This window comes from Photorhabdus hainanensis, assembly GCF_018448965.1.
Taxonomy (GTDB): Bacteria; Pseudomonadota; Gammaproteobacteria; order Enterobacterales; family Enterobacteriaceae; genus Photorhabdus; species Photorhabdus akhurstii.
In genome coordinates, this window is the sequence record NZ_RCWD01000002.1 from 1 (window position 1) to 57,671 (window position 57,671).

The 57,671-nt window shown below is 43.4% G+C and carries 56 protein-coding genes and 2 tRNA genes; 22 read left to right on the forward strand and 36 right to left on the reverse strand.

The window, feature by feature from the left end:
• Positions 1 to 240: transposase (locus EAE92_RS01565; protein WP_214066812.1), on the forward strand; the 240-nt coding region annotated here is incomplete at its 5' end.
• Here EAE92_RS01565 and EAE92_RS01570 read toward each other — a convergent pair.
• Positions 241 to 594 carry a DUF819 family protein gene (locus EAE92_RS01570; protein ID WP_214066813.1) on the reverse strand — a complete coding sequence of 118 codons (354 nt, stop codon included), beginning with the start codon at positions 592 to 594 and terminating at the stop codon, positions 241 to 243.
• A gap of 957 nt (positions 595 to 1,551) precedes the next feature.
• Between EAE92_RS01570 and pyrI the strand changes: the two genes are divergently transcribed.
• From pyrI to nrdG, 4 genes are all read left to right on the forward strand, one after another.
• Positions 1,552 to 2,016: an aspartate carbamoyltransferase regulatory subunit gene (pyrI, locus tag EAE92_RS01575; protein WP_036810179.1), complete on the forward strand. Its 465-nt coding sequence runs from the start codon at positions 1,552 to 1,554 to the stop codon at positions 2,014 to 2,016.
• 92 nt (positions 2,017 to 2,108) lie between these two features.
• Positions 2,109 to 2,495, forward strand: coding sequence for a 2-iminobutanoate/2-iminopropanoate deaminase (gene ridA, locus EAE92_RS01580; RefSeq protein WP_214066814.1), 387 nt, complete (start codon positions 2,109 to 2,111; stop codon positions 2,493 to 2,495).
• A gap of 248 nt (positions 2,496 to 2,743) precedes the next feature.
• On the forward strand, positions 2,744 to 4,882 hold the full coding sequence (gene nrdD, locus EAE92_RS01585; protein WP_214066815.1) for an anaerobic ribonucleoside-triphosphate reductase: 2,139 nt from the start codon (positions 2,744 to 2,746) through the stop codon (positions 4,880 to 4,882).
• Between the two features lie 18 nt (positions 4,883 to 4,900).
• Positions 4,901 to 5,365, forward strand: coding sequence for an anaerobic ribonucleoside-triphosphate reductase-activating protein (nrdG, locus tag EAE92_RS01590; RefSeq protein ID WP_214066816.1), 465 nt, complete (start codon positions 4,901 to 4,903; stop codon positions 5,363 to 5,365).
• A gap of 2 nt (positions 5,366 to 5,367) precedes the next feature.
• Here nrdG and EAE92_RS01595 read toward each other — a convergent pair whose 3' ends face one another.
• Together EAE92_RS01595 and bhsA are read right to left on the reverse strand one after the other, a co-directional pair.
• On the reverse strand, positions 5,368 to 5,799 hold the full coding sequence (locus EAE92_RS01595) for a YhbP family protein (protein ID WP_214066817.1): 432 nt from the start codon (positions 5,797 to 5,799) through the stop codon (positions 5,368 to 5,370).
• A gap of 123 nt (positions 5,800 to 5,922) precedes the next feature.
• The gene (bhsA, locus tag EAE92_RS01600; RefSeq protein ID WP_036776459.1) at positions 5,923 to 6,174 is read right to left on the reverse strand and encodes a multiple stress resistance protein BhsA; all 252 of its coding nucleotides are present in this window, start codon (positions 6,172 to 6,174) and stop codon (positions 5,923 to 5,925) included.
• Positions 6,175 to 6,448: 274 nt separating this feature from the next.
• On the opposite strand from bhsA, the gene EAE92_RS01605 reads away from it, so the two are divergent.
• Positions 6,449 to 6,763, forward strand: coding sequence for a GIY-YIG nuclease family protein (locus EAE92_RS01605; RefSeq protein ID WP_036776461.1), 315 nt, complete (start codon positions 6,449 to 6,451; stop codon positions 6,761 to 6,763).
• Here EAE92_RS01605 and EAE92_RS01610 read toward each other — a convergent pair.
• Together EAE92_RS01610 and EAE92_RS01615 are read right to left on the reverse strand one after the other, a co-directional pair.
• Entirely contained in the window at positions 6,732 to 7,235 is a 504-nt protein-coding gene (locus EAE92_RS01610) for a GNAT family N-acetyltransferase (protein WP_214066818.1), read from the reverse strand. The genes EAE92_RS01605 and EAE92_RS01610 overlap by 32 nt on opposite strands.
• The gene (locus EAE92_RS01615) at positions 7,229 to 7,525 is read right to left on the reverse strand and encodes a hypothetical protein (protein WP_214066819.1); all 297 of its coding nucleotides are present in this window, start codon (positions 7,523 to 7,525) and stop codon (positions 7,229 to 7,231) included. The genes EAE92_RS01610 and EAE92_RS01615 overlap by 7 nt, the downstream gene beginning before the upstream one ends.
• Positions 7,526 to 8,143: 618 nt before the next feature.
• On the opposite strand from EAE92_RS01615, the gene EAE92_RS01620 reads away from it, so the two are divergent.
• The 7 genes from EAE92_RS01620 to EAE92_RS01650 all read left to right on the forward strand — a co-directional run bounded on the left by EAE92_RS01620 (position 8,144) and on the right by EAE92_RS01650 (position 18,339).
• Positions 8,144 to 9,088 carry a prenyltransferase gene (locus tag EAE92_RS01620; protein WP_214066820.1) on the forward strand — a complete coding sequence of 315 codons (945 nt, stop codon included), beginning with the start codon at positions 8,144 to 8,146 and terminating at the stop codon, positions 9,086 to 9,088.
• A 20-nt stretch (positions 9,089 to 9,108) separates the two neighbouring features.
• Entirely contained in the window at positions 9,109 to 11,634 is a 2,526-nt protein-coding gene (locus EAE92_RS01625) for a phosphotransferase (RefSeq protein WP_214066821.1), read from the forward strand.
• A 167-nt stretch (positions 11,635 to 11,801) separates the two neighbouring features.
• Positions 11,802 to 14,546: a phosphoenolpyruvate synthase gene (locus EAE92_RS01630; protein WP_246544960.1), complete on the forward strand. Its 2,745-nt coding sequence runs from the start codon at positions 11,802 to 11,804 to the stop codon at positions 14,544 to 14,546.
• Positions 14,539 to 15,594, forward strand: coding sequence for a hypothetical protein (locus EAE92_RS01635; protein WP_214066822.1), 1,056 nt, complete (start codon positions 14,539 to 14,541; stop codon positions 15,592 to 15,594). The genes EAE92_RS01630 and EAE92_RS01635 overlap by 8 nt, the downstream gene beginning before the upstream one ends.
• The gene (locus EAE92_RS01640) at positions 15,591 to 17,174 is read left to right on the forward strand and encodes a fatty acid CoA ligase family protein (RefSeq protein WP_214066823.1); all 1,584 of its coding nucleotides are present in this window, start codon (positions 15,591 to 15,593) and stop codon (positions 17,172 to 17,174) included. Before EAE92_RS01635 ends, EAE92_RS01640 begins: the two co-directional genes overlap by 4 nt.
• Positions 17,175 to 17,183: 9 nt before the next feature.
• The gene (locus EAE92_RS01645; RefSeq protein ID WP_036776478.1) at positions 17,184 to 17,807 is read left to right on the forward strand and encodes a CDP-alcohol phosphatidyltransferase family protein; all 624 of its coding nucleotides are present in this window, start codon (positions 17,184 to 17,186) and stop codon (positions 17,805 to 17,807) included.
• On the forward strand, positions 17,797 to 18,339 hold the full coding sequence (locus tag EAE92_RS01650; RefSeq protein WP_214066824.1) for a CDP-archaeol synthase: 543 nt from the start codon (positions 17,797 to 17,799) through the stop codon (positions 18,337 to 18,339). Before EAE92_RS01645 ends, EAE92_RS01650 begins: the two co-directional genes overlap by 11 nt.
• A gap of 110 nt (positions 18,340 to 18,449) precedes the next feature.
• Here the strand turns inward: EAE92_RS01650 and EAE92_RS01655 are convergent, their stop codons facing one another.
• From EAE92_RS01655 to EAE92_RS01670, 4 genes are all read right to left on the reverse strand, one after another.
• The gene (locus EAE92_RS01655; RefSeq protein ID WP_011148593.1) at positions 18,450 to 18,737 is read right to left on the reverse strand and encodes a helix-turn-helix domain-containing protein; all 288 of its coding nucleotides are present in this window, start codon (positions 18,735 to 18,737) and stop codon (positions 18,450 to 18,452) included.
• A gap of 291 nt (positions 18,738 to 19,028) precedes the next feature.
• Positions 19,029 to 20,174, reverse strand: coding sequence for an ABC transporter permease (locus EAE92_RS01660; protein WP_214066825.1), 1,146 nt, complete (start codon positions 20,172 to 20,174; stop codon positions 19,029 to 19,031).
• Positions 20,174 to 21,319 carry an ABC transporter permease gene (locus EAE92_RS01665; RefSeq protein WP_214066826.1) on the reverse strand — a complete coding sequence of 382 codons (1,146 nt, stop codon included), beginning with the start codon at positions 21,317 to 21,319 and terminating at the stop codon, positions 20,174 to 20,176. Before EAE92_RS01665 ends, EAE92_RS01660 begins: the two co-directional genes overlap by 1 nt.
• 7 nt (positions 21,320 to 21,326) lie before the next feature.
• Positions 21,327 to 22,298 carry an HlyD family secretion protein gene (locus tag EAE92_RS01670; protein ID WP_214066827.1) on the reverse strand — a complete coding sequence of 324 codons (972 nt, stop codon included), beginning with the start codon at positions 22,296 to 22,298 and terminating at the stop codon, positions 21,327 to 21,329.
• A gap of 237 nt (positions 22,299 to 22,535) precedes the next feature.
• On the opposite strand from EAE92_RS01670, the gene EAE92_RS01675 reads away from it, so the two are divergent.
• The 3 genes from EAE92_RS01675 (at position 22,536) to EAE92_RS01685 (ending at position 26,924) form a co-directional block, all read left to right on the forward strand.
• Positions 22,536 to 24,233, forward strand: a complete 1,698-nt coding sequence (locus EAE92_RS01675) for a sensor histidine kinase (protein WP_214066828.1) — start codon at positions 22,536 to 22,538, stop codon at positions 24,231 to 24,233.
• Positions 24,234 to 24,235: 2 nt separating this feature from the next.
• A complete protein-coding gene (gene btsR / locus EAE92_RS01680; RefSeq protein WP_214066829.1) occupies positions 24,236 to 24,952 on the forward strand; it encodes a two-component system response regulator BtsR in 717 nt (238 codons plus the stop codon).
• A 169-nt stretch (positions 24,953 to 25,121) separates the two neighbouring features.
• A complete protein-coding gene (locus tag EAE92_RS01685; RefSeq protein WP_214066830.1) occupies positions 25,122 to 26,924 on the forward strand; it encodes a carbon starvation CstA family protein in 1,803 nt (600 codons plus the stop codon).
• Positions 26,925 to 27,064: 140 nt separating this feature from the next.
• Here the strand turns inward: EAE92_RS01685 and EAE92_RS01690 are convergent, their stop codons facing one another.
• From EAE92_RS01690 to rlmE, 17 genes are all read right to left on the reverse strand, one after another.
• Positions 27,065 to 28,966 carry a DEAD/DEAH family ATP-dependent RNA helicase gene (locus tag EAE92_RS01690; RefSeq protein ID WP_214066831.1) on the reverse strand — a complete coding sequence of 634 codons (1,902 nt, stop codon included), beginning with the start codon at positions 28,964 to 28,966 and terminating at the stop codon, positions 27,065 to 27,067.
• Positions 28,956 to 29,036 carry a protein YrbN gene (gene yrbN, locus EAE92_RS25350; RefSeq protein ID WP_105394837.1) on the reverse strand — a complete coding sequence of 27 codons (81 nt, stop codon included), beginning with the start codon at positions 29,034 to 29,036 and terminating at the stop codon, positions 28,956 to 28,958. Before yrbN ends, EAE92_RS01690 begins: the two co-directional genes overlap by 11 nt.
• 101 nt (positions 29,037 to 29,137) lie before the next feature.
• Entirely contained in the window at positions 29,138 to 30,022 is an 885-nt protein-coding gene (gene nlpI, locus EAE92_RS01700) for a lipoprotein NlpI (protein ID WP_036776503.1), read from the reverse strand.
• Between the two features lie 125 nt (positions 30,023 to 30,147).
• On the reverse strand, positions 30,148 to 32,277 hold the full coding sequence (gene pnp / locus EAE92_RS01705; protein WP_214066832.1) for a polyribonucleotide nucleotidyltransferase: 2,130 nt from the start codon (positions 32,275 to 32,277) through the stop codon (positions 30,148 to 30,150).
• A 247-nt stretch (positions 32,278 to 32,524) separates the two neighbouring features.
• Complete coding sequence (gene rpsO, locus EAE92_RS01710) at positions 32,525 to 32,794, reverse strand: 30S ribosomal protein S15 (protein ID WP_015836102.1); 270 nt, start codon at positions 32,792 to 32,794, stop codon at positions 32,525 to 32,527.
• Between the two features lie 122 nt (positions 32,795 to 32,916).
• Positions 32,917 to 33,864 (reverse strand): tRNA pseudouridine(55) synthase TruB, encoded by a 948-nt coding sequence (gene truB, locus EAE92_RS01715; protein ID WP_214066833.1) that lies wholly within the window; start codon positions 33,862 to 33,864, stop codon positions 32,917 to 32,919.
• Complete coding sequence (rbfA, locus tag EAE92_RS01720) at positions 33,864 to 34,274, reverse strand: 30S ribosome-binding factor RbfA (protein ID WP_036776512.1); 411 nt, start codon at positions 34,272 to 34,274, stop codon at positions 33,864 to 33,866. Before rbfA ends, truB begins: the two co-directional genes overlap by 1 nt.
• Positions 34,275 to 34,339: 65 nt before the next feature.
• Positions 34,340 to 37,054: a translation initiation factor IF-2 gene (gene infB, locus EAE92_RS01725; RefSeq protein ID WP_214066834.1), complete on the reverse strand. Its 2,715-nt coding sequence runs from the start codon at positions 37,052 to 37,054 to the stop codon at positions 34,340 to 34,342.
• Positions 37,055 to 37,078: 24 nt separating this feature from the next.
• The gene (gene nusA / locus EAE92_RS01730; RefSeq protein ID WP_011148606.1) at positions 37,079 to 38,587 is read right to left on the reverse strand and encodes a transcription termination factor NusA; all 1,509 of its coding nucleotides are present in this window, start codon (positions 38,585 to 38,587) and stop codon (positions 37,079 to 37,081) included.
• Between the two features lie 21 nt (positions 38,588 to 38,608).
• Positions 38,609 to 39,061 carry a ribosome maturation factor RimP gene (gene rimP, locus EAE92_RS01735; RefSeq protein ID WP_214066835.1) on the reverse strand — a complete coding sequence of 151 codons (453 nt, stop codon included), beginning with the start codon at positions 39,059 to 39,061 and terminating at the stop codon, positions 38,609 to 38,611.
• Between the two features lie 211 nt (positions 39,062 to 39,272).
• Positions 39,273 to 39,349, reverse strand: a tRNA-Met gene (locus EAE92_RS01740).
• Positions 39,350 to 39,407: 58 nt separating this feature from the next.
• Positions 39,408 to 39,496 (reverse strand) — tRNA-Leu (locus tag EAE92_RS01745).
• 56 nt (positions 39,497 to 39,552) lie between these two features.
• Entirely contained in the window at positions 39,553 to 39,891 is a 339-nt protein-coding gene (secG, locus tag EAE92_RS01750; RefSeq protein ID WP_036776521.1) for a preprotein translocase subunit SecG, read from the reverse strand.
• Positions 39,892 to 40,067: 176 nt separating this feature from the next.
• Positions 40,068 to 41,405, reverse strand: coding sequence for a phosphoglucosamine mutase (glmM, locus tag EAE92_RS01755; RefSeq protein ID WP_214066836.1), 1,338 nt, complete (start codon positions 41,403 to 41,405; stop codon positions 40,068 to 40,070).
• Complete coding sequence (gene folP, locus EAE92_RS01760) at positions 41,402 to 42,247, reverse strand: dihydropteroate synthase (RefSeq protein WP_214066837.1); 846 nt, start codon at positions 42,245 to 42,247, stop codon at positions 41,402 to 41,404. The genes glmM and folP overlap by 4 nt, the downstream gene beginning before the upstream one ends.
• 85 nt (positions 42,248 to 42,332) lie before the next feature.
• Positions 42,333 to 44,294 (reverse strand): ATP-dependent zinc metalloprotease FtsH, encoded by a 1,962-nt coding sequence (ftsH, locus tag EAE92_RS01765; RefSeq protein WP_036810131.1) that lies wholly within the window; start codon positions 44,292 to 44,294, stop codon positions 42,333 to 42,335.
• 48 nt (positions 44,295 to 44,342) lie between these two features.
• A complete protein-coding gene (gene rlmE / locus EAE92_RS01770; RefSeq protein WP_046395596.1) occupies positions 44,343 to 44,972 on the reverse strand; it encodes a 23S rRNA (uridine(2552)-2'-O)-methyltransferase RlmE in 630 nt (209 codons plus the stop codon).
• Positions 44,973 to 45,112: 140 nt separating this feature from the next.
• Here rlmE and yhbY point away from each other — a divergent pair, with 140 nt between their 5' ends.
• Positions 45,113 to 45,406: a ribosome assembly RNA-binding protein YhbY gene (yhbY, locus tag EAE92_RS01775; RefSeq protein ID WP_214066838.1), complete on the forward strand. Its 294-nt coding sequence runs from the start codon at positions 45,113 to 45,115 to the stop codon at positions 45,404 to 45,406.
• Between the two features lie 133 nt (positions 45,407 to 45,539).
• On the opposite strand, the gene greA is transcribed toward yhbY, so the two are convergent.
• Positions 45,540 to 46,016, reverse strand: coding sequence for a transcription elongation factor GreA (gene greA / locus EAE92_RS01780; RefSeq protein ID WP_214066839.1), 477 nt, complete (start codon positions 46,014 to 46,016; stop codon positions 45,540 to 45,542).
• Between the two features lie 260 nt (positions 46,017 to 46,276).
• Between greA and dacB the strand changes: the two genes are divergently transcribed.
• Positions 46,277 to 47,725, forward strand: a complete 1,449-nt coding sequence (gene dacB / locus EAE92_RS01785) for a serine-type D-Ala-D-Ala carboxypeptidase (RefSeq protein ID WP_214066840.1) — start codon at positions 46,277 to 46,279, stop codon at positions 47,723 to 47,725.
• 69 nt (positions 47,726 to 47,794) lie between these two features.
• Here the strand turns inward: dacB and cgtA are convergent, their stop codons facing one another.
• The 3 genes from cgtA to rplU all read right to left on the reverse strand — a co-directional run bounded on the left by cgtA (position 47,795) and on the right by rplU (position 49,683).
• Positions 47,795 to 48,970 (reverse strand): Obg family GTPase CgtA, encoded by a 1,176-nt coding sequence (cgtA, locus tag EAE92_RS01790; protein WP_214066841.1) that lies wholly within the window; start codon positions 48,968 to 48,970, stop codon positions 47,795 to 47,797.
• A 127-nt stretch (positions 48,971 to 49,097) separates the two neighbouring features.
• Positions 49,098 to 49,355 carry a 50S ribosomal protein L27 gene (rpmA, locus tag EAE92_RS01795; RefSeq protein ID WP_015836118.1) on the reverse strand — a complete coding sequence of 86 codons (258 nt, stop codon included), beginning with the start codon at positions 49,353 to 49,355 and terminating at the stop codon, positions 49,098 to 49,100.
• A gap of 19 nt (positions 49,356 to 49,374) precedes the next feature.
• Positions 49,375 to 49,683 (reverse strand): 50S ribosomal protein L21, encoded by a 309-nt coding sequence (gene rplU, locus EAE92_RS01800; RefSeq protein WP_036776539.1) that lies wholly within the window; start codon positions 49,681 to 49,683, stop codon positions 49,375 to 49,377.
• A 251-nt stretch (positions 49,684 to 49,934) separates the two neighbouring features.
• Between rplU and ispB the strand changes: the two genes are divergently transcribed.
• Positions 49,935 to 50,906: an octaprenyl diphosphate synthase gene (gene ispB / locus EAE92_RS01805; protein ID WP_214066842.1), complete on the forward strand. Its 972-nt coding sequence runs from the start codon at positions 49,935 to 49,937 to the stop codon at positions 50,904 to 50,906.
• Positions 50,907 to 50,944: 38 nt separating this feature from the next.
• On the opposite strand, the gene EAE92_RS01810 is transcribed toward ispB, so the two are convergent.
• Together EAE92_RS01810 and EAE92_RS01815 are read right to left on the reverse strand one after the other, a co-directional pair.
• Complete coding sequence (locus EAE92_RS01810; protein WP_036776545.1) at positions 50,945 to 51,325, reverse strand: DNA-binding protein; 381 nt, start codon at positions 51,323 to 51,325, stop codon at positions 50,945 to 50,947.
• Positions 51,326 to 51,401: 76 nt separating this feature from the next.
• Positions 51,402 to 51,749 (reverse strand): DNA-binding protein, encoded by a 348-nt coding sequence (locus EAE92_RS01815; RefSeq protein ID WP_088374110.1) that lies wholly within the window; start codon positions 51,747 to 51,749, stop codon positions 51,402 to 51,404.
• Positions 51,750 to 51,932: 183 nt separating this feature from the next.
• On the opposite strand from EAE92_RS01815, the gene EAE92_RS01820 reads away from it, so the two are divergent.
• Positions 51,933 to 52,199, forward strand: coding sequence for a helix-turn-helix domain-containing protein (locus EAE92_RS01820; protein ID WP_011148622.1), 267 nt, complete (start codon positions 51,933 to 51,935; stop codon positions 52,197 to 52,199).
• 101 nt (positions 52,200 to 52,300) lie between these two features.
• Here EAE92_RS01820 and mdh read toward each other — a convergent pair whose 3' ends face one another.
• Positions 52,301 to 53,239 carry a malate dehydrogenase gene (gene mdh, locus EAE92_RS01825; RefSeq protein ID WP_214066843.1) on the reverse strand — a complete coding sequence of 313 codons (939 nt, stop codon included), beginning with the start codon at positions 53,237 to 53,239 and terminating at the stop codon, positions 52,301 to 52,303.
• 457 nt (positions 53,240 to 53,696) lie between these two features.
• Here mdh and argR point away from each other — a divergent pair, with 457 nt between their 5' ends.
• A complete protein-coding gene (argR, locus tag EAE92_RS01830; RefSeq protein WP_036776550.1) occupies positions 53,697 to 54,167 on the forward strand; it encodes a transcriptional regulator ArgR in 471 nt (156 codons plus the stop codon).
• Positions 54,168 to 54,213: 46 nt separating this feature from the next.
• Here argR and mpl read toward each other — a convergent pair whose 3' ends face one another.
• A complete protein-coding gene (gene mpl / locus EAE92_RS01835) occupies positions 54,214 to 55,584 on the reverse strand; it encodes a UDP-N-acetylmuramate:L-alanyl-gamma-D-glutamyl-meso-diaminopimelate ligase (RefSeq protein ID WP_214066844.1) in 1,371 nt (456 codons plus the stop codon).
• Between the two features lie 165 nt (positions 55,585 to 55,749).
• Here mpl and fbp point away from each other — a divergent pair, with 165 nt between their 5' ends.
• Positions 55,750 to 56,754: a class 1 fructose-bisphosphatase gene (gene fbp / locus EAE92_RS01840; protein WP_214066845.1), complete on the forward strand. Its 1,005-nt coding sequence runs from the start codon at positions 55,750 to 55,752 to the stop codon at positions 56,752 to 56,754.
• 161 nt (positions 56,755 to 56,915) lie between these two features.
• On the opposite strand, the gene EAE92_RS01845 is transcribed toward fbp, so the two are convergent.
• Positions 56,916 to 57,215: a helix-turn-helix domain-containing protein gene (locus tag EAE92_RS01845; RefSeq protein ID WP_036810116.1), complete on the reverse strand. Its 300-nt coding sequence runs from the start codon at positions 57,213 to 57,215 to the stop codon at positions 56,916 to 56,918.
• On the reverse strand, positions 57,202 to 57,582 hold the full coding sequence (locus EAE92_RS01850; protein ID WP_246544961.1) for a type II toxin-antitoxin system RelE/ParE family toxin: 381 nt from the start codon (positions 57,580 to 57,582) through the stop codon (positions 57,202 to 57,204). The genes EAE92_RS01845 and EAE92_RS01850 overlap by 14 nt, the downstream gene beginning before the upstream one ends.
• Positions 57,583 to 57,671 lie beyond the last annotated feature (89 nt).

The window sequence follows — 57,671 nt, forward strand, 5'->3', positions numbered from 1 at the left end:
AGTGTTAAGCTTCCTTATTTTCAGTGGGTTAACACAATGATAAGTAATGTAAAAAATTCGATACGCGGAACATATCATTCGATTAGCAAAAAGTATTTACCTCGTTATCTTGCCGAATTCTGTTTCAGGTTCAATTGGCGCTTTAACCTTAAAAAAACATTCGAACAGCTTATTTATTCATGTATCCGGGCAGCACCTATACCTGAGTATTTACTCAAGCTAGCTGAGATTCGATGGTAATCAGGAAATTTTAAAAGCCAAGACTGCACCCACCATCGTCGCTATAGAAGAGAATAAGAACAGTATAAGTAGTCTCCAACTTTCTTTAATAATGCTATGTAAATTAATTTTAAATAATAATAAAGGTATCGCCAACGGAACAATATATTGCCAAACTGCATCGTATACTACTGATTGAGTAGGAATTATTTTTAAATTGGATGCTAAGAGGGCAATAATTAATGCTATCACCGCACCAGGTACTTTCGATGCCCACCTATATTTTTGTTCCATTATAATCGCTAGTGTAGCTGCAATCATTACAAAAGCCCAAAGAGCTAAGGTATTATCAGGGGTAATTAATGTATTATTCATTATTTCTTCCTAACATGTGCCAAGTTAATATTATAGAATTCACATTCTCTATTTAAAATAACCTCACCATAGATTGATTTATTATAACTATTATAAAACAACAGAGCCAGATTACCATAACCATAATACCACCATTTAGTCGAAAAATGAGTAAAACCAGCTAGATCGGTTCATTATATAATAAAGCAATCAACGCTATAAGGTAGTCGACATATCTTTACCAGATTTACGTATTAAAGTAACTGTATAAAATAAGCCACTCATTTTATTAAATCCTCATAAACAACCTTTTATCTGATGTAACAATTCATTTTTCAACAATAATTTTCTCATCACATGTAATTTAATAAACCTGTTTACTCTAAGATTAAAAATTTGATTATTTTTTCAATCTATACATTATTAAAACAATGTCTAAAAGTTCATGAAAACAGTAAGGAATGTATTTGCCATTTTATTATTTAAATAAACATTTAAAAATTTCATTCTTCATTTTATTTGATTAAATAAATAATATTGTTAATAATTATTTATTACAATAAACATATTAATTTAAACCTAAATGTCTGACACAAATAATCTATTAACCCTTATATTCCCAACAAACATTAATTAAATCAATTTTTGAATCAATCTATTTTAACCATTTGTTTTAAGATATTAAAATACCTTTTAATTTAAAAACAATAGCTTTCAATAAGATAAACAATTCAAACAAAATGGCCAAAATAAATAAATAAATAAATAAATAAATAAATTCAACATAGTGCCCTTATAACAATGACGGCTAAAGCTAAGTATATGGAATAACAACAGTAAGATAATATTGATTTGTCTACGTCTTATCTGGATAAACAGGGTGACACCGCCTAAAATGGAAGTCATGTCGATTCTTAACAATATCTCTGGAGGATGAATACAGAAAGTTGTCACTAAAATGTATTCATACAAAACACTATGACCCAAGATCATAAACTACAAGTCGAAGCTATTAGATGCGGTACGGTGATTGACCATATCCCGGCTCAGGTCGGCTTCAAACTACTCTCCCTGTTTAAACTAACTGAAACCGATCAACGCATTACCATCGGCCTGAACTTGCCTTCCAATCGACTAGGTAAAAAAGATATCATTAAAATCGAAAATACATTCCTGACAGAACAACAAGCTAACCAACTTGCTATGTATGCGCCGAACGCAACGGTGAACTGTATTGAAGACTACGAAGTTGTGAAGAAACTTCCCATTAACTTGCCTGAGCGTATCGATAGCGTATTAGTCTGCCCTAACAGCAACTGCATCAGCCACAATGAACCCGTAGAAAGCAGTTTTCGAGTCAAAGTGACAGCGGAAGATGTGGTGCTGACCTGCAAATACTGCGAGAAAGAGTTCGACCGCGATGTGGTAATACGCAACGATTGAACGATCTATGTCAGTTGCTGAGGTAGAAGCGGACACTATAATAGTACCTTCAATGAAATATTCACTTAGTTATCACATTAACAGGAGAACCTATGTCATACGAGATTAATACTAATAAAGCCCCTGCTGCAATTGGTCCCTATGTTCAGGGTGTTGATCTTGGCAATATGGTCATCACTTCCGGCCAGATCCCAGTCAATCCAGAAACAGGTGATGTCGCAGAAGATATCGCCGCTCAAGCTCGTCAATCACTGGAAAATGTTAAAGCTATCGTTGAGAAAGCAGGTCTCACTGTCGGTGACATTGTTAAAACAACTGTCTTCGTTAAAGACCTGAATGACTTCGGTACCGTTAACGCAACTTATGAAGCATTCTTCAGAGAACACAATGCGTCTTTCCCGGCCCGTTCTTGTGTTGAAGTAGCCCGCCTGCCAAAAGACGTTAAAATCGAAATCGAAGCTATCGCGATTCGTAAATAATCCCTGCCCTGTTTTCTACAACCCCTTGGTTAGTTACTGACCAAGGGGTATCCTTCTCACTGAGCCTTAAATATAAGTCTTCATTCTTTGTTTCAGATCAAATTAGATCGTGATTACCTCACTTCAAGTTACTATATATTGTGCTTAAATATGCAAATAAAACTATATATAGCGACATCTATCTTTAAGCTGAATATCAAAACGAGAATCGTTTGCACTTTTAAGCAACATTCTCAAGGAGTCATATTGTGAAAACTGTTGTGATAAAACGGGATGGTCGCCAGGTGCCATTTGATGAAACACGCATCAGAGATGCCGTAAAACGGGCCGCTTCCGCCGTTGGCGTGACAGATGATGAGTATTGTATCCAAGTTGCATCCACAGTAACGCAATTAATCGCTGACTACAGGCAAGTTAATGCACAAGATATTCAGAATGCAGTAGAAAATCAGTTGATGGCAGGCAGCTATAAGCACCTTGCCCGTCTTTATATCGAATATCGTCACAATAGGGATATTACCCGAGAGTTACATAGCCGACTTAATCAAGAAATCCGTGGTTTAATTGAACAGAGTAACGTTTCCCTGCTCAATGAGAACGCCAATAAAGACAGCAAAGTGATTCCCACTCAACGGGATCTGTTGGCCGGGATTGTTGCTAAAAGTTATGCCAAACAACATATTCTGCCGCGCAATGTGGTATTGGCTCACGAAAGAGGCGAAATACACTACCATGATCTCGATTATTCCCCCTTTTTCCCAATGTTTAACTGTATGTTAATCGACCTAAAAGGCATGCTAATCAATGGTTTTAAAATGGGTAATGCTGAAATAGAACCGCCAAAATCCATTTCAACCGCAACAGCAGTAACGGCTCAAATTATCGCTCAGGTTGCCAGCCATATTTATGGCGGTACCACCATCAATCGTATAGATGAAGTATTAGCCCCCTTCGTTAAAGCCAGCTATGACAAACACTTGGCGATTGCCGAAGAGTGGAATATCAGCGATAAAAAATCCTATGCCGAAGCACGAACAGAAAAAGAGTGTTACGACGCTTTCCAATCACTGGAATATGAAGTTAATACACTGCATACCGCCAATGGGCAGACTCCTTTTGTCACTTTTGGCTTTGGTCTGGGTACGTCAAAAGAATCCCGCCTAATTCAGCAATCTATTCTGCGTAACCGCATTGCTGGTTTGGGTAAGAACCACAAAACAGCGATATTCCCCAAACTGGTATTTGCTATCCGTGATGGCCTGAATCACAAACTCGGTGATCCTAACTACGATATCAAGCAACTGGCTCTCAAATGTGCCAGTAAGCGCATGTATCCTGATATTCTTAACTATGATCAAGTGGTTAAGGTCACAGGCTCCTTTAAAACCCCGATGGGTTGTCGCAGTTTCCTCGGTGTTTATGAGGAAAAGGGTGAACAAATTCATGAAGGACGCAATAACTTAGGGGTTATCAGTTTGAACCTGCCTCGGATAGCTATCGAAGCCAAAGGCGATGAAAAACATTTCTGGCAATTATTGGACAAACGTCTGGCACTGGCGAAGCAAGCATTGATGACCCGTATTACCCGTTTGGAAGGCGTTAAAGCACGAGTTGCGCCAATCCTTTATATGGAAGGCGCCTGCGGGGTTCGCTTGAAAGCCGATGATAATATCGCTGAAATCTTTAAACATGGCCGGGCTTCTATTTCTCTGGGCTATATTGGTATTCATGAAACCATTAATGCATTGTATGGCAATCAGGTTCATCTATTTGATGATCCACAATTACGTGCAAAAGCGCTCTCAATTGTTGATCATCTGCGAAAAGCCACTGATCAATGGAAAAAAGAGACAGGTTATGGTTTCAGTTTATACAGCACTCCAAGCGAAAATCTATGTGACCGTTTCTGCCGCCTTGATACCGCTGAGTTTGGTGTAATTAAAGGGGTGACGGATAAAGGCTATTACACCAACAGTTTCCATCTCGACGTTGAAAAGAAGGTCAATCCTTATGACAAATTGGATTTTGAAGCCCCTTATCCACCACTAACAAACGGCGGTTTTATCTGCTACGGCGAATATCCTAATCTGCGACATAATCTGAAAGCACTGGAAGATGTATGGGATTACAGCTACTCACGTGTCCCTTATTACGGTACCAATACCCCTATCGACGAGTGCTATGAGTGTGGATTCACCGGTGAATTCTCCTGTACCAGTAAAGGGTTTACCTGTCCACGTTGTAGCAATCATGAACCTTCCAGAGTATCAGTAATCCGCCGCGTCTGTGGTTATCTGGGAAGCCCCGATGCCCGCCCATTCAATGCGGGCAAACAAGAAGAGGTGAAACGCAGGATAAAACATCTGGCAAATGGGCAATTAGGCTAATGAAGGCAGGCTGACAAAGTGAATTATCACCAATACTACCCTGTTGATGTGGTCAACGGCCCCGGAACTCGCTGCACACTGTTTGTCGCCGGGTGCGAACATCAATGTCCCGGTTGTTATAACAAAAGTACCTGGCGAGTGAACTCCGGCCAGCCATTTACGCAGGAAATGGAAGACCGTGTAATTTTTGATTTACAAGACAAACGCATTAAACGACAAGGGCTATCTTTATCTGGCGGAGATCCCCTACATCCACACAATGCACTCGCGATCCTGAAATTGGTAAAACGGATTAAAACAGAGTGCCCAGACAAGGACATTTGGCTTTGGACGGGTTATCTGCTAAAGGAACTTAGCGAAATTCAACGGGAAATTGTCAGCTATATTAATGTGCTAGTGGATGGCAAATTTATACAAAATCTTTATGAACCCGGTTTACTATGGCGTGGTAGCCACAACCAAGTTATTCATAGATTAAGATAATTTTATCGCTGCCAGCAGATTTTCTTACCAAATCCAAGCGTATTATCAGTCATCTTTATTTCATTGAGATTCAGTTGCCAAATAGGTGTTTTAACAGCAATTGCCACAGGAAAACGGCGGCAATAACGTGCTCTGGCGGCTTTATCTTTTTCACCTTCAAGACGAATGACTTCCCCTTTGAATTGAATACCCTTTATCTGTGCAATATTTCGAATCTGCCCAGCAATGGTACCTGCAACCTGCGGGTTTACCTGCATCATTTCACCGTGGCGAGTATGAAGTTCAGTCATAAACCAAAAAGCGATCTCATCGGCATTGAAAACATAGAAGCAATTTGCACACCAAATATCATCACCGGTTGCTGTGCAAAGCGTTAGGACATGCTGTCTTGCGAGGTATCTATGGATAATCTGAAAGTTTTCAGTGGCGCTCACACTCTCTCCAATAGCAGGATTATATCTGCCTGGAAGCCCAGAACCACGCCGGGATAAACATCATCCTACGGCGTGTTCTGACATCTCCTGACAGGGCCAGGGTTCAGTATGTTCTACTATAAATTAGTTATAGATTTCAGCAACACCTGATAATTGATTCTTACCGCCAGCAGAGATAATGCGGAAAGAAGATGCCCCTGCTTTGTCAGCTTTTTTGGACAACTCGGCACTTAGGGTTTCCAAAGTATCAGCCCCCGTGACAGAAACTACGCCAACTTTAGAAGAGGAAGCAGTTTGAACTTCTGTTGCCGCCATACTGCCAAAAGAGATAGCACTTAAAGCTAAAGCAGCAGCGATATATTTTACGTTTTTCATACTATGATCCTTGATCAATTTTTAGTTGAATGAGTTACTCTCTGTGATGTGGATCATAGTATGCTCTAAAGGCCGGAATAAAAATTAGCAATTATTGCTATTCTATTTCAATTTTTTTGAATAAATAATGCGACGTATAGCAAATTGATATGTAACGGGTCTTATAAAACTGTTATATTATAACAACTTAAACTAAATTATTCAGAAAAATGATATAGAAAAGCGTTCGAGTAAAATATAAATATCAAAAATAGAAAATTCAGAAAAAAATTATATGGCCGAAAATCAATGGGTTCTTTACTTACTGAAAACAAAATCTGGCATGCTTTACACCGGGATAACGACAAATATTCATCGCCGTTTTGCACAACATGAAAACGGGAAAGGAGCAAAATCACTGAGAGGGAAAGGACCGTTACAGCTGGTTTTCAGTAGTCATGCCGGAGACCGCTCCAGTGCCTCACGGCTGGAATATCAAGTAAAACAATTAAGTAAACAGCAAAAAGAGAGGCTGGTTATTTGCCAGCCCGTCTGTATATCAGAATATTTAGCATCAATTAGAAACGGCCAAAGTGTGGGGAATAAGTAACCAGTCCCTGATGGTCAGCCAAAAAACTATCAGCTAATTCATATACCTGAAAATAAGATTCATACGTTGGCCACTGGCAATACAATTGGTGCTCACTAGCAAGCGTAAAACCAAACCGGCGATAATAGAGTGGATCACCTAAAACAACGACGACACCATAACCAAATTCATTCAGGCTATCCAAACCTTCATACACCAGCTTTTCACCAATTCCCTGCCGGCGATATTCTTCTGCAACCGCTAACGGCGCCAGACCAACCCATTGGTGATCTTCACCATTAATATCCACCGGACTAAAAGCCACGTAACCGATTACCTGGCCTTCGTCATCTGTGGCAACCACGCCTAACGTCAATAGTCCATCTTCCCGCAATTGTTGAACTAATTCCGCTTCTGCCGGGGTATCAAAAGATTTCCGTAATAACCGATCTATTCCCGCTGCATCTACCGGAATTTCTACCCTGATCAACATGATAATCGCGCCAGATCGTGCTGATCCGCGCCCTCCGGCAAACTCGTTTTTACACACTCAGCCAATTGCAACAAACCTGCACAGAGAACAGTAAGAATGAATTTCAACGCTATCGCATCTACCAAATTTTTAACACACAACCCTAATTCCGTACGGATAACTATCAGAATCAGATCATTGGCTTCGTCGCTGAAACTAACCTCTTCCTGCTTATACTGGTTGACAACTAAATGACTAGCACGGACAGCAGTAAACCAGCACAGAGTAAGATTGTGGATTTTTCCTAACACAGCTCAGACTCCTTACTTGATAAAGTAACGTAGCTATTTAGCCAAAATATATCGGCATTCCCCGATCCTACATCAAGAATCCAATACAGACCTAACTGTAAATATTACCTTTTAATTATTGTGGCAATATCTGACTATAAACTGCGCTAAATCAAAACATCTCACCACTCATTCAATTACAATAACTAATCATTTATTGTTTTATTCCGGTATTTTATATGGAGTAACTTTGTCCTACTAAAAATTTATTTGCGTGACAAGTTATACAGATAACGAAACAGATACTCATTTATATTTGTCTGAAATATGATATCGAAGCCCGTTATCCCTCAATCTGAGGATGAGATAAAATATCGTACAAACATACAGTTATGGGAAATTTTGTAAACATAAGTTGCATACTAAAATTAAAATTTACACATACTGATTATAGCCGATGACAAACTTTTGGCTTAATGTATGGCTCCAGTCTATACGTATTTTTGAAGTTATTTAGAGAAATAATGTTAAAAAACACTCATAGACTTTATTAAGATTCTCTTCTGGATTGATTATCCTCAAGCTGAATTTTCACAAATGTATATAGTTTAGTCTTTATACAATAAATAGGAATGATGTATGGAAGGCCAAGATATTTATTCAAAATTCATTGGTAAGAGGATAAAGCTATGGATGGATGAGCGTTTCCCGCTGCAAAATGCGCCGCTTTTCTTTCTCTTTTATATCATCAGTTATTCCGTAGCTTTTTATTCAATAAGGGAAAAACCTGTTTTATCATGGGAAATCCTGCTCGGTTGCCTGATGTCCTTCTCCTATTTTTTACTATTACGGATATTCGATGAGCATAAGGATTATCAACTGGATTGTGAACATCACCCACAGAGGATTTTACAACGCGGTATTATTACGCTGAAAAATCTACGGGTGCTTGGTATCTGTTGTGTCGCATTACAATTGGGTGGAAGTCTATTTTTAGATAGAGGAATTGGTTCAGTTACTTTTGCCTGGCTATTGGTCTTTATCTGGACCTGTCTTATGGGCAAAGAGTTCTTTATCGGTGATTGGTTAAACCAACACCTTACTTGGTATGCCATTTCCCATATGCTGGTAATGCCGCTCATTATCTGGTGGTTGGGCAATATCGCCAGCCCTAATCTCACATTCACTTTCCCAATATGGGTCTTAATGGGGTTGTGCTTCTTCTCTGGATTCAGTTTTGAAATTACACGCAAGTGTAAAGGTCCAGATGAAGAGCGCCTGGAAATACCGACCTATTCATCTATTTTCGGCAGAAAAGGGGCTGTCGCTATTATCGCGGCATTACTCACCGTAATGTTGATATTACAGATTTGGCTAATCCGTATCACCACTGATGGTATAGCGTTATGGGCGTTAATTATCTTGGTCGTTTGTTATGCATTGTGTCTATGGCAATTAAGTAAATTCCTCCGTAACCCCACTATCCAAAATCGCAAACGCGATGAAGCTGTCGTGGGAATATTTATGGTGCTGGGTTACTCGGTTTGCACTGCCAGCATCTTAATAAAGCTTGGGTTTGCTTAGGTATTAAAGGAAATATAATTATGTTGCAAAAGAATATCCAATCATATGTAAGTGATGCATCAGATAATACCACTGATCACATAGAAAACTGTGCGCGAGGTTCTATTCTAGAATTGTCACGTGACATATTTAGCATCAAAAAACACCAAGGAGCATCTGCCGTCCGTACAGAAACAACTCAAGTAAAATTATTGCCCCGCCGCCACCTCTACACCTACACCGAAGAAGCGCGACAAAAGCGTCTGGATTATTTGGCAAAACATACCGGGCATACATTGGAATACGTGGCAAATACCCATCTGGATGCGACCAAACTGGCAAAAACCATTGAAGGATTTATTGGTTCAATAGAAATCCCCGTGGGGATCGCCGGCCCTCTCTTGATAAAGGGACAATACGCTCAAGGGGTATATTATGCTCCACTTGCCACCACAGAGGGCGCTTTAATTGCTTCGGTATCCCGAGGTTCTTCCGTTATTACGCAATCAGGAGGGACGACCGCGCGTGTACTCGGTCAACGCATGATACGAGCCCCTCGTTTTGAATTTCATAGCGTCTCGCATAGCATTATGTTCAGTGATTGGATCAAAGAACATATCAGCGAATTACGGTATGAAATAGGACGCCATTCCAAACATGCGCAATTGTTGGAAATAAATCCACATATCATCGGTCGCAGCGTCCATTTGCAATTTATCTACAATACCGCCGCCGCGGCAGGTCAAAACATGACCACTATTTGCACTTGGTATGCATGTCAATGGATCCAACAACAGCTAGCCAAAATGGCGTTTATACCACTACGTCACTTTATGATCGATGGTAATACCTCTAGTGATAAAAAGGTGTCTTATCAACCTTTCATCGAAGGACGGGGAACTCGCGTAGTAGCTGAGGTTTATTTAGATGCTGAATCCTGTCAGCAAATCTTGCGAGTCACGCCACAACAGCTTGTCACGGCTTATCATCATGTCTGCGAAGGCGCTATTGCCTCAGGGATGATCGGCATGAATATTAATGCCGCAAACGTGATTGCCGGGATGTTTACCGCTTTAGGGCAAGATATTGCCTGTGTACATGAATCGTCAGTCGCCCACCTGCACATGACATTAACCGCCGATAACCGCGTCTATTGCAGTATTACACTACCTTCTCTGATCATCGGCACCATCGGTGGCGGAACTTATTTACCACACCAACGTGAATGTCTGAACATGTTGGGCTGCACCGATGAAAACGGCACCGCCCGCCTGGCGGAGATCATCGCCAGCTATTGTCTGGCCCTTGATATTTCAACGCTGTCAGCTATTGCTGCGGATGAATTCGCTCAATCACATGAAAGACTTGGCCGTTATCGCCCTGCTGCTGCCAGTAGTATCACTGCACACACCCCACAGGACCTTGATCTCTCCTTCTTCCAGCAAGCAGATTTTAACCCTGTGTTACAAGGGGCTCATTTAACCACGATCAATCCTAAATTTTCTGGCGGTGATGAGCACAGCATGCTGACAAATCTGAGCTCAAATTATGCGGAGCGTTTAATTGGCTTATTTCCTTTTTCTATGACGACATCCGCACAGAACAATTTACCTGTGATGCTGAAACTGAAACCTCTGGGAAGTGAGGTCGTTAATATGGTACTGGATATCGCCAAACACTGTTCTCCTGAATTGTTTGCCGTTTTCCAGGACTTTGAACATCAGCTTGAATTTAACCAAAGCCATAGCCGTGAGCTGGCTATTATGAATCAGCAAGATCCACGGTTGATGCGTTATATTCCAATTATCTATGGTGTGATTGAAAACGAAGCAACCGGAACTTATGCCCTGATTGAAGAATTGCTCCACGATATGGTGTTAATGAACAATATTAATCTGGAAACACCTTGGGAGCAGCGCCACCTTGAAGCCGCTATCCGAGGAATAGCCGATATTCACGCTATCTGGTTGGGACGAGAAGAAGAGCTCACGTTGAAGTTCCCACAACTGCAAATTGCGAATGCCGATACGGTTTCACAGATGAAGCCCCTGTGGCAAAAACTGGGCAATTTTGTCCACCAAGCGTTCCCTGAGTTGTTTACCGCCGAAGAACGGAAAGATTTCCAGTACTGGGTAGACAACACCGCCACTTGGTGGAAGGAAATCGAACAGATGCCAAGGACATTAATTCACGGCGATTTCAATCCACGTAATATTGCCTTCCGGCAACAGGAAACCGGGCTACGTTTATGCGCTTGGGATTGGGAGTTATCTACTTTGCACCTGCCACAACGCGACCTGGCAGAACTTTTGGCCTTTAGCTTAGACCCACAAAGCGATGCGGATAAGGCGGCCTATTATATTGAACTACACCGGATTGAGCTTGAGCAAAAATCGGGGCTATCTCTTGATCCAATAAATTGGCGTCGTGGCTATGAGTTAGCACTACGTGATTTATGGATGAGAAGAATTCCGCTTTATATGATGGCCCACAATGTTGTTGGCTATCCATTTATGGAACGCACAATGAAAACTCTCGGTTGGCTTATTTCATTAACACGGAATTAATAATCAACCGAATAAACTATTTAATTTTACTCTTCCTCTAAAATAAGGGTGCAGCAATAGCTTGTAATACATTCATATCTTATTGATCTATTCACGCCAACAATATTACGTGCAAATAAGACCATGATGTAAGCAAAGTATACTATTGCTGCATTGGTGGAATAAATATGAAATATCTCTACTCTCAAGATAACGCTATTGAATTGGCGGAACACTCCTTAGGCGGCAAAGCGGCTAATTTATTATGGCTTACGCAAAACGGTTTTCCTGTACCTAATTATTGGGTCATCAGCAGCGAGGTACTCAATAGCCTGCTTATCAAAGATACATTTGCAAACAATATTATAGAACAGTTGGCTGCCGTACCACGTGATATCAGCCAGGAAAAACTCGACACTATTGCTGCGCCATTGCGTCAGTGGATACAGTCGATTCCACTGCCTACTGAATTAGAAGAAGAATTGGCTCTCTTATCAGGGAATCACCCAGATACATTTTTCGCTGTTCGCTCATCAGCCATTGGCGAGGACGCCGCCAACGCCTCTTTCGCCGGGCAGATGGACAGCTACCTATTTCAACGAGGTAAATCAGCGCTGGTCAATAGCTTACGTGCGGTAATGGCCTCAGCTTTTAACACGCGTGCATTACAATATCGCCTACACAAACAGCTACCGATGGGCAATATAAGTAGTGCTGTCATCATTCAAAACATGGTTGCCGGTGAGGTTTCTGGTGTCATGTTTACTGCCCACCCAGTGACAGGCAGCAGGCAACATTGCCTAATCTCAGCCGCCTGGGGCGCCGGAGAAGGTGTGGTTTCCGGCGAATGCGATACCGACGAATTCTCAGTTCATCTCACTACACCCGAGATTGAACGCCATATAGCACAAAAAGAGACAGCAAGTGTTTTCGATACCACCAATGGCAGCGGTACAATAACAATACCCGTCGCGGAAGAAAAACAGTGGAAGCCGACCTTACTCGATAGTGAAATCTATGCATTACGAAATATTGGCAAAAAAATCGCGGCAGAACGGGGATGCCCACAAGATATCGAATGGACGATTCAAAACCATAAAATCTTTATTCTACAGACCCGGCCAATAACCCGCTTGCCACGTCAGGATGATAAAAGCGAGCGCCATATTATCTTTGATAATTCCAATATTCAGGAATCTTATTGTGGAATAACAACACCACTGACCTTCTCTTTTGCTCGCGCCGGTTATGCCACCGTTTATGAACAGACAATACGTGCCTTAGGTTGCTCGGATAAACAAGTTAACCAGCATCGTTCCATGTTGGAAAATATGCTCGGTTTAATTAAAGGCAGGATCTATTACAACATCAACAATTGGTATAAAGGGCTATTATTACTCCCCTCTTTCCAAACCAATAAAAAAGATATGGAAAGAATGATGGGACTAGAAGACCCAGTTGACTTTGTTGAAGATAAAGCACTTTCGCTGGGCGATAAAATAAAGAAACTGCCCAAAATGGGATGGGCACTCTTGCGCCTGATATATGCCTTTAGGACTATGGATCAACGGGTAGAACTATTTTTAGAACAGTTCAAATGGCATGACGCCGCCATAAAACAAGCAGAACCGTATACTTGTAACAGCGGCCAACTCATCGAGAAACTGAAATATCTGGATGAAAATCTGCTACGACGCTGGACGACGCCGATCCTGAATGACTTCTATGTGATGATGTTTAATGGCCGGGTAAACCGGGAGCTAATTGCTGCCGGTATTGAGAATTCATCTGCATTATTAGGTGATCTTCTCTCTGGGGATGAAGATATTGAAAGCACCCAACCGACCAAAGTGCTGTTAAAGATGTGCCAATATGCACGTCAGCACCCTGAGTTGTGCAATCTATTGACCCACGGTGATGCTCGTACCCTGCTGACCCAAGTACGCCAACTCGACGAATCATTCCACCAGCAGTGCATCGATTATATTAAAAAATATGGCGATCGCACGATGGGGGAATTGAAGCTGGAAACCATCACGCTAAAACAAGATCCCAGTTTTCTATTTCTGATACTAAAAAACTACCTTGCTATCGATACTCTCACGCCAGAGACGCTATCTAGCCGGGAAAGAAAATTGCGTACTCAAGCCGAAAACACGGCATTTCAGCAAATACACGAGCGACTTGGCTCCAGACGTATGAACGCCTTCAAAAAGAATTTGCAGAAATTGCGTCAAGCGATACGCCACCGGGAAAATATGCGCTTCACCCGGACCCGTATGTTTGGGCTATACCGGGATATTTTCATACAACTTGGTCAAGCCTATGCACTAGAAGGTATCCTCGCTGAACCCCGCGATATTTTTTATCTCACGTTAGAGGAGATCTACAGCGGCTACGAAGGAACAGCAATACAAACCCAACTTAAGCCTTTAGTTGCTATACGCAAGCAAGAATATGCCAGCTACGAAACCGAGGATGAACCCGCTCATCACCTTTTCATTAGAGGCTCGCTGTACCAACAGCAAGATTACAGCTATCCCTATCAGGAAAAGCAGTCCCCAACTGATAGCAGCGTGCTACAAGGCATAGGTTGCTACCCAGGGCAGGTTGAAACAACTATCCGATTAATTAAAAACCCACAAGATGAAATGTCGCTGGCAGGTCAGATCCTATGTACTGTGCGTACTGATCCGGGTTGGGCGCCGTTATTCCCTACCGCCGGTGGATTACTCATCGAGCGCGGTTCGACTCTCTCACATTCCGCCGTTGTCGCTCGTGAACTAGGGATCCCCGCAATTGTCGGTATTCCCGCAGTCACGCAAATTTTGCAAGACGGCGATCGAGTACGCATGGATGGCGCAACTGGGAGTGTTGTCCGCTTGCACGACACTACAGCAGAAGAACAGACATCAAGGAGTGAACATGTCTAATATATTGATGGGAGAGTGGTCCCCGGCCAATCCACTGCCAGAAGGTTTTCTTGACCTTCCACCAATGATTTATCGCGATTGGCCGCTCTGGCCTGGCGAAGACCGGGAAAAAGTGCAACAACAGTTCAGCCCGAAGAATTCCTGGTTTAATCACAGTAAAGCTTGGATTGGTTGTATTCCGGGGAAAGCCCGTCTTGTCGGTTTTTTAGTACCTCATAGTGTTGATGGCCGATCTGCCGCATTTTTCGGCTTTTGGGAAACGGATAATGACATAGCAAGCAACACCATGCTGTTTAGCGCCTTGGAACAATGGGCCAAGGAAAATGGTGCGCGTAATCTCTACGGACCCATTAATTTCTCAACTTTCGGCGATTACCGCGTTCGACTTGATCATTTTGAGGTCTCTCCCTTTGAGCATGAGCCTTATAACCCTCCTTACTATCCTCTTTTGTTAAAAGAGTTAGGGTTTGATATCCGTTATCGCTATATCTCACTATTCGACGATACTCAGGCAATAGCAGGCAACTTTCAGCAAGCTCATCAACGCGCGCAAAAACTTCCTGATATTCAAGCAACATTATTGCCGTTAACACCGGAATTATGGATGCAAGAACAGGTTAAACTTTATTCTTTTATCGACTCAGTATTTGGCGAAAATTTCGCTTATACCACGCCATCTTGGTCCGCCTTTCAACAGCACTGTGGTGAGGAGTTTATTAAACCTTTTTGCCGTTATCCTGCCTCATTTCTGGCTAAAACCACCAACGGCGAAATTGCCGGGTTACTTCTAAGTCTGTCTGTTCTACAAAAAGGTCAGCCCGCTATCGGGTTGTTGAAAACCGTGGCAGTTGCACCGCAATACCGGGGCAGTCGGCTGTACAACACGCTGTATTACTCATTTGAACAGAGCGCCAGGCGTATTCACCCACGTTTGGGAGGCGCTTTGATGCGTGAAGATAATACATCTCTCAAGACCGCAGGACGGCTTTTTAATACGCCGGCTGCCACCAAGCATCAATATGCGCTTTATTACAGGAGGATCGCATGACAAATATTTGTCAACCAATTGTCAATGCAGCCCAAAAACACCCTGAGCATTTAGCCCTGCAAACGCCACATTCATTGGATCACAGTAACGGCTTAAGCTTTCAGGCGTTTTTTTCTCATGCCTCCCATTTCCAGCGTCTATTAACCCAGGCCGGCTTCGTCGCTGGCGATCGCTTGTTGGTGATTATTCAACCAGGTTTAGTCCTTTATCCATTGCTTATTGCTATTCTGGGTTTAGGGTTAGTTCCAGTTATGCTTGAACGCGGGCTTTCCAGAAAGCAACTGAGAGAGATACTGCGCCGCAGTAAATTATCAGCGGTGATCACCCAGCCTACGTTAGGAAAATTCTGGTTTTTGATCCCTGAATTGTGGCGACTACGACGTTTTGTCATCGGCCAACGTATCTGGGGCATGAAAGCGTTGGAAACACCCAGTCAACATTTATCTTTAAATAGCTTTATCTGCCGAGATTTACCGTCGGATACAACTGGATTAATTACCTTTACCTCAGGCTCCACCGGCATACCCAAAGGCGCAAACCGCACTCATGACAGCCTGCTAGCACAACTTTACGCCATAACAGCGCTTTTTCCTGAGGGAAAAAGTGAGATTGACCTACACAGTTTCCCCGTTATGGTGCTGCACTCATTGTGTTGCGGCAACAGCAGTATTCTGCCTGATTTTGACTTTGCCCATCCCGCAACCGTCGATCCGCAGAAGATCGTCAAGCAAATACAAGACAAAGGTATTACATGCCTCAGCGGCGCTCCCGCCTATATGAGCAAAATTACCGGTTATGCTAAGAGCAAAGGGTTGTCATTCCCCAACGTGCGAACAATCATTGTAGGTGGCGCGCCTGCCAACAAGGCTCTGCTTGAAAACTGCCTGACCGTCTTCCCACATGCTCGGCATTTAGTGGTCTATGGTTCCACCGAGGTTGAACCGATCAGTACCGTCGAAATGACGACTCAATTAAACCACTGGGCAACTCATGATGGTTATTTGGTTGGAAAACCGGTGACACAAGCAGAAATATGTATCCGGGAAATAACAGCTAATCCCCAACAAATTACCCCGCTGCCCGCCGGTAATGTGGGTGAAATCTTGGTTGCCGGGCCTCATGTGCTCAAAGACTATATTGATAATCCTCAAGCAACGAAAGAAAACAAACTCCCACGTAAACAGGGGGGCATTTGGCACTGTACTGGTGACGTTGGCTATCTGGATACTACAGGACAGCTCTGGCTACTTGGACGGGTAAAAGACAAAGTGGTGCTAGATGATGGCCGTATCATTCATCCTTACGTACTGGAAAAAAGGATCAATGAACTACCAGAGGTCACTCAAAACGCGTTTGTGCTACATCCTTTAAGCGGAGCCGCTCTGATACTGGAGAGCGCCACACTACCGGCAGATTTACCCGCTATTTTAGACGAGTTGGCGCTCACACTAGTTACCCGTATTTATTATGTTAATTCTATTCCGGTCGATATTCGTCATAACAGCAAAATAAACCGCATTGCTCTGACAAATATGCTCAGAAAAGGCCAATTGTCCTCCGTTCCATACAAGGAAAAATAAGGAAAAGTTATGAACAATAATCATTTTATTATCCAATTAAATAGAGCAGACTATATTACTATTGGTGGGGCGGTATTTAGCGCTCTTGCCGTGGCAGCCGCATTACAACATTGGTATTACTTAGCTATTGCGTTTTTATATCTTGCCATGCTTGGCGACGCGCTCGATGGTATTTTAGCCAGAAACTTAAATATTACGCGCCCATTTGGTCGTTATCTTGATGGATTTATGGATCAACTTATTTACTTGATCTCTCCAGCTATTATTCTCTACCTTTCCGGTTATCAATCTTGGTATTCCCTGTTTATTATCTTAATGATCATTAGTGGTTGCCTGCGATTATCTGTATTTAATGAAGTCGGGAATATTAAGAATGAAAACCAGCTCTCCTATCTCGGTATGCCCGTATTCTGGAGCTTATTTATTATCAGTGGTTACGCTTTGGTAAGCTTAGTCGTCGAGCCGTGGTTAAGCCATCTCTTACTGACATTAGCGCTCCTTACATTCAGTATCGCTATGTTATGGGATCGCCCGTTTTATAAATTCAAGAGTCTCAATACTATCATCAGTACAACACTTGCAGGATTTGTTTTATTTACCGGTCTTCATTTCTGGAGTCTTTATGTTCAATAGTTTTTATCATGGATGGATTTTAATGATCCCCGTCATCCTTGGTGGTTGTTTACACATGGTAATTGTGACGAAAAACTATTTTGCCCGCTGGGCTATTCCAATACATCAACGTTATTTTGGTCGCAACAAGACCTGGCGCGGTTTTATTGTTGTACCCATTATTACCGCACTATTTTCACTATTGTGGTTAGTTCCCGGTTTCGGAATACAGGACACTGTTATTCCCCAGACTATTTCCTCCTGTTTATTTGCCGGTTTTCTGGCGGGTTTCGGCTATGTTCTTTTTGAATTACCGAACTCTTGGCTAAAAAGGAGACTCGGCGCACCTCCGGGAAAACACCCGGAACAAAATAAGCGATTGTTTATTTTATTCGATCAACTTGATTCTGCTATTGGCGTCACAATAGCCTATTTTATTTATCTTAATCTTACTTATGTCGATGCATTTTCTGTTTTCTTCTGTTTTTTAATCAGCGCCTTTGTCGTTAAAAATATATTGTTTTTGCTTTCGCTGAAAAAAACGAGATTTTAAGCGAAGAAATCAGATAGAAATATTGCAGGAAAATGGCTTCCTTTAACGGAAGCCTCTTAGAACAAGCAGATCTTAAGTATCACCACCAACGGAACACACATTCTGTAGTATTACTTCGCAGTTAAAGATAACTCAACACCACATGCAGCAGCATAACGTTTAAGTGTGTGCCAACTAGCTTTCGTTACATTCTTCTCAATACGGGTAACCGCAGACGGATTAATTCCCATCCGTTTAGCTATATCTATTTTCTTTAGACCCGCCTTTTCCCTCCACTCAGTGAGTTGTTCCAGCAGCTCATATTCTTCTGTAGCCTCAACATAAGCTTGTATAGCTTCCGGTGTATTAAGAAGACGCTTTCTCACTTCTGAATGTGAGATAGGAGTTACTTTAGCCATATGTCATATCCTCCTATCGTTTTTCCATCTCATATCGGTGAAATTGACCGTTCCTGACAGCACACCGAAACTATCATTGGTTCTGTTATATGATTCTAAAAAAACAATACATAGAGAGATATTTAATGATAAGTACTAATTATTAATGTGATTACCATAACTTTATCTACCCAACTGAATTACATAGATAAAAAATTATAATGAGTATAAAAATAGAACATATATGCACCACTCTATCTGGTCATTTTGCTATCGCACTAGAATAAATCACGAATTAGGAAACATAAATCATCACTTAAACACCTTACGCAAATAATAGGTTATTTTCCTTAATTCACCATTACGCACCATACTTATCAAAATTCCTAACAGAGTATAAACCCCACCAAGAACCAGCATCATGACAATATCTCCCAGTACATTCTGTACTGGCAATCCCATTTGGTTAACACCGGCAATCGCTTTCGTTGCCCAAGTCGATGGTAAAGCAGAAGAGATTATTCTCACCCAATCAGGCATTGCCTGTATCGGCCAGACTGTGCCGGAAATATAGAACACAGGCGTGGTAAGCAAGGCGATCGTTAAATAGATCATTTCTACACTGCGCATACATTCTGTTACTAATTTACCTAATCCGAGTACCGCCAACATAAACAAGAACGTCAGCATTAATAGCAAAAGAATAGACGCCTCCTGTCGGTATCCCAACACCCACGGCCAAAGCACAAAAAAGATGATGGAGAGAAAAAGCCAAATCGGTAATAACGCCGACAACGCTCCCAAATAGACAGGCAATGGAGGTTTACCTTTCGGTGTACCACGTATCGTAATACTGACCCGCACACAAGATATCAATAACGAGTGTTGTAATAACATCACCAACAAACCGGGAAAAACAATTGCGGCAAAACTAACGCCAGGATTAAATAGCCCAACAGTTTCACTACGAATCGGCATCAGTAATAATTCTGTCTGTTCAGGGCTGAAACCATATTTCAATAATAATTTGCTATTATATTCGTTTAGCAATTGCCGGTGGGCTGAGGTTAATTCTTGCTGAATTTGCCCATTGGCAAGGCGACTTGTTGCATCGCCATAAATCGGAAAGGTGATATTTTTTCCATTAAGAATATTTTTCTCCAGATCCGCCGGAATAATAATAATCGCGAAAATTTCACGTAGCAATAGATCATGACGGGCATCAGCTAAATTGTCATAGCTATGGACAGCAATTTTAGCCGTAGAATTAAGCTGGCGTATTAACGCGCGACTAGCAGAGCTGTGATCCTGGTCGATCACAGCAACCGGTAGATCCCATACTGTTGGCCGGACATATACCAAACTCATCATACACAAGGAAACCAACATCAACATCCACATGGGCTTTTCCAACATTCCCATTAATACCCGGCGAAAAGTTTGCCAATACATCTGCATTATTCATCACCCTGTGGCAAACCAAGTCGTTTAAATAACCGGTTTCGTACTAACAGAAAACAAACGACCGGATAAATAAGTAATAAAGCACAAACAGATAAAATACCCAGCAAAGAAACCTCTCGCAGAAAAATATCAAACATCGCATTTAGCGCATGCGTCAAAGGCTCAATATTGGCAATTATTCGTGCCGGCAATATCATTGATAATTCTGGCACTGACATACCTGAAAAAGTCGTCGCAATACTGACTAGCACTCCAATTAAACTGTAAGCCGTCAATGTGCTATTAGTGAAAGTAAACAACAACAGGCCAATACTTTGAGCGGCAATAACGTAGAAAAAACCCACTATCACCATATATATTGGGTTGCCATTCACTTTTGCATCAAATATACCAATCAGAGCAGCCAATTCAACAATCAATAACAGAGTAAAAAACAGGGTATAAGGCGCCAATTTTCCCAACAGGGCGAAAGTAAATGGTTTCATTGTCATCAGTGTCTTGCTGCGTGCCATGCTATAAATCGTGCAGGTTACAACAAAAAGCTGTAACAAATGGATTGTAGCCGCAAACTGCTGATAATAGATGTAACTACCACTGGCATTAAAAAGGCTGTCATAAACGAGCGTAACATTGGCTAATGGCGGTAACTGATGTCCCATTTCTGTCGCCAATATGGAACGATATTTCGCATTAATCTCTGCCATTAATCCACTGAGATCTTGAATAGAATAACTTCCGGCACCATAAAACAACGCGTTGTAATACATACGCACTGTTGGCTGGTATCCTCTGAGCGCGTTAGCTTCAAAATCGTGCGGGATATAAAGTAAAGAGTAATCCTTAGCACTGCCAAGCCTCTCAAGAGATTCCTGTAATCCGCCATCATAAGATTTAATCTGCGCATGAGAAGCCGCATCCAGGTTACGTATTAGATGACGTGATAGCGGGCTTTGATCATTATCAACCACCGATACTGGCAGATTGAGCAACGTCCCTTCTGAGAAATTTGCGCTGATCAGCACAAATAGCATCAACGGAAATAGCCAGCTTAGCCAGTGAAAAACCGGACTACGAATTACAGCCCGGATTTCTTGGCTAAAAGCGCGTTCGAAACCACGCCATGCAACCTTGCTTCGCATCAGTCACCTACTTATCCCAACGCCACAAGGCACTCATACCAGGACGTAAACCTTCAATAGGCTGTAAGGAATACAAGCGCACTTCAAAGGTTCTTAAATCGAAATCACCAGTGGCGCGAGTGGCACGTTTAGTCGCGTAATCACCCATCGGAGAGATATAACGAACTTCGGCTTCAACCTCTTTATCACCTAGCGCAGGAATACGAAGTTTGACTTTATCCCCTTTGTGTACCTTTGCCAGAATGTCTTCCCGCAGGTTATAAATAAAATAAGCTTCTGGTACACGGATTAATGTCACTAAAGGACTATTAGCACTAAATAATTCACCAACTTCTGCCGGAATCGGCCCCACTTCCCCCGCGACAGGCGCTTTGACTTGCAAATCATCACTCTGGGTTCGCAACTCAATCAGTTGCTGTTCAGCCTGACGTAAAGCTGCTGCGTATTTCTGGCGCAATTCAATCCTGTCACCATGCCTGCCTTCATCCAATGCCGCTTTTGCGCTCTGCATTTTCTGATAAGCAACATCCCTACTTCTGTGAGCATTATCTAGATCGTTCCGTGAAACATAACCTTTAGATGCGACATTCTGAATACGATCATATTCACGTACCGCATTATCGTATTCGGCCTGAGCTTGTGCCAAACCCGCTTCCAAATTCCGAATACTTTCTTCACGGGTTCCATGAAGAGATTGTTCCAACTGTGCTTTAGCTTGATCACGAGCAGCTTCCAGTGAAGCAACCTGGGCTAGTAATTCCGGGCTTTCAAGTGTAATCAGCAACTGACCTGCTTTAACATCATCTCCCCGTTCAACGTGACGTGTGATCACTCGTCCCTTAGCTTTGGATGCCACAATCACTTCCGGCGCATCAACTTCACCTTGCAACAATAAATATTGGTTATGAGAATGAAACAACACAGCCATTGCTGTGAGCAAAATCACCAGTAAAATCGTAAAAAGTGTTCTTTTTTTCATGATGTCTTACACATCCAAAATTACCCGACTCGAAACTAACGTTATAGCTTCGCATTGTTCTACGGAAAATTTCTTATATATTCGTGCGTATAATCACTGACAGAAAGGAAAACGCTTTATAATAGTGTAGTGGTTTATGATTGTTGTCAAATATTAACCTACTTAAACTAAACTTTTAATAATATTATTAGCTGTTTCTGTAAACTAATAACATCCATAAATCCTCTCGGAAAATTTATGTACGAATTTAATCTTGTGTTGTTATTATTACAACAGATGTGTGTTTATTTGGTTATCGCCTGGCTACTAAGTAAAACACCACTATTTATTCCACTGTTGCAAGTTACTGTACGTTTACCTCATAAGCTGCTGTGTTATGTCACTTTTTCCATTTTCTGTATTTTGGGAACCTATTTTGGTCTGCATGTAGGTGATTCCATTGCCAATACCCGTGCTATTGGCGCAGTCCTTGGCGGGCTTCTGGGTGGGCCAAATGTCGGCGCAATGGTAGGATTAACCGGTGGACTGCACCGCTACTCCCTTGGTGGGATAACCGCTTTCAGTTGCATGATATCGACCATTATTGAAGGTTTAATCGGTGGCATTATTCACAGCTATCTGACGAAACGTGGTCAGATAAACCGACTGATTAATCCCTGGACAGCCGCTGTCGTCACGTTTTGTGCTGAAGTAATACAAATGGGCGTTTTACTGCTGATCGCTCGTCCATATAGTGAAGCATTAGCGTTGGTCAAAAATATCGCCATCCCCATGATCGTCACCAATAGTATCGGTTCAGCAATGTTTATACGTATCCTACTTGACCGGCGCGCGATATTTGAAAAATACACTAGCGCATTTTCTGCTCAAGCACTGAAAATCGCTGTTTATACGGAAGGTATTCTGCGAAAAGGATTTAATGAAAATAACAGTATGAAGGTAGCAAAAGTTATTTATCAGCAACTGGAAATAGGCGCAGTGGCTATTACAGATAGAGAAAAACTTCTGGCGTTTATTGGTATCGGTTCAGATCATCACCTCCCTGGAACACCTATTGCTTCAGAACAATCCCGTCGAGCAATTGAAAATAATGAAGTGGTTTATGCCGATGGCAATGAAATACCTTACCGTTGTTCAATCAATCCAACTTGCAAACTCGGTTCAACTCTGGTTATTCCGCTACAGGGAGAAAATCAGCAAGTTATCGGCGCAATCAAACTTTATGAAGCTAAAAATCGTCTGTTCAGTTCAATTAACCGTCCTCTAGGGGAAGGTATTGCCAGTTTGTTATCCGCCCAAATCCTCGCAGGACAATATGAACGTAACAAACAATCACTGCTACAATCCGAAATTAAGCTGCTTCATGCGCAAGTGAATCCTCACTTTTTATTTAATACCTTAAATACCTTGCAAGCCGTGATCCGACGGGACAGTTATCAAGCGGGTCAATTAGTACAATATCTCTCAACCTTTTTCCGTAAAAACTTGAAACGGTCAGAAGAGGTTGTCACGCTGTCTGATGAAATAGAGCATGTGAATGCTTACTTACAAATTGAGAAGGCGCGTTTCCGTGAGCATCTGCAAATAAGCATTGAACTGCCGGAATCTCTGCTTCACGCCAAATTACCGGCTTTTTCTCTTCAGCCAATAGTAGAAAATGCGATCAAACACGGCACGTCACAGTTATTAGAAACCGGTAGGGTTACTATTCGTGCTCATCAGCAGAATCAATTGCTGATACTGGAAGTGGAAGATAATGCCGGTCTTTATAAATCGGTCTCTATGGGGGATGGACTAGGAATGAGTCTGGTAGATAAACGGCTACGACTTCGCTATGGTGAAAATTATGGCGTGCAAATAGATTGCCAACCAGAAAAATTTACCCGCGTAATTTTACACTTGCCACTCATTAAAGAGGCTAATAAAACTGTGTGAATATGAATATATTAATTGTTGATGACGAACCGCTTGCACGAGAAAACCTACGTTGTTTGCTAGAAGAGGAGCATGATATCCAAATTATTGGCGAATGCGCCAATGCCGTTGAAGCCATTGGAGCCATATATCATCTAAAACCCGATGTTGTATTTTTGGATATCCAAATGCCACGTATCACCGGATTAGAAATGGTTGGTATGCTCGATCCAGAACATCGTCCCTATATTGTTTTTCTGACCGCATTTGATGAATATGCAATACAAGCGTTTGAGGAGCACGCATTTGACTATTTATTAAAACCTCTGGAAAAAAGCCGTCTAACTAAAACTTTACAACGATTACGGCAAGGGCATCAGAAACAGGATATTTCCATCCTTAAAGTAGAAGAACCGCTGAAATATATCCCATGCACCGGCCACAGCCGAATCTGGCTTGTACAACTGGATGAAATCCTTTATGTTACCTCCCGTCCAAGCGGAGTGTATGTTATGTGTACCAACGGGCAGGAAGGATTTACTGAACTAACACTTCGTACATTAGAAACTCGCACTCCATTGATGAGAAATCATCGTCAATATCTGGTCAATATGACCCATCTGCGCGAAATCCTATTTAGTGATCACGGACAGGCCGAACTGATTCTACGCAATGGTAAAACCATTCCCGTCAGCCGCCGTTATTTAAAGCCATTGAAAGAGGCGCTAGGATTGAAGTAATCGTGATATTCATCACATTTTAGCAGGTTAGTCAGTTCTTACTCACCGCTCACCTGCTGAATCTGACCACTTAACCCGCCATACAACCACTCACTCAGACGCTCCCTTATAGCTTCCTTTACCTATGACAAGATACGAGTAAAAATTTATAACTCTCAGGAGAAGAGAAATGCAACACGCTCTCACATTTGTCATTGCAACGTTGTGTATTCTAGTTATCTGCTACCGCTTATACGGCGTATTCTTCGTTAAAAAGGTACTGAAAGCAGATGACAGCGAAGTTACACCTTCCCATTTACTGGAAGACGGTAAAGATTATGTACCCACAAAAAAATGGGTCAATTTTGGTAGCCACTTCGCAGCAATCGCAGCCGCAGGACCGCTGGTTGGCCCTGTGTTAGCAGCCCAATACGGTTATCTGCCAAGTATGTTATGGCTGTTAATCGGCTGTGTTATCGGCGGCGCCGTGCATGATACGGTTGTTTTATTCGCTTCAATGAAACATAGCGGTAAATCTCTGTCAGAAGTTGCTAAAACAGAGCTTGGCCCAATTGCTGGTTGGTGCACCGGCCTTGCGATGCTGTTCATCATTACGATTACTATGGCAGGTCTATCCCTAGTGGTCGTTCATGCGCTAGAGCGTAACCCTTGGGGAACATTTGCAGTATTTATGACCATTCCGGTCGCAATCGGCGTCGGTCTGTGGGAGCGCTTCACTGGTAACATGCGCGGAGCAACTTGGGTAGGTATTATCACCATCATGGCTTGTGTGATTGTCGGCCCTTACATTCAAGCATCCGCCTTCGGTGAATGGCTGAGTCTACGTACATCGACTGTTAGCTTGGCACTGCCAATCTATGCGTTTTTTGCAACCGCTCTGCCAGTATGGATGCTATTGACTCCCCGTGGTTATCTTTCCAGCTTTATGAAAATCGGTGTATTCGGCGCGTTAGTTGTGGGAGTCATCTTTATTAACCCGGAGATCCAATTCCCGGCAGTCACTGAATTTATTCATGGCAATGGCCCTGTACTGGCGGGTCCGGTGTGGCCGTTTATCTCTATCACCATTGCGTGTGGCGCTATTTCTGGTTTTCATGCATTTATCGGCTCTGGCACAACACCAAAACAGATCGATAAGTGGAGTGATATTCTGCCAGTTGGTTTCGGCGCCATGCTGGCAGAATGTGTCGTTGGCGTCATGGCGTTGATCGCTGCCACTTCTCTCTATCCGGCTGACTATTTCGCGATTAACTCCTCCCCAGAGGTCTTTGCTACACTGGGTATGGATGTTATCCATCTACCACAATTGAGTCAGGAAATTGGTCTGGATCTGTATGGCCGTACCGGTGGAGCCGTCACATTGGCGGTTGGTATGGCAGATATCTTCACCCGCGTCCCTTGGTTCAACCAGCTAACATCCTACTTCTTCCAGTTCGTCGTCATGTTCGAAGCCGTATTTATCCTGACAGCGGTTGATTCCGGTACACGTGTTGCCCGTTACCTGCTGCAAGATTTCCTAGGCGATATTTGGGCGCCCCTGAAACGTATTAACTGGTTACCAGGTTCCATTGGTTGCAGTATCATTGCCTGTTTACTATGGGGCTATCTGCTGAATTCCGGCGATATCAATTCAGTCTGGGCGCTATTCGGGGTATCCAATCAACTGATGGCCTCCATCGGCCTGATGATTGGTGCGACAATCATCCTTCGTCTGTCTGAAAAACGCTGGTATATGCTGACTTGCCTGATACCACTGGCTTACCTGTATGTTACTGTGAACTACGCTGCTTACTGGATGGTGAAGAATGTTTACTTCAACTCCGCAGCAAAAGGTTTCAACATCTTCAACGGAACGATCTCCATTGTGATGGTTATCCTCGGCGTTGTGATTACGGTCTCTTCCATTATGCAATGGCTGAAACTGTGGCGCGCCCGCAGTGCAGGTAATTCAGTTGAAATACTAACTAACTGATCTCTTTCTGCATATCAAAAAGCTGCCTTTTGTATAAAGGGCAGCTTTTTTATTATAAAAAACATTAAATAAATTAACCAATAACAAAAACGGCTCCTATAAAAAGAGCCGCTTTATTATTTAAATATCAATTCAGATGATTACTGTGCGTTACTATTGTTATGACGACGGCGTGGAGCAGATGAACCATGATCATCACCACGACCACGGAAATTGCTACGGCTTTGGCCTTCACCACGACCTTCTCCACCACGGCGTTCACCATTGAAACGACGACCACCACCATTAAAGCTCTCACGATCACGGCGAGGAGCGCTACTATTACCGTTACGCCCACCACCGCGACGTTCACGGCGCTCAAATGGCTGTGCATCACCCAGTAACTGCATATTCATTGGTTTGTTCAGAATGCGGGTACGGGTAAAGTGGGACAATAAATCACCTGGCATACCTTTTGGCAATTCAATTGTGGAATGCGTTGCAAACAATTTGATATTGCCAATATAACGGCTGCTGATATCACCTTCGTTAGCAATCGCACCAACGATATGACGAACTTCAACACCATCATCACGGCCCACTTCAATACGGTACAACTCCATTTCACCGACATCACGGCGCTCACGACGAGGGCGATCACCGCGTTCGCTACGATCATCAAAGCCATTACGACGACGATCATCACGTTCATTGAGTTCACGGCGAGGACGACGCACCGGATCTGGAGGCAGAATCAATGGACGCTCACCTTGCGCCATTTTCAATAATGCCGCGGCCAGCGTTTCTATATCCAGATCTTCCGCAGGTTGCAATTTAGACAATAGAGTACGGTACTGATCCAGATCGCTGCTCTCCAATTGCTGCTGTACATTAGCAGCAAATTTTTCCAGACGACGCTGGCTCAACAACTCAGCATTTGGCAGTTCAACTTCCGGGATAGTCAGCTTCATTGTACGCTCAACGTTACGTAACAAGCGACGTTCACGGTTTTCAACAAACAACAACGCGCGGCCTGCACGACCTGCACGACCAGTACGGCCAATACGGTGAACATAAGATTCCGCATCCATTGGAATGTCATAGTTAACAACCAGACTGATGCGCTCAACATCCAGGCCACGCGCTGCAACATCAGTTGCAATCAAAATATCCAAACGGCCATCTTTCAGACGTTCCAATGTCTGCTCACGCAGTGCTTGGTTCATATCACCGTTTAGCGCCGCACTGTTGTAGCCATTACGCTCCAGTGCTTCTGCCACTTCCAACGTTGCGTTTTTGGTGCGCACAAAAATAATCGCGGCATCAAAATCCTCTGCTTCAAGGAAACGCACCAAAGCTTCATTTTTACGCATACCGTAAACAGACCAATAGCTCTGGCTGATGTCAGGACGAGTCGTTACACTCGCTTGGATACGCACTTCTTGCGGATCGTTCATAAAACGACGAGTAATGCGACGGATAGCTTCTGGCATAGTTGCAGAGAACAGCGCAGTCTGATGCTCTGCGGGGATCTGGCTCATGATGTTTTCAACATCTTCGATAAAGCCCATACGCAGCATTTCGTCTGCTTCATCCAAAACTAAGCCGCTCAGGTTAGATAGATCCAACGTACCACGCTTCAGATGATCCAAAAGACGCCCAGGAGTACCCACAACAATTTGTGGTCCCTGACGCAAAGCGCGTAACTGAACGTCATAACGTTGCCCGCCATACAGCGCAACAACATTCACGTTACGCATATGTTTAGAAAAATCTGCGCACGCTTCGGCTACCTGTACCGCCAGTTCACGGGTCGGCGCCAACACAAGGATTTGCGGAGCTTTCAACTCAGCATTGATGTTATGCAGTAAAGGCAGACTGAATGCCGCAGTTTTACCACTCCCCGTCTGCGCCATACCTAGTACGTCGCGACCATTTAATAAATGGGGAATACATTGTTGCTGAATTGGAGATGGCTTTTCATAGCCAAGATCTTCCAGTGCAGAAAGGATAGGTGCTGATAAACCCAGATCAGCAAAAGAGATTTCAGTCTCAGTGGTCATGTAATGGTGCCTCGTTAGTTATGGCGGCCAGTCTACATAACGCATCGAAAAAAATTTCGGTCATTTTCATTTAAAATGTGAACTGGCTCAAAGTATTTAATTAAACGAACAAATAAGCCCTCATCGGTCAAGATGATGGACTTTGTTAATCGATCTCGAAATGTTCGTCAGCTATTGCTGGTCCGATTCTGATAGGTCATCTTGTTCCTGGCCTAACAGCGCCAATTCCAACAATGCATAGCGGTGCTCAACAAAGTTATGTGCGTTGTTAGCTACCGTCAGCTTGAATAACGCAGATGCGCTATCCTTGTCCCCCAGACTTAGGTAATGTTTACCTAAATAGAAGTCAGTTTCACTGAGATGCTCAGCGAGCGAAGTGTTATCCGTTGCATTCTCTTTCAAGCGGTTCATCAATGTATATTCACTAATTTTGCCTAAATAGAATTCAACTATATTCCAGCCCCATTGCCCCCGGTTCGCTTTTTCGTAGTGCTGCGACAAGTTCAACATCGCCCCTTTAGGATAAAATTCTTTTTCCACCAGGTACAACCACAGCGAACGGAAAGGATCATTTGGATCGTCTTGATAAAACGCCTGCAGATCATCCTGCGCTAACTTATACCGACCACCGTAATACAACGCGATGCCACGGTTAAGACGCGCGTAATTGTAAGTTGGATCAAGCTCTAATACAGAATCAAACGCTTCATAGGCGGCATCAAAATTGCCAGCCTGTGTGAAGTAAATCCCCAGATAATTAAAAATCTCTGGAATATTAGGCCGAATAGATAAGGCAACAGAAAAATCATTCCGTGCCAAAGCTCTCAGCCCGAGACTATCATACAGCACACCTCTCTCATATAAAAGCTGTGCGTACTCATCTTCTGTCAATGACCGACTCGCAAGAATCTGTTCCATGCGAGCCAGAATGACTTCTTGTTGCAATGAAGGTTGTAACGGAATAGCAAAAACTTCGTTTTTACGCCAATCCTTGCTGCTGCATCCTGCCAAGAGAAGTATTGCTACAGCATAACACCAGCGCAGAAAAAGATTCATTTCCTACTCCCGAAAGTCAGACATTAATTAAGAATGCCCTATCACCCATATTGCATTTATTGGGCCTCCTGCCCTGAGTCTATAAACGGCGCTTTTTTACAAGACGCCGGTTTATAACATCAAATTTATTCTGCTGATTGTGGTGCTACTGGTGTATCCTCGACAATTACCCCGGCTGTCGCTTCTTTAATGCTCAGGCGAACACGCCCCTGACGATCAATTTCTAGAACTTTAACTGAAACTTCCTGGCCAACCTGCAAATAATCAGCCACTTTCTCAACTCGCTTATCCGCAATCTGAGAAATATGTACCAGACCTTCTTTACCACCACCGATAGCAACAAATGCGCCAAAATCAACGATGCGAGTTACTTTACCAGTGTAAACGCGAGCAACTTCGATCTCAGCGGTGATTTCTTCAATACGACTGATGGCATGTTTTGCTTTTTCACCATCAGTTGCAGCAATTTTCACTGTGCCATCATCTTCGATCTCAATGGTAGTACCGGTTTCTTCTGTCAGTGCACGGATAACTGAACCACCTTTACCGATAACATCTTTGATCTTATCAGGATTGATCTTAATAGTGTGAATGCGTGGTGCAAATTCAGAAATTTCATTACGTGGGCTATTAATTGCCTGTTCCATTACACTCAGGATATGCAAACGCGCACCTTTTGCCTGATTCAGAGCAATTTGCATAATTTCACGGGTAATGCCTTCAATTTTGATGTCCATTTGCAGTGCGCTGATACCTTCACAGCTACCTGCAACTTTAAAGTCCATGTCTCCCAAATGATCTTCATCACCCAAGATGTCAGACAGAACAACAAAATTATCGTCTTCTTTCACTAATCCCATTGCAATACCAGCAACAGCAGCTTTAATCGGCACACCTGCGTCCATCAACGCAAGAGATGCGCCACAAACAGACGCCATTGAAGATGAGCCGTTTGATTCCGTGATTTCAGAAACTACACGGACGGTATATGGGAATTCATGAGCTTTTGGCATGACTGCCGCCACACCACGTTTAGCCAGACGACCATGACCAATTTCACGACGTTTTGGCGAACCCATCATACCTGTTTCACCAACAGAATATGGTGGGAAATTGTAGTGCAATAGGAAACGATCTGTGCGTTCTCCCATCAACTCGTCAATGATCTGTGCATCACGTTCCGTACCCAAAGTCGCAGTAACTAAAGCCTGAGTTTCACCACGGGTAAACAACGCAGAGCCATGCGTACGAGGCAGAACTCCAGTACGTACGTCCAATGCACGAACCATATCTTTTTCACGGCCATCAATACGTGGCTCGCCACACAAAACACGACTACGGACAACTTTTTTCTCTAAGCTACCCAGAATCTCATGGATTTCGGCTTCCTCTAAAGCTTCATCCTGTTCCAACAGCGCAGCCGTCACTTCCTCTTTGATAGCATCAACCTGAGCATAACGCTCCTGTTTCTCAGTGATACGGTAAGCATCACCCAAACGGCTTTCTGCCAATTCAGCTACACGGTCATGCAACGCTTGATTAACAGGTTCCGGCGCCCAATCCCATTTTTCTTTACCTGCTTCCGCAGCCAATGCATTAATGTTATCAATAACCACCTGTTGTTGATCATGGCCGAATACTACCGCACCTAACATTTGCTCTTCAGTTAGAATGTCGGCTTCAGATTCAACCATCAAAACAGCACCAGCAGTACCTGAAACCACCAGATCCAAACGGCTGTTTTTCAGCTCATCACTGGTTGGGTTAAGCACATACTGATCATTAATATAACCAACGCGAGCCGCGCCAATTGGACCATTGAACGGAATACCAGATAGTGCCAGCACAGCAGAAGCGCCGATCATTGCAACAATATCTGGGTTAACTTGCGGGTTAACAGAAACAACTGTCGCTACAATCTGTACCTCGTTCAGGAAACCTTCCGGGAACAGAGGACGCAAAGGACGATCAATTAAACGAGCGACTAATGTTTCGCCTTCACCAGGACGACCTTCACGACGAAAGAAACTGCCTGGAATACGACCAGCAGCATAAGTACGCTCCTGATAGTTAACAGTCAGTGGAAAGAAATCCTGACCTTCTTTTACTTTTTTCTGACCAACAACGGTGACAAATACAGCCGTGTCATCCATATTGACCATGACAGCAGCAGTAGCCTGACGAGCCATCATACCTGTTTCGATAGTAACGGTATGTTGACCATATTGAAATTTACGAACAATCGGATTAAGCAAAATAATATCCTTTCGTTAACATTGTCTTTTATATTCAGCAGACAACAATGAATAATCTCTTCATGCCACATCCTCGCGACTAACGACAGGTCTTACTCCCTTAAGCACTCTCATTAGCCGCGCGAACCTCTGTAACTGAAGAGCCTTAACAAAAACCATCACCAACATTTTTCGTGCTGTTGCCTAATGATGGCTTCTCAGAAGAAAAGGGGCCATATATGGCCCCTTTCCACTGAAACTTGCTTGATTAGCGACGCAGGCCAAGACGCCCAATCAGCGCAGTGTAACTTGTTACATTTTTACGCTTCAGATAGTCCAGCAGTTTACGACGCTGAGAAACCATGCGCAGCAGACCACGACGGCTGTGGTGATCTTTTTTATGCTCTGAAAAGTGGCCTTGCAAGTGGTTAATCTGTGCAGTTAACAAAGCAATCTGTACTTCACTAGAACCACTGTCATTCGCATCACGACCAAATTCAGCAATAATTTGCGCTTTTGCTTCAGTACTTAGAGACATATTACAACTCCAAAAATATATAAACTAAAATTACAGGCGCCGATCTCTAATTCAGCTACCCAACATATAACTGCGCCATTCTACGCTGCAAATAAGTTAAGCGCAAGATAGCCCCAAATACCCTAATCCCGGCTTTCAACAACTAAACGGCGGGGAGCAACAAGCCCATCGTCATTGATAACAGCAATGCCAATGAATTTCCGTTCATCACCTTCAGTTACACGTACCATACTTTCAACCGGAGCCGAGGATTTGGCACTGCGCACCGCCTGTCCTTGTTTAAAATAAGCCGCAACTACTTGAATCAAATTAACCTCTGGGAAATGCGTAATCGCACTATCCATTGGTAATAGTAATGAATCAATTAATTCACCCACAGGTATTTCCTGATCTTTGGCCTGCTTTTGCAATTCATATAATTGCTCAAGTGTTACCATACGATCATTTGGATAATTCGCTACCTGTAAACGCCTTAAATAAATAACATGAGCACCACAGCCTAATAATTCACCTAAGTCATCAATAATAGTGCGAATATAAGTTCCTTTCGAACAGTGTATTTCCAATTCCAGTTCATCATCTTCCCAACGGATAAACTGTAATTCATAGACTGTAATTGGTCGTGCTTCGCGTTCTACTTCAATACCCTGACGAGCATACTCATACAACGGTTTTCCCTGATGTTTCAGTGCAGAATACATGGAAGGAATTTGCATGGTATCCCCACGGAATTTATCCAAATCTGCATCAAGTTGAGCCTGATTTAGCAGGATTGCCCTTTCACTGATGATTTGCCCATGTGAATCAGATGTGTCAGTTCGCTGACCAAGACGAGCTATCACTCGATAACGTTTGTCAGAATCAAGTAAGAACTGGGAAAACTTCGTGGCTTCACCAAGGCAAACCGGTAGCATACCCGTTGCCAGTGGATCCAACGCGCCAGTGTGACCCGCTTTGCTGGCGTTGAAAATACGTTTTACTTTTTGTAACGCATCATTAGAAGAAATATCCTGCGGCTTATCCAGTAACAACACACCATGTATATCACGACCGCGACGACGACGCCCCATTACTTCTCCTCTTTGTGATCCGCAGAAGCCCGGCGCTGTTCGTCATTCTTCACAACATTAGTAACCAGATTGGACATTCTCATCCCTTCTACCAAGGAATTATCATAGGAGAAAGTCAGTTCTGGTACGACACGCAAACGCATTGCTTTACCCAGCAGAGAACGAATAAAACCAGAAGCTTCATTCAATGCCTTAATACCATTCTTTACCACTTCGGAATCATGTTCTTCAGTCAACACATTCAGAAAGGTGACGAATACTTTGGCATAAGCCAAATCACGGGAAACTTCAACACCAGAAACAGTCGCCATACCGATTCGGGGATCTTTCACTTCTCGCTGTAAAATGATGGCAATCTCTTTTTGCATTTCCTGTGCAACACGCTGAGTACGACTGAATTCTCTTGCCATTGTTATATCTCCTGACATTTGGGGGGCAAAAGCCCCCCAATAATGAAATTAACCAGTGGTAGGAATTAAGCGATAGATCGTTTAACTTCAATAACTTCAAATACTTCGATCATGTCACCAACACGAACATCGTTGTAGTTCTTAACACCGATACCACATTCCATACCATTACGGACTTCGTTAACGTCATCTTTAAAGCGGCGAAGGGATTCCAGTTCACCTTCGTAAATCACTACGTTATCACGCAACACACGAATTGGATTATTACGTTTAATAGTACCTTCGGTCACCATACAACCAGCAATCGCGCCAAATTTCGGTGACTTAAATACATCACGAACTTCTGCTAGTCCCATGATCTGCTGTTTATATTCAGGCGCCAGCATACCACTCATTGCCTGTTTAACTTCATCAATCAGGCTATAAATAACAGAGTAATAACGCAGATCCAAGCTTTCATTTTCAACAACCCGGCGTGCGGAAGCATCGGCACGAACATTGAAGCCCAGAATAATTGCATTAGAAGCAGCAGCCAGTGTTGCATCAGTCTCAGTAATACCACCTACGCCAGAGCCAATGATTTTCACTTTCACTTCATTGGTAGACAATTGTTCCAATGCCTCGCGGATCGCTTCACACGATCCCTGAACGTCAGATTTCAGAACGATATTCAATTCAGAAACTTCACCTTCTTCCATGTTAGCGAACATGTTTTCCAGTTTAGATTTCTGCTGGCGAGCCAGTTTGACCTCACGGAATTTACCCTGACGATACAGAGCAACCTCACGAGCTTTCTTCTCGTCACGTACAACAGTTGCTTCATCACCAGCCGCAGGTACGTTGGACAGGCCAAGGATTTCCACTGGAATAGATGGACCCGCGGAGAACACTTCACGACCTAGCTCGTCACGCATTGCACGAACTCGTCCATATTCAAAGCCGCAAAGTACGATATCACCTTTGTTCAAAGTACCTTCTTGAACCAGTACTGTTGCGACCGGACCACGGCCTTTGTCCAAGAATGATTCGATTACAACGCCGCTTGCCATACCAGAATGGACTGCTTTTAGTTCAAGAACTTCAGCTTGAAGTAAGATTGCATCCAGCAATTCATCGATACCAATACCAGCTTTAGCAGATACATTGATAAACTGAGTTTCACCACCCCACTCTTCAGGCTGAACACCATGCTGAGAAAGCTCATTCTTCACACGATCTGGATCAGCTTCTGGTTTGTCGATCTTGTTAACCGCAACAACCACAGGCACATTCGCTGCTTTTGCATGCTGAATAGCTTCGATAGTCTGAGGCATCACACCATCATCGGCAGCAACAACCAAGACCACGATGTCGGTAGCTTTTGCACCACGTGCACGCATTGAAGTAAATGCAGCATGCCCTGGGGTATCCAAGAAAGTAATCATGCCACTTTCAGTTTCAACATGGTAAGCACCAATATGCTGGGTAATACCACCCGCCTCACCAGAAGCGACTTTTGTAGAACGAATGTAATCCAGCAGAGAAGTTTTACCGTGGTCAACATGCCCCATGATCGTCACAACCGGCGCACGAGATTCAGCAACAGCTTCACCAGTATCCCGATCGCTCATCAGCGCCTCTTCCAGCTCGTTCTCACGACGCAGGATAACCTTATGACCCATTTCTTCAGCAACTAGCTGTGCAGTTTCCTGATCGATCACCTGGTTGATGGTTGCCATTGCACCCATTTTCATCATGGCTTTGATGACCTGAGAACCTTTGACAGCCATTTTATTAGCCAATTCAGCAACAGTAATGGTTTCACCGATCACAACATCACGGTTAACAGCCGCTACAGGCTTATTAAAACTTTGTTGCAATGTACTGGTTTTACGTTGCTTGCCTTTTGTACGGCCAACTGCGCGGGCTTCTTCACGATCTGCTTTAGATTCAGAATGTTTATTATTTTTCTTCTGGCGAGTAGCCTTACCGCTACGACCACGAGCACGACGATCACCTTCAACTTTCGCATCGTTTTCGTCTTCTGCCGCGCGGGCATGACGGGAGGTAGTGACATGATAATCGTCGTTATCAATGGAATCTGAATCACTTGACCACTTGTCCTGATTCTCTTCAGCCATACGACGAGCTTCCTCAGCAACGCGTCTAGCCTCTTCTTCTACCTTACGACGCATCTCTTCTTCTGCTTTACGTTTAAGATCAGCAGCTTCTGCTTCACGACGTGCTTTTTCACTCTGGGCTGGTTTTTGTTTCTGTTCGGTATGTTGATTGGTCACTTTTTCATTTTCCGCTGCCTGACGCTTAGCTTTTTCAGCTGCTTCACGTTTGGCTTTTTCTTCTGCCTCACGTTTAGCCTCCTGATCTTCAGCGAATTTCTTCGCTGCTGCTTCGGCTTCGCGTTGCGCTTTTTCTTCTGCTTCGCGCCGTGCTTGCTCTTCCGCTTCACGCTTCGCCTGTTCTTCCGCTTTAGCCTGTTCAATTGCATCACGGTTCACATATGTACGCTTTTTGCGGACCTCAACGGCTACCGGTTTGCTTTTACCATCGGTGCCTGAAACATTCAGCGTACTACGTGTCTTACGCTGCAATGTTAATTTATCGGGTTTACCAGCCGAACCGCCTTGTTCGCGGTTCAAATGTGCCAGTAAAGCTTCTTTTTCTTTCTGGGAGACAAAATCAGTTTCGGTTTTTTTAATCCCTGCATCAGCAAATTGCTGTACCAGGCGATCAACCGAAGTCTGGATCTCTTCTGCCAGTGATTTTACGGTTACATCTGTCATGCTGTTCCTTCCTGCTACGGTTTATTACGCATCATCGCCAAACCAACAGATATTTCGGGCTGCCATGATGAGCTCGCCTGTTTTCTCATCATTCAAACCTTCAATATCAGATAGGTCGTCGATACCCTGCTCGGCAAGATCTTCCAGCGTACAGATGCCACGGGCAGCTAGGTCAAATGCCAGAGTACGATTCATACCAGTCAGATTTAACAACTCTTCAGTTGGTTGTTTATCACTGAGACTCTCTTTCTGAGCCAGTTCCAGAGTAGTTAAAGCAGCTTTCGCACGTTCACGCAGGACTTCGATAGTTTCTTCATCAAGGCCTTCAATTTCCAGGAGTTCCTTAATTGGTACATAGGCCAATTCTTCCAGAGTTGAGAACCCTTCTTCGACTAGAACAGTAGCGAATTCTTCATCAATATCGAGATGCTTAGTGAATGTATCAATAGAAGCATGAGCTTCTGCCTGATGTTTTGCTTGTAGCTCTTCAGCAGTCATGACATTTAATTCCCATTTGTCATCACCACGGTGCTTTTTCAACAATTGCGCAGCGAGGCGCACATTTTGACCATTACGGCCGATAGCCTGCGCTAAATTGTTGCTTTCAACGGCAACATCCATCGTGCACTTGTCTTCGTCGACAACAATGGATGCGACATCAGCCGGAGCCATAGCATTAATGACAAACTGAGCAGGATTATCATCCCACAGTACGATATCGATTCGTTCGCCTCCCAGTTCACTGGAAACGGCCTGTACTCGCGCGCCACGCATGCCAACGCAAGCACCAACCGGATCTATACGCTTGTCATTTGTTTTTACTGCAATCTTGGCGCGAGATCCCGGATCACGGGCAGCAGCTTTAATTTCAATCAGCTCCTCACCAATTTCCGGAACCTCAATACGGAACAGTTCAACCAGCATTTCCGGACGGGAACGGCTGACAAACAGTTGCGCACCTCGTGCTTCAGGGCGAACATCATACAATACACCACGCACACGGTCACCTGGACGGAAATTTTCCCTTGGTAACATATCTTCGCGAAGAATAACTGCTTCAGCATTATTGCCCAAATCAAGGGTGATATTCTCACGATTGACTTTCTTAACCACACTGGTGATGATCTCGCCTTGCTGTTCGCGGAACTGGTCAACAACCATAGCGCGTTCAGCCTCACGTACTTTTTGTACAATAACCTGTTTAGCGGTCTGTGTTGTAATACGATCAAAAGTCACTGATTCAATTTGATCTTCGGTATAGCTACCCAAATCGATTTCAGGCTCTTCAAACCTAGCCGCTTCCAACGTAATTTCACGAGTCGGCTGAGTCACTTCTTCAACAACTAACCAACGACGAAAGGTGTCAAAATCGCCAGATTTACGGTCAATGCTGACACGAACATCAATATCTTGTTCATATTTTTTCTTGGTGGCTGTGGCCAATGCTGTTTCCAGCGCCTCGAAGATCTTTTCGCGTGGAAGGGATTTTTCGTTGGAAACCGCTTCCACAACAGCCAGAATTTCTTTATTCATCCTAGTTGCCTCATCCGAACTTTAAAAGTGGGGTACCAGGTTCGCTTTCTGGATGTTGCTCAGTGCGAACACTTCATCTTTTCCATCCACCGTAACCGTGATCATTTCGCCGTCGACAGTTTTGATAACGCCCAGCCATTTCCGACGGTTTTGCATTGCTATACGTAAGACCAGACTAACTTCCTCACCAATAAAACGCTGATAATGTTCAGCCGTGAACAATGGACGCTCTAATCCAGGTGAAGAAACTTCCAGGTTATAAAGCACTGAGATAGGATCTTCGACATCCAATACCGCACTGACCTGGTGGCTAACATCAGCACAATCATCAACAGTGATGCCATTCTCACTATCAATATAAATCCGCAGTGTAGAAACACGTGCACGAATAAACTCTAAGCCGACTAACTCAAAGCCTAAAGCTTCAACTGGTGCTGAAATCATCGCTGTTAATTTTTGCTCTAACGTGGACAAGCCCACCCCCAAGACATAAAAAAAGGGCTAATTAGCCCAGTAGTTCTGTTGTCAAATAACAAAAAACCCCGAAATTCGGGGCTTTATGCAACTGGACCCTATTTGCTGCCAGTGGCTTCAACCACTCACTTCATGCCCTTTTAAATCAGAATCAATATTTCAAATATTGCTGAATTATTTCGTTCAAAAAGGTGCATCTTAATTTAAGAAGTGGTTGCGGGAGCCGGATTTGAACCGACGACCTTCGGGTTATGAGCCCGACGAGCTACCATGCTGCTCCATCCCGCGTTCGAAAACGTGGCAAATATTACGCCGATAACTGCGAAAACGCAAGCTATCCGAATAATGGTACCGAGGACGGGACTTGAACCCGTAAGCCCTAGTGTGGGCACTACCACCTCAAGGTAGCGTGTCTACCAATTTCACCACCTCGGCACTACATGAGGCCATCGCTGATTAAACAGCCCCATTTTAATTCTTTCTTGTGATGATTACTGCGGAATGTCACTATTTGGTGCTGCTGGCGCCGCCGGAATCTCCGTTGATTTCTCGACTTTAGCAGGCTCGCCAATGTTTTCCCACTTACTGCTCGTACCGGTCTGATTACTGGCCAGATTACCAAGTACTAAACTAATAATGAAAAACAGAGTAGCGAAAATCGCAGTCATACGGGTCATAAAGTTACCAGAACCCGATGAACCAAACAGCGTCGCAGAGGCACCCGCCCCAAAGGAAGCACCCATATCAGCACCTTTACCTTGCTGTAGCATAACCAAGCCAACTAGCCCGATAGCAACCAGCAAGAAAACAACTAAAAGAGCGTCATACATATGTCGTACCTATGTCCTCGTGGGGTTTACCACAATCTATGTGGCTACCTTATACTGCATCACCCACTCAAACAGGCTAATCGCCTGACCGAGTGGGTCTGAATACTAACCAAACCACATCTGATACGCAAGGTTAATTTCAATAATCAGAATCACTTGAGGAAAAAAACAACAAATTAATCCGCGTGTTTCACTGCATCAGCAATACGATGAGCCAAGGCCGTGACTTGTACATTATCTTCACCCTCTACCATGACACGAATCAATGGCTCAGTACCAGATTTACGTAACAATACCCGTCCACGACCATTTAATTCAGCTTCAACAGATTTAGTAATATTAATTACATTTTCCGATTTAAGTGGATCGTGTGAACCGGAGAAACGAACATTTACCAGCACCTGTGGCAAAAGTTTCATACCACTACACAGATCGTGCAAACTCATATGGTTACGTACCATAGCACTCAGAACCTGAAGGCCAGCAACAATGCCGTCACCCGTAGTTGTTTTATCCAACAAGATAACATGACCAGAATTTTCAGCACCTAAACGCCAGCCTTCTTGCTGCAATTTTTCCAGCACATAACGGTCACCCACTTTAGTACGCAGGAACGGGATGCCAAGCTGCTTCAATGCCAACTCCAATCCCATATTACTCATCAGCGTACCAACAACGCCACCACGCAGTTGCCCTTGTCTCAATGCTTCACGGGCAATGATATAAAGGATCTGGTCGCCATCAACTTTCTGTCCCAAATGATCAACCATAATAACGCGATCGCCATCGCCATCGAATGCCAGACCAACATCAGCCTTCTCTTCTACAACTCGTTGCTGCAATAAACGAACATCAGTAGCACCACATTTTTCATTAATATTGATACCGTTCGGCTCACAGCCAATCGTCACAACATCAGCCCCCAGTTCTCTGAGTACGTTTGGGGCAATGTGGTAAGTCGCACCGTTGGCGCAATCAAGTACAATTTTCAATCCATTAAGACTTTGCTCACTTGGAAATGTACCTTTGCAGAATTCAATATAACGACCCGCAGCATCTACAATACGATTTGCACGTCCCAACTCTGCGGACTCCACACAAGTCAGCGGCTTTTCCATTTCAGCTTCAATTGCCTCTTCCACATCATCCGGCAGTTTCGTACCGTCAATAGAGAAGAATTTAATACCATTATCATAATAAGGATTATGAGAAGCAGAGATGACAATTCCAGCTTCAGCACGGAAGGTACGAGTCAAATAAGCAACAGCAGGTGTTGGCATGGGACCAGTGAACGAAGCCGACAAACCAGCCGCAGCTAAACCTGCTTCTAAAGAAGATTCCAGCATATAGCCAGAAATACGGGTATCCTTACCGATAATGATCTTACGAGAACCGTGACGAGCCAGTACCTTACCCGCAGCCCAACCAAGCTTTAACACAAAATCTGGCGTAATTGGGCTATTGCCCACTTTGCCACGAATACCATCAGTACCAAAGTATTTGCGGTTACTCATAATTTCTTTTCTTCCTTTGCTGAAAGTGTTGCTTCGACAATTTGCATTGCCTGCACGGTTTCTTTGACATCATGCACCCGGATAATTTGCGCTCCTTGCATAGCAGCGATAACAGCGCAAGCCACACTACCGACAACTCTTTCTTGTGGCGGTACATGAAGCAACTGACCTATCATAGATTTACGTGACATTCCTGCTAGCACAGGTAAACCAAATTGATGAAATTGGTTTAAATGTGCCAGTAACTGATAATTATGCGTCAAGTTCTTACCAAAACCGAAGCCTGGATCAAGAACAAGTTTATCTTTTGCTATCCCTGCCATCACACAACGTTCAATTTGCTCAGTAAAAAATTGTTTCACTTCACTTAACAAATTTTCATAATGTGGCGCATCCTGCATTGTCCGTGGCTGGCCCTTCATATGCATCAAACAAACGGGTAAACCAGATTTAACCACGCTTTCCAAAGCACCAGGCTCTTGCAATGCACGAATATCATTAATCAAATGGGCGCCAGCCTTTGCTGACTCACTCATCACCAATGCTTTCGAGGTATCAACAGAAATCCAAATATTAAATCGTTGAGCTAAAGCTTCAACAACCGGAACAACACGCTCTACTTCTTCCTGTTCACTGACTTCATCAGCTCCCGGGCGGGTAGATTCCCCACCGATATCAATGATCGCAGCTCCTTCATTAATCATCTTTTCAGCATGTCGTAAAGCCATATCCAGAGTGTTATGAGCACCACCATCAGAAAATGAATCTGGAGTCACATTCAAAATACCCATTATTTGTGGGCGAGAAAGGTTGAGAACATTATCTCTGGCTCTGAGTTTCATGTTTGGACTACCTTCAATGTCAAAACCCCAGGACTTACCTGGGGTTTCATAAATATATCAATCAGACTACGAAACAATGGAACAATTACTGATCTTTATTTCCTGACTGCCCTACTTGTTCACCACCTTGCGCCAATGTATTGATATCACCAGTTGGTTTTGTAGCCTGCGGAGGAGGTGTATTACCTGTTGGGCGACTGTTATTATTGCTGCCATTATCGCTTTCCCATCCAGCTGGCGGACGCACATTCGTACGATTCATTAAGTCATCAATCTGGGGGGCATCAATAGTTTCGTACTTCATCAATGCATCTTTCATCGAATGTAGAATATCAAGGTTGTCCATCAGAATCTGACGAGCACGTTGATAGTTATGATCGATAATTGCCTTCACTTCCTGATCGATAAGACGAGCCGTTTCATCAGACATGTGCTTGGCTTTAGCAACTGAACGGCCAAGGAACACTTCCCCTTCTTCCTCTGCATAGAGTAATGGGCCGAGTTTTTCTGAGAAACCCCACTGCGTTACCATGTTACGGGCAATTGATGTCGCCACTTTGATATCGTTAGATGCGCCAGTAGAAACGCTGTCTGGACCGTAAATAATCTCTTCCGCCAGACGACCTCCATATAAGGTTGAAATCTGGCTTTCCAACTTCTGACGACTAGCGCTGATCTGATCGCCTTCCGGTAGGAAAAAAGTCACTCCCAAAGCGCGACCACGCGGAATGATGGTAACTTTATGAACAGGATCATGCTCAGGAACCAAGCGGCCAATAATGGCATGGCCTGCTTCATGATAAGCAGTTGATTCTTTTTGCTCTTCCGTCATCACCATAGAGCGGCGTTCTGCGCCCATCATGATTTTGTCTTTCGCTTTTTCGAATTCAACCATAGAAACTACACGTCTGTTACCACGAGCAGCAAACAAAGCAGCTTCGTTCACTAGGTTAGCCAAATCAGCGCCAGAGAATCCCGGAGTACCGCGAGCAATGACAGAAGCATCGACATCAGTATCCAGAGGAACCCGGCGCATATGAACTTTCAGAATCTGCTCACGGCCACGTACGTCTGGCAAACCAACAACAACCTGACGGTCAAAACGGCCAGGACGCAGCAACGCAGGATCAAGTACGTCGGGACGGTTAGTCGCGGCAATAACGATAATACCTTCGTTGCCTTCAAAACCATCCATCTCAACCAGCATCTGGTTCAAAGTCTGCTCACGTTCATCGTGACCGCCACCCAAACCAGCACCACGCTGACGGCCCACCGCATCAATCTCATCAATAAAGATGATACAAGGCGCTGCTTTCTTCGCCTGCTCGAACATATCACGAACACGGGATGCACCAACACCAACAAACATTTCAACGAAGTCAGAACCGGATATAGTAAAGAACGGCACCTTCGCTTCACCCGCAATCGCTTTTGCCAGCAAAGTCTTACCCGTACCCGGAGGCCCGACCATTAGAATACCTTTCGGGATTTTTCCACCCAACTTCTGGAAGCGGCCTGGCTCTCGCAGATATTCCACCAGTTCACCAACTTCTTCTTTCGCTTCGTCACAACCAGCAACATCAGCAAAAGTGGTTTTAATCTGATCTTCTGTCAGCATACGGGCCTTGCTTTTACCGAAAGACATTGCCCCTTTACCGCCGCCGCCCTGCATCTGACGCATAAAGAAAATCCAGACCCCAATAAGCAATAACATCGGGAACCAGGAAATGAAAATAGAAGTTAGCAGGCTTGGTTCCTCTGGGGGTTCACCAACCACTTTTACGTTTTTATTCAGTAACGTATCTAACAGTTTTTCATCCTGTACTGGTAGGTAAGTGGTGTACCTGCTGTTATCTTTCCTACTAACATTAATTTCACGACCTGTGATACGAACTTCGCGCACCTGATCCTGGGCTAATTCATTGATGAAGGTAGAATAATCCACCCTACGACTATTGGAATCGCTGGGACCAAAACTCTGGAATAACGACATCAGCACAACTGCGATAACTAACCAGAGAATCAGGTTTTTCGCCATGTCACTCAAGGGATTAACCTCATATTACAACTGTGTTAACAAATAGCATTCAGGGTACTATAGTTTCCGCCCTGTCGCTACAATGTATACTTCACGCGATCGTGCCCGCGAAGCGTCCGGCTTACGAATTTTCACGTTCGTAAATAGGGAGCGAATTTCCCTCAGGTATTCATCAAAGCCTTCTCCCTGAAACACTTTAACAATAAAACTCCCCCCGGGGGCCAGCACATCACGACACATATCTAACGCCAATTCAACCAGATACATGGATCGAGGAATATCGACCGCAGGTGTTCCGCTCATATTGGGCGCCATATCCGACATGACGACCTGGACTTTGTTATCACCAACTCGCTCAAGCAATGTTTTCAATACAAGTTCATCACGAAAATCACCCTGAAGGAAATCGACGCCAACAATGGGATCCATCGGTAAAAGATCACAGGCAATCACTCGCCCATTATCATTAATTTGACTCACTGCGTACTGAGACCATCCACCAGGAGCTGCGCCTAAATCGACAACGGTCATGCCAGGCTTAAAAACTTTGTCACTTTGTTGAATTTCATCAAGTTTAAACCAAGCGCGAGAACGAAGCCCTTTTTTCTGTGCTTGCAGAACATATTTATCACTAAAGTGTTCTTGCAACCAGCGACTGGAGCTTGCCGAACGTTTTTTATTGGCCATTGTCCTTTCCAACTATACTACGAATAAAGAGCCAGATATCTATTGCTCCATACACCAAAACCACAACACACTATTTATGGTGATAGAGATGAGATGGCGGTAGAATGTCCCGTTTTCAATCCTAACTAAGCAAAAAAACAATGACCCTTAACAAAAAACAAGTACAACACCTGAGAAGTCTCGCTCACCCGCTAAAACCTGTCGTCATGATTGGTAACAACGGCCTGACCGAGGGTGTGTTGGCCGAAATTGAGCAAACATTGTCACACCATGAGCTTATCAAAGTCAAAATCGCAGGCGAAGATCGTGAAACCAAAAATTTGATCGCCGATGCAATTGTCCGCGAGAGCGGTGCATATAATGTGCAAATTATCGGTAAAATCCTAGTTCTTTACCGCCAATCGGAAGAACGCAAAATTATTTTACCTAAATAATCAAACCTCATTTATATAAAATTCCGTGCGTATACTATGATAAAAAAGGCCATATCCGGCCTTTTTTACTTTCTCCACGATCCTTGTGCGACTTTATCTAATGTAAATCAATAGCAACAGGCCAATCCTGAAGTTAAATATATTCAACTTTCAGGATTTCATATTCAACTTCACCACCCGGTGTTTTGATAATAATAACGTCATCAACTTCTTTACCTATCAAACCTCGGGCAATTGGTGAATTCACTGAGATTAAATTTTCCTTAATATCTGCTTCATCGTCACCCACAATCCGGTAAGTCTGCTCTTCATCAGTATTAACATTCAAAACCGTAACTGTAGTCCCAAAAATAACACGTCCAGTCTTGGGCATTTTTGTGACGTCAATCACCTGTGCATTAGAAAGTTTAGCTTCGATTTCCTGAATACGACCTTCGCAGAAACCTTGTTGTTCACGAGCAGCATGATATTCAGCGTTTTCTTTCAGATCACCATGTTCACGTGCTTCAGCAATGTCTGAAATAATTTTTGGACGGCGTACGCTCTTTAGATAATCTAACTCTTCGCGCAACTTATCCGCGCCACGTACCGTCATTGGAATCTGTTTCATTTATTAATCCTCTAAATCTTTCCTGAGCAAAAAACAAGCATCATCCTGATGTTTTCAGATAACAGCACAATGAGCACACCTTGTCGGGCGGGCTTACAGACAATAAACAATAGTGCAAACCGCAGGGCTACCCAGAGTTCACAATCATATTTTACATATTAATATATCATTCTAACGTAGACTTGATGATGGGTCATCGTTTACTTTTCCCCACTTTGCGCCTTAATATTGTGGTACGTCTACATCCATATGCGAAATTTATGTCCTTCTTTAAAATTGCCAGCAGATTAGTTTGCGTTACCGCCCTGTATTTAATTACGCCCAACGCAAACGCCACACCCATTGAGGAATATACGCAATATCTGCCTGATGGTACTAATCTGGCGTTAATCGCTCAAGAAGTTGGCGCCAATACCCCGTTAATTGATTATCACGGGCAGCAAATGGCTCTACCAGCGAGTACGCTGAAAGTTGTCACAGCTCTTGCAGCATTGTTACAGCTGGGTAAAGATTATCGCTTTATCACCACACTGGAAAGCCACGGAAAAATTTCAAACGGCGTCCTGAGAGGGAATTTGATCGCTCGTTTTGTCGGAGATCCGACACTGACCCGCCAACAACTTCGCAATATGGTCACCGTTCTGAAACAATCTGGCGTGGAAAAAATTGACGGCAATCTTCTGATAGATGTTTCCGCCTTTGCCAGCCACGATAAAGCTCCCGGTTGGGTATGGAATGACATGACCCAATGTTTCAGTGCTCCCCCTGCCGCCGCAATTGTAGATCGAAACTGTTTTTCAGTTTCGCTATATAGTGCTGAACATCCCGGTGATACTGCATTTATCCGCGTAGCATCTTTTTATCCCGTAAATATGTTCAGTGAAGTTAAGACGTTGGCAAAAGGCTCTCCTGAAAGCCAGTACTGCGAACTGGACGTCGTTCCCGGAGAACTTAACCGTTTTACTCTTACTGGATGCCTTACCCAACGCAGTGAACCGTTGCCACTGGCTTTCGCGATTCAAAATGGCGCCAGCTATGCAGGGGCAATTCTCAAAAATGAATTGCAAGTTGCAGGAATTGAAATCACAGGTAATCTCAAACGCCAGAGTTTACCAACTGAACCGGGAAAAATTCTGGCTCAAAATCAATCGGCGCCATTACATGATCTGCTGAAAGTCATGCTAAAAAAATCTGACAATATGATTGCTGATACCGTATTTCGGACAATAAGCCGAGAACACTTTGGTATACCAGGAACCTGGCGTTCAGGCTCTGATGCGGTACGGCAAGTGTTAAAACAAAAAGCAGGCATCGACCTAGGAAATACCGTGATGGTGGATGGCTCAGGATTATCCCGCCATAATCTGATTACTCCAGCAACCATGATGGAAGCATTACAGTTTATTGCTCAACATGATCAAGAATTAGATTTTATTTCCATGCTGCCATTGGCAGGTCATGACGGCACATTAAGATACCGAGGAGGGCTGGATGAAGCAGGAGTAAACGGAAAAGTTTCGGCTAAAACCGGTGCCCTGCAAGGAGTTTATAACCTAGCTGGCTTTATAACCACTGCTAGCGGTCAACAAGTTGCTTTCGTGCAATTTATTTCTGCTTACGCCGTACCGCCAAAAGAACATCGCAACCGTCGGGCTCCTTTGATTCGATTCGAAAGTAGGCTGTATAAAGATTTATACCAAAGCAACTGATAAAATTGGCGCCACAAATATGGCGCCCTTAACTATGATGAGAAAGTATATGATGAGAAAGTAAAAGAATCAGCGTTTATAAATAACCTCAACGCCTTCGTCATCATCTTCGTCCCAATCGTCATCCCAGTCATCGTCTACTTCCGAAACCTGTTCCAATTGCTTCTTATGGTAGTCATCCCACATAAATTCAACTTTCTCAGGCTGAGATTCACCGTCTGCTGTGCTCATATTACGAGGCTGAGTTTTCATAAACTCCATAATATCCCAGCAAAGCGCTTTAACCCCTAGGTGATTTATCGCTGAGATCATATAAAAGTCGCCTTCCCACCCCAATTCATCAGCAATAGCTTGGGCTCGCTGCTTAGCTTCTTCTGGCTCCAACAGATCAACTTTATTAAATACCAACCAACGTGGTTTTTCTGCCAATTTCTCACTGTATTGTTGTAGCTCGTTGACAATAATCCGGGCATTTTCAACAGGATCTGATTCATCAATAGGACAAATATCAATTAAATGCAGCAGTACCCGGCAACGTTCCAGATGTTTCAAGAAACGAATACCCAAACCAGCGCCATCGGAAGCACCTTCAATGAGTCCTGGAATATCAGCCACAACGAAACTTTGTTCGTTATCCATCCTTACTACACCCAAGCTTGGTACCAGAGTAGTAAATGGATAATCCGCAACTTTTGGTTTAGCAGCAGAAACAGCTCGGATAAACGTGGATTTTCCCGCATTTGGCATCCCCAGCATACCAACATCCGCCAACAGCATCAGTTCCAACATCAATTCGCGGGTTTCACCTGAAGTTCCCATTGTTTTTTGACGAGGAGCCCGGTTGACAGAAGATTTAAAGCGGGTATTGCCAAGCCCGTGGAATCCACCTTTCGCAACCATTAAACGCTGTTCATGACGAATCATATCGCCAAGAACCTCACCGGTTACCGCATCACGGACACGCGTCCCAACAGGGACTTTAATCGTGATATCCTGACCACGCTTGCCAGTACAATCGCGGCTTTGACCATTTTGTCCACGCTCCGCTCGAAAGGATTTTTCAAAACGATAGTCAATCAGTGTATTGAGATTTTCATCTGCGAGCAGATAGACATCTCCACCATCTCCACCATCCCCACCGTCTGGCCCACCTTTCGGAATATATTTTTCACGACGGAAGCTGACACAACCATTGCCACCATCCCCCGCAACAACCAGTATTCTGGCTTCATCTACAAATTTCATATTTTTTCTCCGTATGATAGCCATTACAGTGCTGGACGGCCGTGTTACCCAGAGATGGCGTACTTTAGAATATAAAAAGCCCCGCAACACATGCAGGGCTTCTGATTCGGTTTATAACTCGAAAAACTTATTCAGCTTCGATGCTGATAAATTTGCGGTTTTTCGGGCCTTTAACTTCGAATTTAACTTTCCCGTCAGCTAATGCGAACAGGGTGTGATCGCGACCACAACCAACGTTACTGCCAGCGTGGAATTTAGTGCCACGTTGACGAACAATGATGCTGCCTGCTAATACAGACTCGCCACCAAAACGTTTTACACCCAGACGTTTACTTTCAGAATCGCGGCCATTACGAGTTGAGCCGCCAGCCTTTTTGTGTGCCATTAATCTGCTCTCCTAAATCTTAAGCGATGCCAGTGATTTTAACATCGGTGAACCACTGACGGTGGCCTTGCTGCTTACGGCTGTGTTTACGACGACGAAATTTAACGATTTTAATTTTCTCGCCACGACCGTGGGCAACGATTTCAGCTTTGATTTTAACGCCTTCAACGACAGGAGCGCCGATTTTGATGTCATCACCATTAGCGACCATCAGAACCTGGTCAAACTCAACAGTTTCACCCGTTGCGATGTCCAGCTTTTCCAGGCGAATTGTTTGACCTTCGCTGACTCGGTGTTGTTTACCACCACTTTGGAAAACCGCGTACATATAAACTCCGCTTTCCGCACGCCCCCTTAAATATCATTCCAGAGCGCACTATAAATATTCATAATAGGGCGCGAATTCTACGCAAAAAAGCCTAAGAAGACAAGTGCAGAATTAGAGCAGATGATAAAAAAACATAGTTGCTGAATTGTCATTTATTTAGACTGTTTTTCGAGTACAATCAAGACACAGCAATAACTATTTTAATGTTAATATGAACACAGCCCTGCATTAAAACCCATAGCCGAAAAAATATGAATTTAGAATCTATTATCAAGCTAACCGCTGATGATATGGCAGCGGTAAATGAAACCATTCTTAGTCAGTTGAATTCTGACGTTACTCTTATCAATCAGTTGGGCTACTACATAATCAGTGGCGGTGGAAAACGCCTCCGTCCAATCATTTCCATCCTGGCTAGCAGAGCATTGGGTTACCAGGGTGATAAGCACATTACTGTTGCTGCATTAATTGAATTTATCCACACAGCGACTCTGTTACATGATGATGTTGTGGATGAATCAGACATGCGCCGTGGCAAAGCGACTGCCAATGCCATGTTTGGTAATGCAGCAAGCGTACTGGTTGGTGACTTTATATACACTCGCTCTTTCCAAATGATGACAACTCTTAACTCTATGCGAGTTCTTAAGTTGATGTCAGAGGCAACCAATGTTATCGCTGAAGGTGAAGTTTTACAGTTGATGAACTGCAATGATCCAAATATTTCTGAAGATGATTATATGCGGGTGATTTACAGTAAAACTGCCCGATTATTTGAAGTCGCCGCACATGCTTCTGCAATTCTTTCTAACGCCACCCCAGAGCAAGAAACCGCTTTACAAAATTACGGACGTTATTTAGGCACTGCATTCCAGTTAATAGACGACTTACTAGATTATGATGCCGATAGCGATACATTAGGCAAAAACACCGGTGATGACCTTAATGAAGGTAAACCGACATTACCTTTACTGCACGCCATGAATCATGGTACTCCAGAACAATCAGCACTCATTCGTGAAGCAATTGAAAAAGGTAATGGCCGCCATTTACTCGAAACCGTACTAGTAACCATGAAACAGTGCGGCTCACTGGAATATACCCGTAAACGAGCAGAGGAAGAAGCAGATAAAGCAATAGCTGCTTTGCAGGCGCTGGAAAACTCCCCATACAAGCAAGCACTCGTGGGGTTAGCCCATATTGCCGTACAACGCCTTTCTTAATCGATAGAACAAACTTAATCGATAAATAAAACCTGGGGTTAATCTGACTCCAGGTTTTTCTCTGCGTCTTCAGCGCCTACATCAATATAACCAATAAGTTTTGCCAGCCCCTCTCGAAGGATAAATTTCACAATTTTTTCCCGCTCAACTTTAGTTAGTTGATAGTAAGCCTCAATCCAAATTAAGAATGGGTCTTGCCGTTTGTTTGCATAATCAACAGTGCTTTCCCCTACAGATAGCACATTAAGTACATCCTCAGGCAAGCTATTTATATGATATTCAAGAGCCTTGCCCTGAACACCCCGTTTACGTCTATATTCCCATCCTTCCCGCCTTGCCATCAGATTTATTCCCTGAGGCGAAGAAGGAAGTCCGGCAATACCAACCAGCTCTTTAGCTGAGTACCATTCTTTTTTCATACTTTTCTTCTCACTTTGCACCGGGATAATGAAGAAGAATCTAAGTTAGTTGGCATTTTTAATTTCCAAAAATAGGTCAAATAACAGAAAGTTTTTCTAAAAAACTTCTGATACCATCCCGTAAGATCATGGCTGTCACAGCCTGTTTCTCAGATTCTGATAACTGATGGAAAGCACCAACCCAAATCGATAAAGGATCTTGCTTCTGCACCTGATACTCAGAAGATGATTCATGAAGCTCCAGTGCTGCAATGGTCGTTTCCGGGAAACAGGAGTAGTGATACTCAACTGCTTTACCTTGCACACCTCGTCTTTTCTGACATAACCACTCCTCGCGTTTTGCTCTGGCATTAACTCCTTGTGGTGATCCAGGTAACTCACCCACGCCGATTAACTCCTTGGCCGAATACCACTCTTTTTTCATCACGTTTCTCTATTTTTGTAACCAAGTTCAAAAAAGAAGTTTTTAAGAAAAAATTTAGAAATGCTTTCAGAAAAATAATGCTATTTTATTTCTCAATAACAGGTTTAAGTTCGTTATTAATCTCATGCGTACCTGTTATTTATACCACTAATGGCATCAAATTTAATAAAAAAAGGATTAAAAATGATTTCAAGGAAATCTGATTGGCATCCTGCCGATATAATTGCAGCTTTACGCAAGCGGGGAACAACCTTAGCTGAAGTATCACGCAGAGCGGGGCTTAGCTCGTCGACCCTAGCCAATGCGCTATCTCGGCCGTGGCCAAAGGGGGAATGGATAATTGCGAATTATCTGGAAATACACCCTTCAGAAATTTGGCCAAGTCGTTATTTTGATCCAAATACTGGAGAATTATTAGAAAGGAAAGTACGCGAACAAACAAATAATTAGCTAACGAATTATATTCGTTGAATAAAAACCGCCGGTAATTCGCTATACCAGCGGTTTTACTATTTCATAGATATATATTTTTTACTTATAAAATATATAAATTAGTTATTAATAAATTTTTCGCCTAATTCTATATCTTTTCTCAATACATCTAGCATGCCTTCCAGCGCTTTCTGCTCAAAATTACTCAACTGACCAATGTCCAAACGCTCTTCTACGCCATTTTTACCCAAACGAACCGGCTGAGCGAAGAAACGAGCATATTCGCCATCACCTTCAACATAAACACACTCCACAACATCACTTTCGCCTTGTAAGCCGCGGACCAAAGAGAGCCCCAAACGAGCCGCAGCTTGCCCCATAGATAGAGTTGCAGATCCTCCACCGGCTTTAGCTTCAACCACTTCAGTACCGGCATTCTGAATACGTTTAGTTAAGGCAACCAACTCTTCATCAGTAAAGCTCACACCTGGGATCTGCGACAACAGAGGCAAAATTGTCACACCAGAATGACCACCGATAACGGGTACTTCGATTTCCTGTGGTTTTTTATCTTTCAATTCGGCAACAAAAGTATTAGAACGAATAACATCTAGAGTTGTGATGCCAAACAGCCGGTTTTTGTCATATACACCCGCTTTTTTCAGCACTTCGGCTGCAATAGCTACAGTTGTGTTGACTGGGTTAGTAATAATCCCAATCAGTGCTTTCGGACAAGTTTTAGCCACTTGTTCTACCAAGTTACGAACGATACCCGCGTTAACATTAAACAGATCTGAACGATCCATGCCAGGTTTACGGGCAACACCCGCAGAAATCAATACAACATCTGCTCCCTCTAACGCAGGAGTGGCATCTTCACCGGCAAAGCCTTTAATTTTCACTTCCGTTGGAATGTGGCTCAGATCAACAGCCACCCCAGGCGTCACTGGAGCGATATCATATAAAGAGAGTTCTGAACCTGAAGGAAGCTGGGTTTTTAGTAGAAGAGCAAGAGCCTGACCAATACCACCGGCTGCACCGAGAACTGCAACTTTCATCCTGATACTCCTTAAATCGTTTATACTTTAAAATGCTGTGAATTCATCTGGTTAAGAACCATAGATTACTACGTTTTTGAAAACAATCTATTAACAGCCAAATTGTGGACTTACGCTCTAATAGTGGGACGCAAAAGTCGCCGTATTCTAGGCAAAATGCTTATCTGTTAATGAGATAACGGACACTATTTTGAGAATTTCCCTATGATTTTACGAAATAATCGGCTAAATACCTTACACCCAACAACAACGCCAAACAATATCATTTGATTAACAATATATTTACCTGAATAACCAACTAAAAAAAGCAAATTTTCATATTCATGTTTTATGAATTTCTATATAACATAAGGCCAATTTTGCTCGGTTCAAACTGGCTACGAAATCATTATTATTGCATAAAAATGCATTTATATGCATAATATCAAGCTTCATAGCTGACTGAATATGGTGAAATATGCGTACTCCCTCTAAACAGGAAGATTTAGTAAAAGCTTTCAAGGCGTTATTGAAAGAAGAAAAATTTAGCTCTCAAGGTGAAATTGTCACCGCTTTACTGGAAGAAGGTTTTGAGAACATTAATCAATCCAAAGTTTCCAGAATGCTCACTAAATTTGGCGCTGTTCGCACCCGTAACGCCAAAATGGAGATGGTCTACTGTCTGCCTGCTGAACTTGGCGTCCCAACAGCCACTAGCCCACTAAAAAACTTGGTGCTGGACGTTGATCACAACCATTCAATCGTTGTCATTCGCACAAGTCCCGGTGCTGCACAGCTTATTGCACGTCTGCTAGATTCTCTTGGTAAAGCAGAAGGTATACTTGGCAGTATCGCTGGCGATGACACCATTTTTACCACACCAGCTAGAGGTTTTACGGCAGAGCAGTTACGTGAAGCAATTCTTGGGTTATTCGAACAAGAACTTTAAATGAACGCGCCAACAATGGCGCGATTCATTTTTCCCTCGGTTATTTTCAGGATCGACAAGCTTTTTTATTCAGTGCAAATAGCAATTTTTCATGAATACCACCAAACCCACCATTACTCATAACCAGAATATGATCACCCTGTTGTGCCTTATCAACAATCATATTTACCAATGAATCAATATCGGCACTCCAGTAAGCAGGCTGAACACAGCGATCTGCAATTTCTGATACATGCCATTTAATATTAGCTGGCTGAAATAAGAACACTTCGTCAGCACGTCCTAGCGCTGGCGCGATTTCATTCTTACTGATACCCATTCTCATGGTATTTGAACGCGGTTCCAACACAGTAATAATACGCGCAGTTCCACCAACCTTACTACGCAGAGCTTCTAAAGTTGCCAGTATTGCTGTCGGGTGATGTGCAAAATCATCATAAACAGTGATGCCATTCTCCTCACCACGCAGCTCAAGGCGACGACGTGCGTTAATAAATTCACTTAGAGCACAACAAGCATCTGCTGGCTGGACGCCAACATGATGTGCCGCGGCAATTGCAATCAACCCGTTGCGCATATTATGTTCACCAACCAGCGACCAGTTCACTTCTCCAACAACTTTACCATCATAAAACACCTGATAATTACGGCTGTCTGTACTAATCTTTTTTGCCTGCCAATTACCGGTTTCACCCACCAGCTCCAATTCACTCCAACAACCCATAGACAAAACCTGTTTCAGGTTAATATCGTTATCCGGGACAAGGATCTTACCACTACCCGGAACGATCCTAACAAGATGATGGAACTGTCTCTGAATAGCAGCCAGATCGCCAAAAATATCACCATGATCGAATTCCAGATTGTTCATGATCAGCGTACGTGGGCTGTAATGCACAAACTTAGATCGTTTATCAAAGAAAGCACTGTCATATTCATCAGCTTCTATTACGAAAAACGGGCTTTCCCCGATCTGAGCTGATGTTTCAAAATTCCCCGGAACACCGCCAATTAAGAAACCTGGTTTATAACCACAAGCTTCCAAAATCCAGGCTAACATACCCGCAGTCGTTGTCTTGCCATGCGTCCCTGCAACCGCCAGCACCCAACGTTCAGACAAAACATAATTATGCAGCCATTGTGGGCCAGAAGTATAAGGGAGTCCACGCTCCAGCACAGCTTCTACACAAGGATTCCCACGGCTCATAATATTACCGATGATGACCATATCTGGCGCAGAATCCAACTGTGCCGGGTCATATCCCTGAATCAGATTAATCCCATGTTTTTCCAGTAAGGTACTCATTGGTGGATAAACATTGGCATCAGAACCAGTCACTTCATGGCCAAGAGAACGTGCTAAAATCGCCAGTCCACCCATAAAAGTGCCGCAGATACCAAGAATATGAATACGCATTGATTTCCTATTCCATAGCATGAAGTTAGCCACTATTCTAACCATCAATAGCAAGATAAGAAATGGAATAGCCTATGAATCATCCCTTTCTTTGGCTAAACTGCCTGCGTAAGAGTGCAATGGTCACTCTAAAACCACTATCAAATCACATTCAGGACTTTCGTCATGAAAACATTAGGCGAATTCATCGTCGAAAAGCAGCACGATTTTTCTCACGCTACGGGTGAACTCACTGCATTGCTTTCCGCTATTAAGCTCGGAGCAAAAATCATTCACCGTGATATCAACAAAGCCGGTTTAGTGGATATTTTAGGAACCAGCGGTGTGTCCAATATCCAAGGCGAGGTGCAGATGAAACTGGACCTGTATGCTAATGAAAAACTCAAAGCAGCACTGAAAGCACGCGGTGAAGTTGCGGGGATCGCTTCAGAGGAAGAAGATGATATCGTTATTTTTGAAGGAGACCGCGCTGAAAACGCAAAATATGTTGTTTTGATGGACCCATTAGATGGTTCTTCAAATATTGATGTAAACGTTTCCGTCGGTACTATCTTCTCTATCTACCGCCGTATTACCCCCATCGGCCAGCCAGTGACTGAAAAAGATTTCCTGCAACCAGGCCATCGTCAAGTCGCCGCCGGATATGTTGTTTACGGTTCTTCAACTATGCTGGTTTACACCACTGGCTGTGGTGTACATGCCTTTACTTATGATCCTTCACTGGGCGTATTCTGTCTTTCCCATGAAAAAGTTCAGTTCCCACCCAAAGGCAATATGTATTCCATCAACGAAGGGAATTACATCAAATTCCCTATGGGAGTGAAGAAATATATTAAATATTGCCAGGAACAGGATGAAGCGACTCAGCGCCCTTATACCACCCGTTATATTGGCTCGCTAGTTGCTGATTTCCACCGTAATCTGCTGAAAGGCGGTATCTACATTTACCCAAGCACCGCTAGCCATCCATCAGGAAAATTACGCCTACTGTATGAATGTAACCCAATGGCATTCCTGGCCGAACAAGCTGGTGGTAAAGCGAGTGATGGAGTTAATCGCATTCTGGATATCACTCCATCCAAACTGCATCAGCGCGTCCCTTTCTTTGTGGGTAGTAAATCAATGGTGGAGAAAGCAGAGAGTTTTATGGCTGAGTTCCCAGATGAGTAATTTCATCGGCTAATGACGGATAAGCGGCGGGATTTTTCGTCGCTTTTTTGATTTTAACTAGTTACTTTATTACTGATTGGTGACCACCTAACAGATCACCTTCAATAAAATGGCGACTACACAAAATCGTGCACAAGCTAAAGGAGTAGTCACCACTTCTGTCAGATATGAAAAATTCGCCCATCTCCAGTTGGGAGTTCTACGGTTAGGCTAAGTTTGCCTCCCATAGCTTCAACATAACGCTTTAACGTAGCCAGTTTTATATCGTTACCCCGTTGTTCTATTTGCGTAATTGCAGGCTGACTAACACCTAAACTATCCGCCAGTTTTTTCTGAGAGATATTCAGCTCTTCTCTCATCAGTTGCAAACCAGTTTCTAAAATCATTTCATCAGCCATCTGTTTTATATCTGCTCGATCTTCAACAGAAAATTCTCGTATCTTATCTTTAAGAGTTTTCATTTTTACCCTCCAAACTCGCTAAGTGAGCTTCATACTCAGCATCAGCCACCGAGATCATTTCTTTGTAAAAATGCTTTTCGTTCCCTGTCTTATCACCAGCACATAGAACAATAGCTCGTCTTAATGGGTCAAAGGCAAAAAATGCTCTTATTGGCCTCCCCTTACACTGAATTCTTAACTCTTTCATATTGTTAAATTTTGAACCATACAAAGAGTCAACAACAGGACGGCCTAGTTGAGGACCAAACACTTCTAACACACTAAGGTCTGCCAATATTTTTTTCTGGGTACTGATATCTTGTTCATCAAACCAATCTTCAAATCGACCAGTTAAAATTATAGTCCACACAACAACCTCATAAGTCATGACTTATGACAACATAATATAATCCACAACTTATATATCAATATGTAAATACAAAAAATGCCCTATACAGAAGCTAACTGCACCTTTGT

What these genes read in the sequence shown, in the direction of transcription:
- EAE92_RS01810 (WP_036776545.1), bottom strand. Translation starts at nt 51,325, where the DNA reads ATGAAAAAAGAATGGTACTCAGCTAAAGAGCTGGTTGGTATTGCCGGA.
- rplU (WP_036776539.1), bottom strand. Translation starts at nt 49,683, where the DNA reads ATGTACGCGGTTTTCCAAAGTGGTGGTAAACAACACCGAGTCAGCGAA.
- EAE92_RS01820 (WP_011148622.1), top strand. Translation starts at nt 51,933, where the DNA reads ATGATTTCAAGGAAATCTGATTGGCATCCTGCCGATATAATTGCAGCT.
- ispB (WP_214066842.1), top strand. Translation starts at nt 49,935, where the DNA reads ATGAATTTAGAATCTATTATCAAGCTAACCGCTGATGATATGGCAGCG.
- EAE92_RS01630 (WP_246544960.1), top strand. Translation starts at nt 11,802, where the DNA reads ATGAAATATCTCTACTCTCAAGATAACGCTATTGAATTGGCGGAACAC.
- pyrI (WP_036810179.1), top strand. Translation starts at nt 1,552, where the DNA reads ATGACCCAAGATCATAAACTACAAGTCGAAGCTATTAGATGCGGTACG.
- rpsO (WP_015836102.1), bottom strand. Translation starts at nt 32,794, where the DNA reads ATGTCTCTAAGTACTGAAGCAAAAGCGCAAATTATTGCTGAATTTGGT.
- EAE92_RS01675 (WP_214066828.1), top strand. Translation starts at nt 22,536, where the DNA reads ATGTACGAATTTAATCTTGTGTTGTTATTATTACAACAGATGTGTGTT.
- EAE92_RS01605 (WP_036776461.1), top strand. Translation starts at nt 6,449, where the DNA reads ATGGCCGAAAATCAATGGGTTCTTTACTTACTGAAAACAAAATCTGGC.
- EAE92_RS01650 (WP_214066824.1), top strand. Translation starts at nt 17,797, where the DNA reads ATGTTCAATAGTTTTTATCATGGATGGATTTTAATGATCCCCGTCATC.
- EAE92_RS01610 (WP_214066818.1), bottom strand. Translation starts at nt 7,235, where the DNA reads ATGTTGATCAGGGTAGAAATTCCGGTAGATGCAGCGGGAATAGATCGG.
- EAE92_RS01640 (WP_214066823.1), top strand. Translation starts at nt 15,591, where the DNA reads ATGACAAATATTTGTCAACCAATTGTCAATGCAGCCCAAAAACACCCT.
- glmM (WP_214066836.1), bottom strand. Translation starts at nt 41,405, where the DNA reads ATGAGTAACCGCAAATACTTTGGTACTGATGGTATTCGTGGCAAAGTG.
- rpmA (WP_015836118.1), bottom strand. Translation starts at nt 49,355, where the DNA reads ATGGCACACAAAAAGGCTGGCGGCTCAACTCGTAATGGCCGCGATTCT.
- EAE92_RS01845 (WP_036810116.1), bottom strand. Translation starts at nt 57,215, where the DNA reads ATGAAAACTCTTAAAGATAAGATACGAGAATTTTCTGTTGAAGATCGA.
- secG (WP_036776521.1), bottom strand. Translation starts at nt 39,891, where the DNA reads ATGTATGACGCTCTTTTAGTTGTTTTCTTGCTGGTTGCTATCGGGCTA.
- nusA (WP_011148606.1), bottom strand. Translation starts at nt 38,587, where the DNA reads ATGAATAAAGAAATTCTGGCTGTTGTGGAAGCGGTTTCCAACGAAAAA.
- rlmE (WP_046395596.1), bottom strand. Translation starts at nt 44,972, where the DNA reads ATGGCCAATAAAAAACGTTCGGCAAGCTCCAGTCGCTGGTTGCAAGAA.
- yhbY (WP_214066838.1), top strand. Translation starts at nt 45,113, where the DNA reads ATGACCCTTAACAAAAAACAAGTACAACACCTGAGAAGTCTCGCTCAC.
- EAE92_RS01685 (WP_214066830.1), top strand. Translation starts at nt 25,122, where the DNA reads ATGCAACACGCTCTCACATTTGTCATTGCAACGTTGTGTATTCTAGTT.
- argR (WP_036776550.1), top strand. Translation starts at nt 53,697, where the DNA reads ATGCGTACTCCCTCTAAACAGGAAGATTTAGTAAAAGCTTTCAAGGCG.
- EAE92_RS01660 (WP_214066825.1), bottom strand. Translation starts at nt 20,174, where the DNA reads ATGCAGATGTATTGGCAAACTTTTCGCCGGGTATTAATGGGAATGTTG.
- nlpI (WP_036776503.1), bottom strand. Translation starts at nt 30,022, where the DNA reads ATGAATCTTTTTCTGCGCTGGTGTTATGCTGTAGCAATACTTCTCTTG.
- bhsA (WP_036776459.1), bottom strand. Translation starts at nt 6,174, where the DNA reads ATGAAAAACGTAAAATATATCGCTGCTGCTTTAGCTTTAAGTGCTATC.
- EAE92_RS01665 (WP_214066826.1), bottom strand. Translation starts at nt 21,319, where the DNA reads ATGCGAAGCAAGGTTGCATGGCGTGGTTTCGAACGCGCTTTTAGCCAA.
- btsR (WP_214066829.1), top strand. Translation starts at nt 24,236, where the DNA reads ATGAATATATTAATTGTTGATGACGAACCGCTTGCACGAGAAAACCTA.
- fbp (WP_214066845.1), top strand. Translation starts at nt 55,750, where the DNA reads ATGAAAACATTAGGCGAATTCATCGTCGAAAAGCAGCACGATTTTTCT.
- mpl (WP_214066844.1), bottom strand. Translation starts at nt 55,584, where the DNA reads ATGCGTATTCATATTCTTGGTATCTGCGGCACTTTTATGGGTGGACTG.
- EAE92_RS01570 (WP_214066813.1), bottom strand. Translation starts at nt 594, where the DNA reads ATGAATAATACATTAATTACCCCTGATAATACCTTAGCTCTTTGGGCT.
- EAE92_RS01670 (WP_214066827.1), bottom strand. Translation starts at nt 22,298, where the DNA reads ATGAAAAAAAGAACACTTTTTACGATTTTACTGGTGATTTTGCTCACA.
- truB (WP_214066833.1), bottom strand. Translation starts at nt 33,864, where the DNA reads ATGGGGCGTCGTCGTCGCGGTCGTGATATACATGGTGTGTTGTTACTG.
- infB (WP_214066834.1), bottom strand. Translation starts at nt 37,054, where the DNA reads ATGACAGATGTAACCGTAAAATCACTGGCAGAAGAGATCCAGACTTCG.
- yrbN (WP_105394837.1), bottom strand. Translation starts at nt 29,036, where the DNA reads ATGAAAATGACCGAAATTTTTTTCGATGCGTTATGTAGACTGGCCGCC.
- EAE92_RS01815 (WP_088374110.1), bottom strand. Translation starts at nt 51,749, where the DNA reads ATGAAAAAAGAGTGGTATTCGGCCAAGGAGTTAATCGGCGTGGGTGAG.
- dacB (WP_214066840.1), top strand. Translation starts at nt 46,277, where the DNA reads ATGTCCTTCTTTAAAATTGCCAGCAGATTAGTTTGCGTTACCGCCCTG.
- EAE92_RS01655 (WP_011148593.1), bottom strand. Translation starts at nt 18,737, where the DNA reads ATGGCTAAAGTAACTCCTATCTCACATTCAGAAGTGAGAAAGCGTCTT.
- rbfA (WP_036776512.1), bottom strand. Translation starts at nt 34,274, where the DNA reads ATGGCAAGAGAATTCAGTCGTACTCAGCGTGTTGCACAGGAAATGCAA.
- EAE92_RS01850 (WP_246544961.1), bottom strand. Translation starts at nt 57,582, where the DNA reads ATGACTTATGAGGTTGTTGTGTGGACTATAATTTTAACTGGTCGATTT.
- cgtA (WP_214066841.1), bottom strand. Translation starts at nt 48,970, where the DNA reads ATGAAATTTGTAGATGAAGCCAGAATACTGGTTGTTGCGGGGGATGGT.
- mdh (WP_214066843.1), bottom strand. Translation starts at nt 53,239, where the DNA reads ATGAAAGTTGCAGTTCTCGGTGCAGCCGGTGGTATTGGTCAGGCTCTT.
- EAE92_RS01645 (WP_036776478.1), top strand. Translation starts at nt 17,184, where the DNA reads ATGAACAATAATCATTTTATTATCCAATTAAATAGAGCAGACTATATT.
- EAE92_RS01690 (WP_214066831.1), bottom strand. Translation starts at nt 28,966, where the DNA reads ATGACCACTGAGACTGAAATCTCTTTTGCTGATCTGGGTTTATCAGCA.
- ridA (WP_214066814.1), top strand. Translation starts at nt 2,109, where the DNA reads ATGTCATACGAGATTAATACTAATAAAGCCCCTGCTGCAATTGGTCCC.
- folP (WP_214066837.1), bottom strand. Translation starts at nt 42,247, where the DNA reads ATGAAACTCAGAGCCAGAGATAATGTTCTCAACCTTTCTCGCCCACAA.
- greA (WP_214066839.1), bottom strand. Translation starts at nt 46,016, where the DNA reads ATGAAACAGATTCCAATGACGGTACGTGGCGCGGATAAGTTGCGCGAA.
- EAE92_RS01635 (WP_214066822.1), top strand. Translation starts at nt 14,539, where the DNA reads ATGTCTAATATATTGATGGGAGAGTGGTCCCCGGCCAATCCACTGCCA.
- EAE92_RS01620 (WP_214066820.1), top strand. Translation starts at nt 8,144, where the DNA reads ATGGAAGGCCAAGATATTTATTCAAAATTCATTGGTAAGAGGATAAAG.
- EAE92_RS01625 (WP_214066821.1), top strand. Translation starts at nt 9,109, where the DNA reads ATGTTGCAAAAGAATATCCAATCATATGTAAGTGATGCATCAGATAAT.